The sequence below is a fragment of the Aeromonas finlandensis genome, from assembly GCF_000764645.1.
GTDB classification, from domain to species: domain Bacteria; phylum Pseudomonadota; class Gammaproteobacteria; order Enterobacterales; family Aeromonadaceae; genus Aeromonas; species Aeromonas finlandensis.
In genome coordinates, this window is the sequence record NZ_JRGK01000032.1 from 1 (window position 1) to 56,457 (window position 56,457).

Annotated in this window: 52 protein-coding genes and 1 riboswitch (1 of these 53 only partly in view); of the genes, 26 read left to right on the forward strand and 26 right to left on the reverse strand. The window is 59.8% G+C overall.

Annotated elements, in window-relative coordinates; genetic code table 11:
• Both thiP and thiB read right to left on the reverse strand, forming a co-directional pair.
• Positions 1-1,480: thiamine/thiamine pyrophosphate ABC transporter permease (gene thiP, locus LD28_RS0104160; RefSeq protein WP_033135763.1), on the reverse strand; the 1,480-nt coding region annotated here is incomplete at its 3' end.
• Positions 1,477-2,457 (reverse strand): thiamine ABC transporter substrate binding subunit, encoded by a 981-nt coding sequence (thiB, locus tag LD28_RS0104165; protein WP_033135764.1) that lies wholly within the window; start codon positions 2,455-2,457, stop codon positions 1,477-1,479. The genes thiP and thiB, both read right to left, overlap by 4 nt.
• A gap of 46 nt (positions 2,458-2,503) precedes the next feature.
• Positions 2,504-2,594: riboswitch (TPP riboswitch) on the reverse strand.
• Positions 2,595-2,684: 90 nt separating this feature from the next.
• Between thiB and LD28_RS0104170 the strand changes: the two genes are divergently transcribed.
• Positions 2,685-2,975 (forward strand): PilZ domain-containing protein, encoded by a 291-nt coding sequence (locus LD28_RS0104170; RefSeq protein WP_033135765.1) that lies wholly within the window; start codon positions 2,685-2,687, stop codon positions 2,973-2,975.
• A 33-nt stretch (positions 2,976-3,008) separates the two neighbouring features.
• Here LD28_RS0104170 and LD28_RS0104175 read toward each other — a convergent pair whose 3' ends face one another.
• The 5 genes from LD28_RS0104175 to leuA all read right to left on the reverse strand — a co-directional run bounded on the left by LD28_RS0104175 (position 3,009) and on the right by leuA (position 8,966).
• Complete coding sequence (locus tag LD28_RS0104175) at positions 3,009-3,938, reverse strand: hypothetical protein (RefSeq protein ID WP_033135766.1); 930 nt, start codon at positions 3,936-3,938, stop codon at positions 3,009-3,011.
• Positions 3,939-4,055: 117 nt separating this feature from the next.
• On the reverse strand, positions 4,056-4,655 hold the full coding sequence (leuD, locus tag LD28_RS0104180; protein WP_033135767.1) for a 3-isopropylmalate dehydratase small subunit: 600 nt from the start codon (positions 4,653-4,655) through the stop codon (positions 4,056-4,058).
• A gap of 99 nt (positions 4,656-4,754) precedes the next feature.
• Entirely contained in the window at positions 4,755-6,152 is a 1,398-nt protein-coding gene (gene leuC, locus LD28_RS0104185) for a 3-isopropylmalate dehydratase large subunit (protein ID WP_033135768.1), read from the reverse strand.
• 33 nt (positions 6,153-6,185) lie between these two features.
• The gene (leuB, locus tag LD28_RS0104190) at positions 6,186-7,271 is read right to left on the reverse strand and encodes a 3-isopropylmalate dehydrogenase (RefSeq protein ID WP_033135769.1); all 1,086 of its coding nucleotides are present in this window, start codon (positions 7,269-7,271) and stop codon (positions 6,186-6,188) included.
• Positions 7,272-7,403: 132 nt separating this feature from the next.
• Positions 7,404-8,966 (reverse strand): 2-isopropylmalate synthase, encoded by a 1,563-nt coding sequence (gene leuA / locus LD28_RS0104195; RefSeq protein WP_033135770.1) that lies wholly within the window; start codon positions 8,964-8,966, stop codon positions 7,404-7,406.
• A gap of 408 nt (positions 8,967-9,374) precedes the next feature.
• Here leuA and LD28_RS0104200 point away from each other — a divergent pair, with 408 nt between their 5' ends.
• The 8 genes from LD28_RS0104200 (at position 9,375) to LD28_RS0104230 (ending at position 16,352) form a co-directional block, all read left to right on the forward strand.
• Positions 9,375-9,995, forward strand: a complete 621-nt coding sequence (locus LD28_RS0104200) for a TetR/AcrR family transcriptional regulator (protein WP_033135771.1) — start codon at positions 9,375-9,377, stop codon at positions 9,993-9,995.
• Positions 9,996-10,122: 127 nt separating this feature from the next.
• Entirely contained in the window at positions 10,123-10,626 is a 504-nt protein-coding gene (locus LD28_RS0104205) for a phosphatase PAP2 family protein (protein WP_005339149.1), read from the forward strand.
• On the forward strand, positions 10,623-11,732 hold the full coding sequence (locus LD28_RS0104210; RefSeq protein ID WP_033135772.1) for an MJ1255/VC2487 family glycosyltransferase: 1,110 nt from the start codon (positions 10,623-10,625) through the stop codon (positions 11,730-11,732). Before LD28_RS0104205 ends, LD28_RS0104210 begins: the two co-directional genes overlap by 4 nt.
• 37 nt (positions 11,733-11,769) lie before the next feature.
• The gene (locus tag LD28_RS23530) at positions 11,770-11,922 is read left to right on the forward strand and encodes a hypothetical protein (RefSeq protein ID WP_139409644.1); all 153 of its coding nucleotides are present in this window, start codon (positions 11,770-11,772) and stop codon (positions 11,920-11,922) included.
• A 391-nt stretch (positions 11,923-12,313) separates the two neighbouring features.
• Complete coding sequence (locus LD28_RS0104215) at positions 12,314-14,032, forward strand: acetolactate synthase 3 large subunit (protein WP_033135773.1); 1,719 nt, start codon at positions 12,314-12,316, stop codon at positions 14,030-14,032.
• Positions 14,032-14,526: an acetolactate synthase small subunit gene (gene ilvN, locus LD28_RS0104220; protein ID WP_005311605.1), complete on the forward strand. Its 495-nt coding sequence runs from the start codon at positions 14,032-14,034 to the stop codon at positions 14,524-14,526. Before LD28_RS0104215 ends, ilvN begins: the two co-directional genes overlap by 1 nt.
• Positions 14,527-14,630: 104 nt before the next feature.
• Positions 14,631-15,257, forward strand: a complete 627-nt coding sequence (locus tag LD28_RS0104225; protein ID WP_033135774.1) for a LysE family translocator — start codon at positions 14,631-14,633, stop codon at positions 15,255-15,257.
• A gap of 135 nt (positions 15,258-15,392) precedes the next feature.
• Positions 15,393-16,352, forward strand: coding sequence for a LysR substrate-binding domain-containing protein (locus LD28_RS0104230; RefSeq protein WP_033135843.1), 960 nt, complete (start codon positions 15,393-15,395; stop codon positions 16,350-16,352).
• A 90-nt stretch (positions 16,353-16,442) separates the two neighbouring features.
• On the opposite strand, the gene LD28_RS0104235 is transcribed toward LD28_RS0104230, so the two are convergent.
• The 6 genes from LD28_RS0104235 to dusB all read right to left on the reverse strand — a co-directional run bounded on the left by LD28_RS0104235 (position 16,443) and on the right by dusB (position 21,445).
• Complete coding sequence (locus tag LD28_RS0104235) at positions 16,443-17,624, reverse strand: M20 metallopeptidase family protein (protein WP_033135775.1); 1,182 nt, start codon at positions 17,622-17,624, stop codon at positions 16,443-16,445.
• Positions 17,624-18,073, reverse strand: coding sequence for a hypothetical protein (locus tag LD28_RS0104240; RefSeq protein ID WP_005358213.1), 450 nt, complete (start codon positions 18,071-18,073; stop codon positions 17,624-17,626). Before LD28_RS0104240 ends, LD28_RS0104235 begins: the two co-directional genes overlap by 1 nt.
• Positions 18,070-18,888 carry a DUF3100 domain-containing protein gene (locus tag LD28_RS0104245; RefSeq protein ID WP_033135776.1) on the reverse strand — a complete coding sequence of 273 codons (819 nt, stop codon included), beginning with the start codon at positions 18,886-18,888 and terminating at the stop codon, positions 18,070-18,072. The genes LD28_RS0104240 and LD28_RS0104245 overlap by 4 nt, the downstream gene beginning before the upstream one ends.
• A 290-nt stretch (positions 18,889-19,178) precedes the next feature.
• On the reverse strand, positions 19,179-20,060 hold the full coding sequence (locus tag LD28_RS0104250) for a DMT family transporter (protein ID WP_033135777.1): 882 nt from the start codon (positions 20,058-20,060) through the stop codon (positions 19,179-19,181).
• A gap of 96 nt (positions 20,061-20,156) precedes the next feature.
• Positions 20,157-20,453: a DNA-binding transcriptional regulator Fis gene (fis, locus tag LD28_RS0104255; RefSeq protein ID WP_005309538.1), complete on the reverse strand. Its 297-nt coding sequence runs from the start codon at positions 20,451-20,453 to the stop codon at positions 20,157-20,159.
• A gap of 26 nt (positions 20,454-20,479) precedes the next feature.
• On the reverse strand, positions 20,480-21,445 hold the full coding sequence (gene dusB / locus LD28_RS0104260) for a tRNA dihydrouridine synthase DusB (protein WP_033135778.1): 966 nt from the start codon (positions 21,443-21,445) through the stop codon (positions 20,480-20,482).
• Positions 21,446-21,737: 292 nt separating this feature from the next.
• On the opposite strand from dusB, the gene LD28_RS0104265 reads away from it, so the two are divergent.
• The 4 genes from LD28_RS0104265 (at position 21,738) to LD28_RS0104280 (ending at position 26,578) form a co-directional block, all read left to right on the forward strand.
• Entirely contained in the window at positions 21,738-23,144 is a 1,407-nt protein-coding gene (locus LD28_RS0104265) for a TolC family protein (RefSeq protein WP_033135779.1), read from the forward strand.
• A 73-nt stretch (positions 23,145-23,217) separates the two neighbouring features.
• Positions 23,218-24,222: an HlyD family secretion protein gene (locus LD28_RS0104270; protein WP_081959415.1), complete on the forward strand. Its 1,005-nt coding sequence runs from the start codon at positions 23,218-23,220 to the stop codon at positions 24,220-24,222.
• Positions 24,222-25,382, forward strand: a complete 1,161-nt coding sequence (locus tag LD28_RS0104275; protein WP_033135780.1) for an ABC transporter permease — start codon at positions 24,222-24,224, stop codon at positions 25,380-25,382. The genes LD28_RS0104270 and LD28_RS0104275 overlap by 1 nt, the downstream gene beginning before the upstream one ends.
• A complete protein-coding gene (locus tag LD28_RS0104280) occupies positions 25,382-26,578 on the forward strand; it encodes an ABC transporter permease (RefSeq protein WP_033135781.1) in 1,197 nt (398 codons plus the stop codon). Before LD28_RS0104275 ends, LD28_RS0104280 begins: the two co-directional genes overlap by 1 nt.
• Positions 26,579-26,688: 110 nt before the next feature.
• Here LD28_RS0104280 and LD28_RS0104285 read toward each other — a convergent pair whose 3' ends face one another.
• From LD28_RS0104285 to LD28_RS0104295, 3 genes are all read right to left on the reverse strand, one after another.
• Positions 26,689-27,324, reverse strand: coding sequence for an SDR family oxidoreductase (locus LD28_RS0104285; protein ID WP_033135782.1), 636 nt, complete (start codon positions 27,322-27,324; stop codon positions 26,689-26,691).
• A 134-nt stretch (positions 27,325-27,458) separates the two neighbouring features.
• Positions 27,459-28,313: a DnaA ATPase domain-containing protein gene (locus tag LD28_RS0104290; RefSeq protein WP_033135783.1), complete on the reverse strand. Its 855-nt coding sequence runs from the start codon at positions 28,311-28,313 to the stop codon at positions 27,459-27,461.
• A gap of 71 nt (positions 28,314-28,384) precedes the next feature.
• Positions 28,385-29,083, reverse strand: coding sequence for a DnaT-like ssDNA-binding domain-containing protein (locus LD28_RS0104295; protein ID WP_033135845.1), 699 nt, complete (start codon positions 29,081-29,083; stop codon positions 28,385-28,387).
• Positions 29,084-29,402: 319 nt separating this feature from the next.
• Between LD28_RS0104295 and LD28_RS0104300 the strand changes: the two genes are divergently transcribed.
• Positions 29,403-30,374 (forward strand): response regulator, encoded by a 972-nt coding sequence (locus tag LD28_RS0104300; RefSeq protein WP_033135784.1) that lies wholly within the window; start codon positions 29,403-29,405, stop codon positions 30,372-30,374.
• Positions 30,375-30,448: 74 nt separating this feature from the next.
• Here the strand turns inward: LD28_RS0104300 and LD28_RS0104305 are convergent, their stop codons facing one another.
• The 5 genes from LD28_RS0104305 to LD28_RS0104325 form a co-directional block, all read right to left on the reverse strand.
• Complete coding sequence (locus tag LD28_RS0104305; protein ID WP_033135785.1) at positions 30,449-31,846, reverse strand: peptide MFS transporter; 1,398 nt, start codon at positions 31,844-31,846, stop codon at positions 30,449-30,451.
• Positions 31,847-32,059: 213 nt separating this feature from the next.
• Entirely contained in the window at positions 32,060-32,971 is a 912-nt protein-coding gene (gene galU / locus LD28_RS0104310) for a UTP--glucose-1-phosphate uridylyltransferase GalU (protein ID WP_033135786.1), read from the reverse strand.
• A gap of 96 nt (positions 32,972-33,067) precedes the next feature.
• Entirely contained in the window at positions 33,068-33,388 is a 321-nt protein-coding gene (locus LD28_RS0104315; RefSeq protein ID WP_033135787.1) for a ComEA family DNA-binding protein, read from the reverse strand.
• Between the two features lie 376 nt (positions 33,389-33,764).
• A complete protein-coding gene (gene pta / locus LD28_RS0104320) occupies positions 33,765-35,945 on the reverse strand; it encodes a phosphate acetyltransferase (protein ID WP_033135788.1) in 2,181 nt (726 codons plus the stop codon).
• 55 nt (positions 35,946-36,000) lie between these two features.
• The gene (locus LD28_RS0104325) at positions 36,001-37,203 is read right to left on the reverse strand and encodes an acetate kinase (RefSeq protein ID WP_033135789.1); all 1,203 of its coding nucleotides are present in this window, start codon (positions 37,201-37,203) and stop codon (positions 36,001-36,003) included.
• A 304-nt stretch (positions 37,204-37,507) separates the two neighbouring features.
• On the opposite strand from LD28_RS0104325, the gene yfbV reads away from it, so the two are divergent.
• A complete protein-coding gene (gene yfbV / locus LD28_RS0104330) occupies positions 37,508-37,948 on the forward strand; it encodes a terminus macrodomain insulation protein YfbV (RefSeq protein WP_005339116.1) in 441 nt (146 codons plus the stop codon).
• A 59-nt stretch (positions 37,949-38,007) separates the two neighbouring features.
• Here the strand turns inward: yfbV and LD28_RS0104335 are convergent, their stop codons facing one another.
• From LD28_RS0104335 to LD28_RS0104345, 3 genes are all read right to left on the reverse strand, one after another.
• The gene (locus tag LD28_RS0104335) at positions 38,008-38,508 is read right to left on the reverse strand and encodes a YfbU family protein (protein ID WP_005341125.1); all 501 of its coding nucleotides are present in this window, start codon (positions 38,506-38,508) and stop codon (positions 38,008-38,010) included.
• 163 nt (positions 38,509-38,671) lie between these two features.
• On the reverse strand, positions 38,672-39,136 hold the full coding sequence (gene bcp / locus LD28_RS0104340) for a thioredoxin-dependent thiol peroxidase (protein WP_005358255.1): 465 nt from the start codon (positions 39,134-39,136) through the stop codon (positions 38,672-38,674).
• 24 nt (positions 39,137-39,160) lie between these two features.
• Positions 39,161-39,694 (reverse strand): glycine cleavage system transcriptional repressor, encoded by a 534-nt coding sequence (locus LD28_RS0104345; protein ID WP_033135790.1) that lies wholly within the window; start codon positions 39,692-39,694, stop codon positions 39,161-39,163.
• Positions 39,695-39,898: 204 nt separating this feature from the next.
• Here LD28_RS0104345 and dapA point away from each other — a divergent pair, with 204 nt between their 5' ends.
• The 3 genes from dapA (at position 39,899) to LD28_RS0104360 (ending at position 43,178) form a co-directional block, all read left to right on the forward strand.
• Positions 39,899-40,786, forward strand: a complete 888-nt coding sequence (gene dapA / locus LD28_RS0104350) for a 4-hydroxy-tetrahydrodipicolinate synthase (protein ID WP_033135791.1) — start codon at positions 39,899-39,901, stop codon at positions 40,784-40,786.
• Complete coding sequence (gene bamC, locus LD28_RS0104355; RefSeq protein ID WP_033135792.1) at positions 40,779-41,906, forward strand: outer membrane protein assembly factor BamC; 1,128 nt, start codon at positions 40,779-40,781, stop codon at positions 41,904-41,906. Before dapA ends, bamC begins: the two co-directional genes overlap by 8 nt.
• A 168-nt stretch (positions 41,907-42,074) precedes the next feature.
• A complete protein-coding gene (locus LD28_RS0104360; RefSeq protein ID WP_033135793.1) occupies positions 42,075-43,178 on the forward strand; it encodes a phosphoribosylaminoimidazolesuccinocarboxamide synthase in 1,104 nt (367 codons plus the stop codon).
• Between the two features lie 127 nt (positions 43,179-43,305).
• Here the strand turns inward: LD28_RS0104360 and LD28_RS0104365 are convergent, their stop codons facing one another.
• Positions 43,306-43,908, reverse strand: a complete 603-nt coding sequence (locus LD28_RS0104365) for a short chain dehydrogenase (RefSeq protein ID WP_033135794.1) — start codon at positions 43,906-43,908, stop codon at positions 43,306-43,308.
• A 97-nt stretch (positions 43,909-44,005) separates the two neighbouring features.
• Here LD28_RS0104365 and LD28_RS0104370 point away from each other — a divergent pair, with 97 nt between their 5' ends.
• From LD28_RS0104370 to LD28_RS0104385, 4 genes are all read left to right on the forward strand, one after another.
• Positions 44,006-44,905, forward strand: coding sequence for a LysR family transcriptional regulator (locus LD28_RS0104370; RefSeq protein WP_033135795.1), 900 nt, complete (start codon positions 44,006-44,008; stop codon positions 44,903-44,905).
• A 71-nt stretch (positions 44,906-44,976) separates the two neighbouring features.
• On the forward strand, positions 44,977-45,615 hold the full coding sequence (locus LD28_RS0104375; RefSeq protein WP_033135796.1) for a DUF2057 domain-containing protein: 639 nt from the start codon (positions 44,977-44,979) through the stop codon (positions 45,613-45,615).
• Positions 45,616-45,688: 73 nt separating this feature from the next.
• Entirely contained in the window at positions 45,689-46,135 is a 447-nt protein-coding gene (locus LD28_RS0104380; protein WP_033135797.1) for an HIT domain-containing protein, read from the forward strand.
• A gap of 89 nt (positions 46,136-46,224) precedes the next feature.
• The gene (locus LD28_RS0104385) at positions 46,225-46,923 is read left to right on the forward strand and encodes a DUF3334 family protein (RefSeq protein ID WP_033135798.1); all 699 of its coding nucleotides are present in this window, start codon (positions 46,225-46,227) and stop codon (positions 46,921-46,923) included.
• A gap of 65 nt (positions 46,924-46,988) precedes the next feature.
• Here LD28_RS0104385 and LD28_RS0104390 read toward each other — a convergent pair whose 3' ends face one another.
• Positions 46,989-47,987 (reverse strand): DUF2860 family protein, encoded by a 999-nt coding sequence (locus LD28_RS0104390; protein WP_033135799.1) that lies wholly within the window; start codon positions 47,985-47,987, stop codon positions 46,989-46,991.
• A 168-nt stretch (positions 47,988-48,155) separates the two neighbouring features.
• On the opposite strand from LD28_RS0104390, the gene arcB reads away from it, so the two are divergent.
• The 4 genes from arcB to LD28_RS0104410 all read left to right on the forward strand — a co-directional run.
• Positions 48,156-50,468, forward strand: a complete 2,313-nt coding sequence (arcB, locus tag LD28_RS0104395) for an aerobic respiration two-component sensor histidine kinase ArcB (RefSeq protein ID WP_033135800.1) — start codon at positions 48,156-48,158, stop codon at positions 50,466-50,468.
• A 51-nt stretch (positions 50,469-50,519) separates the two neighbouring features.
• Positions 50,520-51,884, forward strand: coding sequence for a dGTPase (gene dgt / locus LD28_RS0104400; protein WP_033135801.1), 1,365 nt, complete (start codon positions 50,520-50,522; stop codon positions 51,882-51,884).
• A 316-nt stretch (positions 51,885-52,200) separates the two neighbouring features.
• Positions 52,201-52,404, forward strand: coding sequence for a hypothetical protein (locus LD28_RS0104405; RefSeq protein WP_005349248.1), 204 nt, complete (start codon positions 52,201-52,203; stop codon positions 52,402-52,404).
• Between the two features lie 191 nt (positions 52,405-52,595).
• Positions 52,596-56,457, forward strand: partial view of an ATP-binding protein gene (locus tag LD28_RS0104410; RefSeq protein ID WP_241462261.1) — the 5' portion only. The gene runs 377 nt beyond the window's last position; 3,862 of the gene's 4,239 nt are visible here — the first part of the coding sequence; it begins with the start codon at positions 52,596-52,598; its stop codon lies off the right edge, out of view.

A 56,457-nucleotide genomic window follows, 5' to 3' on the forward strand; every position in this document is an offset into this window, starting at 1 on the left:
GGGTGGTGAGCTCCTGACTGCCAAACATGGCGATGGCGCCGAGATCCCCCAGCGAGAGGATCATCGACAGCGCCATCGCCAGTGCCAGCGGGCGGCGCAGCAGGGGCCACTCCACCAGTCGCAGGCGATGCAGGCCGCGTACCCCCAGACTGTCCGCCAGCCGATCATATTGGCGCACCACCAGCTGCATGGGGGCTGAGAGGGTGCGCAGCACATAGGGCAGCGCCATCAGGGCGTTGACCAGCACCACCAGCCAGGGACCGAGGGCGAACACGTCGGCAAACGGCATAAACAGGATGAAGAGACCGGTGGAGAGCACCACCGCCGGGATCATCAGGATCATCGAGCCGCTGGCCTCCCACAGGGCCGCCGCCCGCCGCTGGCGGGTACGCACCTTGAGGTGACGGCTGGTCAGCAGCAGGCCGCTGCCGAGCAGGGTCGCCAGGGTGCCGGCCGCCAGTGCAATCAGCAGCGATTGGCCGCTCGCCTGCCACAGCTTGCTGGAGGTGAGCGCCGTCAGCAGGCCGGGGTGGAGGCCGGCCACCACAATCGCCAGCAGTGGCGGCAGAAAGATGGCGAGCCCGATGCAGAGCGAAAGCAGATCCACCACGGCTGTGCCCGGCTGATGGCGATCCGGCCGCAGGCAGGGGCGACGGGGGGTCACCCTGCTGGCCGGGGTGCTCTGCAGCTTGTGTTGCAGTGCGAGCAGGGCGGCGGTCAGGATCAACTGCACCAGCGCCAGTCCGCCCGCGGTGGCGAGATCGAAGTCAAAGCGCAGCGCTTGATAGACGGCCACCTCCAGCGTGGTGGATTTGGGGCCGCCCCCCAGCGCCAGCACGGTGGTGAAGCTGGTGAAGCAGAGCATGAAGATGAGGCTAGCAAGCCCGGGCAATATGCCGCGAATAAGCGGCCACTCCAGCAATCGGAAGATGTGGGATGAGCGCATGCCAAGCTGGCTGGCGAGGCGCCAGCTCGATTCGGGGATGCTCTCTATGCTCTGCAGCATCAGGCGGGCCGCCAGCGGCATGTTGAAGAAGATGTGGGCCAGCAGGATGCCGAACAGACCGTAGAGGTAGTTGCCGGGATCCAGCCCCAAGGTGCGCAGCAGCTGCGGCAGCCACCCCTGTTTGCCGTGTACCGCCACGATGCCGAAGATGGCGATGATGACCGGCAGCACCAGCGAGAGGCCAAACAGCTTGATCAGCAGGGTTCGGCCAACGAAGCGGCGCCGTGCCAGCGCGCGGGCCACCGGAATGGCCAGCCCGAGACTGAACAGGGTGGAGAGCAGCGCCTGCCCCAGACTGAAACCCAGCACATGACGCAGATAAGGGTCTGCGATCAGGGTGCGGGGTGCCAGCGAACCGGCCTGCCACAGCAGGGCCGCGAGCGGTCCGAGGGATAACAGCAGGATCAGCAGGGTGGCTGCACTGCCCGGCAACCACCAGAGGGGACGAGCCTGTGGTTTCAGATCACGGCTCACTGGGTGACGGCTTGCAGCCACTCGCGGATCCACCCTTTGCGATTGGCGGCCACCTCATCGGCGCTAAAGGACAGTGGCTTGCTGACGGTTATCATCTGCTCGAAGCCCTTGGGCAGTTGGGTGTCGATCACCGGATACATCCAGTTGCCGGTAGGGATCTCGTTCTGGAAGGCGGGGCTCACCATAAATTGCAGGAACTGATCGGCCAGCTTGCTCTGAGTGGCGCTGTTCAGCTTGGCGGCCACTTCCACCTGACGGTAGTGACCCTCTGAGAAGGCGGCAGCCTGATACTGGGGCTTGTTCTCGCCAATCAGGTGGTAAGCGGGGGAGGTGGTGTAGGAGAGCACCATATCCGCCTCGCCATCGAGGAACATGCCATAGGCCTCTGACCACCCTTTGGTGACGGTGACCGTCTTCTTGGCCAGCTCAGCCCAGGCGGCGGGCGCCTTGTCGCCATAAACCGATTTCATCCACAGCATCAGCCCCTGTCCCGGGGTGGAGGTGCGGGGATCCTGATAGATCACCTTGAGGTCAGGTCGCTCCACCAGCTCTTTCAGACTCTTGGGTGGCTGCTTGAGCTTCTCCTTGTCATAAACAAAGGCGAAGTAGCCGTAGTCGTAGGGGACGAAGGTCTTATCCTGCCAGCCACCCGGCACCTTGAGGCCGTCGAGGTTAGTGGGATGGGGTGCGAACAGGCCGCTTTGCTTGGCTTCGCTGATGAGGGCATCGTCGAGCCCCAGCACCAGATCGGCCTTGCTGTGCTTGCCCTCCAGCCGCAACCGGTTGAGGATGGCGACCCCATCTTCGAGGGGAACCAGATTGAGGGTGCAGCCGCACTCTTTCTCGAAGGCCTGTTTGATCTTGGGCCCCGGGCCCCACTCGGCAGTGAAGGAGCTGTAGGTGTAGACGGTGAGGGTGTCGGCGGCGAACACATTGGCCGACAGCAGGCCGGTGGTGACCAGCAGCAGGGTTTTCATTGATGGCACTCCATGTGAGGTGCCAGCGGGTGAGAGCGCAAAAAATGAGCGCCATGCCTCAAATTCCTCCGCCAGCATTATCTGGATCAGGTTCACGGGTATAATCTCAGCGGTAAACCGCACCCCGTTTGAGAAACGAACCGCATTGTATTAACGTTCTTTTGGGGAGACCAGCACAAATTGTGCAATACCCATGAGATGACGCCCACCCAACAGAGGATGTTCGCGTGCTTACCAATACCAAGGAAAGGCGCGCCTTTGCGCGCATGGTCATCAATGCTCCGGTCACCGTCTATCAGCAGCAGCTGGTGCTGGAGGGGATCTGCCGGGATCTCAGTGCCAACGGCATGGGGATTGCGGTATCTGAACACCAGCTCGACATCAATCAGCCAATCCGGATCAGTCTTGCCACCAACAACAACCTGTTGCCCCCTTTTGAAGCCCATGCCCGGATTATCCGGGTGCTGGAGGAGGAGAGCGGACTGCTGCTGGCGGTGGAGTTTCAGGCTCCGGGTTAATCCTTTCTCTGACCATCGGTAGATGGGGAAGGGCTACCCTTTGCCCTGAACCGGCTGCACACTCAACTGTTTGCTATCGACCAGCATTTTGCTGGTCGATGCTATTTGGCCAGCAGGTAAAGCGGCGGGTCCTGTAGGTTCGAGCAGCAGATAGGATTGCCCTTGCCAACTGATGGTGGCATCCCCCGGTTTGGCGGGCAGATCAACGGCCAGCAGGGCATGGCCGGGGACGAACACCATGGCCTGTTTCAGCTCGGGAAAGAGTTGGGCCAGCATGGCGGCCATCAGGGTTACCTTGCTGTCGCAGTCACCCCGGTTCTGCTCCAGCACCTGACGGGGGGGAAGAAAGCCCTTGCCCTGTCTTCCGTTCAGGCTATCGAGTTGTTGGTAGGGAATGCTCTGGATAAAGGTGAGCATGTAATCCACCGTCTTCTGACGTGCTTCCGTTTCCGTGCTGCCCTGCTGTTTGAGTTGCTCCGCCAGCGGAGCCAGTCCGCTGCGGCTCTCCAGGGCGATGCGCACATGGTCCTGCTTCACCGCCAGCTGTCCATCCGGCGGCGTGAAGTACTGGAAGTAGTGTTTGGTCAGCCACGCCTGCTCCTCTTTGTCCCGTTGCGACTCCAGCCAGGCCATGGCCTCCTTGACTTTATCCTGATTGTGGCTTTTCAGGTGTAGCTCAAGGGAGGGGCGAGTCAGAGTGAACTGTACCTCGGGATAGTTCTCGCGCACCTCCCGCAGCAACACTTGCAGCACCTCCTCCTGCATTCTGGCCGGGCGATAGGCGATAAGGGGCGGCAGCTTGCCCTGTTCCAGCCGGTAGGTGAGCTGTCGGGGTTTGCCTTCACTATCCTGCCAGCCGACGTTGATCTGGCCGAGGCTGTTGTTGAAGCTGGTTTGGCTGGCGCCCGCAGGGAGGGCAAGCAGCAGGGTACAGAGCAGAGGGATTGCCGTCGGTCTCTTCATCATCCTTTCCTGTGGCACGGGTCAGTTCCGGTGACCTAAAGTGGGAAGCGTAGCGGACAGTAAAACAGGGAGCCGAAGCTCCCTGTTGATTCTACTCGTTTTTTTGTAACTGGCGCGTTAAATCCAGCTCGGCTGCTTCGCTTCAAAGGCGCTGATGGCTGCCTCATGCTGCAGGGTCAGGCCGATGGCATCCAGCCCGTTGAGCAGGCAGTAACGGCGGAACTCGTCGATCTCGAAACCGAAGCTGAGCTCACCAGCGCGCACCTGATTGGCTTCCAGATCCACTTCAATGTCGATGCCCGGCTTGGCGGCCACCAGCTGGAACAGGGCGTCGACCTCCTCCTCCTTCAGGCGCACCGGCACCATGCCGTTGTTGATGGCGTTGCCGTAGAAGATGTCGGCAAAGCTCGGGGCAATGATGGTCTTGAAGCCGTAGTCCGCCAGCGCCCAGGGGGCGTGCTCGCGACTCGAGCCACAGCCGAAGTTCTCGCGAGCCAGCAGGATGCTGGCACCGGCGAATTGTGGCTGATTGAGCACAAACTCGGGGTTGGGTTGCTGGCCGGCATCGTCCAGAAAGCGCCAGTCGTGGAACAGGTGCTTGCCAAAACCGATGCGGTTTACCTTCTGCAAAAACTGCTTCGGAATGATGGCGTCGGTGTCGACGTTGGCTCTGTCGAGGGGGACGACGATCCCTTTATGCTGTTTGAATCCTGTCATCGCTAGTTCCTCTTACAGTGCGCGAATGTCGGCGAAGATGATGTCGGTGACGGCGAAGAGCCGCTTGTGCTGTTTGAATGCTCTCATCCTAGGCTCCTCTTACAGCGCGCGAATGTCGGCGAAGCGGCCGGTGACGGCGGCGGCCGCAGCCATGGCCGGGCTCACCAGATGGGTGCGGCCAGCGCGCCCCTGACGCCCTTCGAAGTTGCGGTTGCTGGTGGAGGCGCAGCGCTCCCCCGGTTGCAGCCGGTCGTTGTTCATGGCCAGACACATGGAGCAGCCCGGCAGGCGCCACTCAAAGCCCGCCTCGATGAAGATCTTGTCGAGGCCCTCGGCTTCGGCCTGTGCCTTCACCTGCTCGGAGCCAGGGACCACCAGCGCTTGCACGCCAGCGGCCACCTTGCGACCGCGGGCGATGGCGGCGGCAGCGCGCAGATCCTCGATGCGGCTGTTGGTGCAGGAACCGATAAACACCTTGTCGATGGCGACGTCGGAGAGCTTCTGGCCCGGCTGCAGATCCATGTAGGCAAGCGCCTTGCGAGCGGACTGCTGCTCCATCAGATCGCTGAATGATTCCGGCGCAGGAATGGGTTCATTGACGGCAATCACCTGACCCGGATTGGTCCCCCAGGTGACCTGCGGGGCGATATCGGCGGCGTCCAGTACTACCTCGGCATCGAAGTGGGCACCGTCATCGCTCTTGAGGCTCTGCCAGTAGGCGATGGCTTGCTCCAGTGCTTCGCCCTTGGGGGCAAACTCCTTACCACGGATGTAGTCGATGGTGGTCTGGTCGGGGGCAATCATCCCCGCCTTGGCGCCCAGCTCGATGGCCATGTTGCACACCGTCATCCGCCCTTCCATGGAGAGGCTCGCAATGGCCTCGCCAGCGAACTCCACCACGTAGCCGGTACCACCGGCATGGCCGACCCGGCCGATGATGGCCAGCACCACGTCCTTGGCGCTGATGCCCTCGGCCAGCTTGCCGTTGACCGAAATGCGCATGGTCTTTGCGCGGCCCTGTTTCAGGGTCTGGGTGGCCATCACATGTTCCACTTCGGAGGTGCCGATACCGAACGCCAGTGAACCGAAGGCGCCGTGGGTGGCGGTGTGGGAGTCGCCGCAGACGATGGTGGTGCCGGGCAGGGTGATGCCGAGTTCGGGGCCCATCACATGGACGATCCCCTGATATTTGTGGTTGAGATCGTAGAGGCGAACCCCGAACTCTTTGCAGTTGTCGGCCAGCGTCTCCATCTGGATGCGGGCCATCTCGCCGGAGGCGGCGATGTCCTTGGTGGTGGTGGAGACGTTGTGATCCATGGTGGCCCAGGTCAGATCCGGGCGGCGCAGCGGGCGGTTCATGGCGCGCAGGCCGTCGAATGCCTGCGGGCTGGTCACTTCATGCACCAGATGGCGGTCGATGTAGATAAGGGGCGTTTCCCCTTCCACTTCCCGTACCACGTGGGCGTCGAATACTTTCTGATAGAGGGTCTTGGCCATTGCTTCTCTTTTCCTTGTTATCTGTTCTTTAGCTCAGATCCGGGCGGCGATCTGGCTGCCCATCTCGGACGTGCTCTGCACCGGATGGCGGGCGCTGGCCTGATGCAGGTCGGCGGTGAAGTAACCTTCGGCCAAGGTCTGGGCCACGGCCTGCTCGATGGCTTGGGCGGCAGCTTCCTGGCCCAGGCTGTAGCGCAGCATCAGGGCGGCGGAGAGGATCTGGGCGATGGGGTTGGCGATCCCTTTGCCGGCGATATCGGGAGCCGAGCCACCGGCCGGTTCGAACAGGCCGAAACCCGATTCGTTGAGGCTGGCAGAGGGGAGCAGCCCCATGGAGCCGGTGATCATGGCGCATTCGTCGGAGAGAATGTCACCAAACAGGTTGGAGCAGAGCAGCACGTCGAACTGCGACGGATCCTTGATGAGCTGCATGGTGGCGTTGTCGATATACATATGGTTCAGTTCGACGTCGGGATAATCCTTGGCAACTTGCGTCACTACCTCGCGCCACAGGATGGAGGAGGCGAGCACGTTGGCCTTGTCGATGGAGGTGACCTTGCCACGGCGCACCCGGGCCGACTCAAAGGCAATCTTGGCGATGCGCTCAATCTCGAAGCGATGGTACACCTCGGTGTCGAACGCCTTCTCGTTCGCCCCTTCACCCTCGCGCCCCTTGGGCTGGCCGAAGTAGATGCCGCCGGTCAGCTCGCGCACACAGGCGATGTCAAAACCGCGATCCGAGATGTCGGCGCGCAGCGGAGAGAACTGCTCCAGACCGGTATAGATACGGGCCGGACGCAGGTTGCAGAACAGCTTGAAGTGGGCGCGCAGGGGCAGCAGGGCGCCACGTTCCGGCTGATCGTTGGGTGGCAGATGTTCCCATTTCGGGCCGCCGACCGAGCCGAACAGCACGGCGTCGGCCGCTTCGCAGCCTTTGATGGTGCTTTGCGGCAACGGGGTGCCGTGGTTGTCGATGGCGATGCCGCCCACGTCATGGCGATCATACTCGAAGGCGAGGCCGAACCTGGCCTGCACCTTATCCAGCACCTTGACGGCCTCGGCCATCACTTCCGGGCCAATGCCGTCACCCGGCAATACTGCGATCCGATAACTGCTCATACACTCTCCATCCTGATATTGTCTTTGAGATCCCTCTGTCCGGTTTCCCCGACGCTGCGCGCGGTTGCCGGTTCAGACGTTCCCCGTCCTGATGTTGTCATTCCATGCCGTCTGTGTGGCTGCGAGTCCTGCTCAGACGGTTTCTGATTTGATGCTGTTATTGCGTTCCATCTGCTCGGCCACCTGATCGGCGCGCCAGATGCTGTTGATCACATGGAGCAGGGCATGGGCTGAGGATTCGATGATGTCGGTGGCCAGCCCCATGCCGTGGAATTTACGCCCTTTGTATTCGGCGACAATATCGACTTGACCGAGGGCATCTTCCCCTTCGCCTTTGCTCTTGAGGGCATATTTGTCGATGCGGATGTCATAGCCGGTGATGCGGTTGATGCACTGGTAGACCGCATCCACCGGACCGTTGCCGGTGGCCGCTTCGCAGATAAGATCCTGTCCCACCTTCAATTTGACCGAGGCGGTGGCCAGCACCGAGCTGCCGCTCTGTACTCCGAGGTACTCCAGCTTGAAGTGTTCCGGCTCTTCGTGGATCTGGCTGAAGAAGGCCAGCGCTTCGAGGTCGTAGTCGAACACCTGCCCCTTCTTGTCGGCCAGGGTCAGGAACTTGCCGTAGAGGTGGTCGAGGTCGTAGCTGCTTTCGGCATAACCCATTGACTCCATCCGGTGCTTGATGACGTGACGGCCGGAGCGGGAGGTCATGTTGAGGTTGTTCTGGGTCAGGCCAATGCTCTCGGGAGTGATGATTTCGTAGGTGTTTTTCGCCTTGAGCACCCCATCCTGATGGATGCCGGAGCTGTGGGAGAAGGCGTTGGCCCCGACGATCGCCTTGTTGGGCTGCACCGGCATGTTGCAGAGCTGGCTGACCAGCATGCTGGTGCGATGAATTTCGTTGTGGCGGATATTGGTTTGCACCCCGAGCAGATCGGCGCGGGTTTTGAGGATCATCGCCACCTCTTCCAGCGAGCAGTTGCCCGCCCGTTCGCCTATGCCGTTGATGGTGCACTCGATCTGGCGGGCCCCCATCTGCACCGCACCGATGGAGTTGGCCACCGAGAGCCCCAGATCGTCGTGGCAGTGCACCGAGATGATGGCCTTGTCGATGTTGGGCACCCGGTTGAACAGGGTGTGGATGATGCCGGAGAACTCGGTCGGTACCGTGTAGCCCACGGTATCCGGAATATTGATGGTACGAGCGCCCGCCTTGATGGCGGCCTCCACCATGCGGCAGAGATTATCAATCGGCGTGCGGCCCGCATCCTCGCAGGAGAACTCTACATCGTCGGTGTAGCGCAGGGCGTGCTTGATGGCGCCGACCCCCATCTCCAGCACATCCTCGAAGCTCTTTTTCAGCTTGCTCTCCACATGGATGGAGGAGGTGGAGATAAAGGTGTGGATGCGAAAGGCGTCGGCGACCCGCAAGGCTTCGCCGGCGGCGTCGATATCCTTGGGCAGGGCGCGGGCGAGGGCGCAGACCCGGCTGTTTTTGATGTGGCGGGCGATGGTCTGCACCGATTGAAAATCGCCGGGAGAGGAGACCGGGAAGCCCACCTCCATGACGTCGACACCGAGCCGCTCCAGTGCCTGGGCGATCTGCAGTTTCTCCTTGACTGTCAAACTGGCCGCCAGGGCCTGCTCACCATCGCGCAAGGTGGTGTCGAATATGATGACCCGATCTGACATGTGACTTCCCTCTTCCTAAGTTCGGTAACGTGCATCCTGCGGCGGCATAAAAAAACCCGTGCAGGGTGCACGGGTTTTTGTAAATTCCGGCTATGCCTTAGCCCGGCTACAAGGATCCCGCGCGAGTTAACGCGATTAGGGAGATTAGTAGTAGCGGGGTGGCGATATGCATGACGTTGTTATTCCTTCCAGTCGATAACGCTTTTACCAATATCGAGATTTTTATGCTGTGTCAACACGGATAGCCAGGAGCAATCTGCTGACGTATTTAATCGGATTGTAAAGGATTGCAAATTTCCTTGTCCCATATTCGGCCCATGACCGATTATCTGGTCATTCCTGCTGTGCTCTATTCTCTGCACAACCAGATCGACTTATCAGCATTGGCTGAATTTTCTGAGGTGTTAAATGGAAAAACGTAGACCAGGTCGTCCGGTCGGACGTTCTGACATTCGTGACAAGTTGCTTGCTGCCGCCCGTGAGCGTTTTCTCAATACTCCCTATAGCAAGGTGACTACACGCGAAATCGCGGAGCTCGCTGGCTCCAACTTGGCGATGATCCACTACTACTTCGGCAGTAAAGAGGGTCTTTACAAGGCGGTGCTGGGCGATGTCGCCGAGCCCCTCGATCATGCTTGGCAAGATGAACACAGCAACCACAGCCTCAACGAGCTGCTCAACACCTACTATCAGGTGATGGCACCGAACAGCGAGCTGACCTCTGCCATCTCCAGCGCATTGTCGACCGAGAAGAGCCCGGGCCGGGATTTTGTGCTGAACCGTCTGCTGGAACGTCAGCTGCCGCAGTTTGATGCCCTGCTGGAGACCATGAAAACCAACGGCGAGCTGGGTGACAACCTGGATCCCGAAATGCTGAAGATCTCCTTCCTCAGCATGATGTGGCAGCCGTTCGTGATGAAAGACCTCTACGAGCAGGTGTTTGGCCTGAAAGTGGATGAGCACTTCATGGCCCGTCTGGCGGATCACAACTGTCGTCTGATGGAAACCGGCCTGCGCGGCAGCCACTGATTTTTGCCGCAACGTCGAGATTAAAAAGGGCCATTCGGCCCTTTTTTCATAAATCTGTTATCCCCCGTTCAACGCCCTGTCATCCCGTCTCCCTACTCTGCAAGCAGAACTCAGGGAAGGAGGGGATATGAACAAGATCCAGCAATGGGACCTTCAGGTGTGCCGGGTCTGTCTGCTTCACGGCTACAACCGGCAGCAGGCGAGGGTGAGTCGTCTCATTTCCCGCACAGGTGATGGCCCGCTTTACGCCGTGCTGGCCGCCTTGCTCTGGTGGCAGGGGGAGGCAGAACGGGAACTGGTGCGGCTGGCGCTGCTTGCCTTCGCCATCGAGCTGCCCCTGTACCTGCTGTTGAAAAACAGCCTGAAACGGCAACGGCCGGTCGGCTTGCCGGTCTTTATCACCCCTTCCGATCGTTACAGTCTTCCCTCCGGCCACACCGCCGCCGCCTTTCTGATGGCTACCATACTGGCGACCGGCTTTCCGCTCTGGGCGCCCCTGCTGTTTGGCTGGGCGGCGCTGGTGGGGGCATCCCGGCTGCTGCTCGGAGTGCACTATCTGAGCGATCTGGTAGCTGGTGCCCTGCTGGGTGGCGGTTGCGCCGTACTGGCGCTCGGCTGGAGCCACTCATGAGGATACTGTTTGGGGTGCAAGGCACCGGCAACGGCCATATCAGTCGCAGTCGCACCCTGGCGCGGGCGCTGCGAGCAGCCGGGGTCGAGGTGGATTATCTCTTTAGCGGCCGCCCTGCCGACAGCTATTTTGACATGGAGGAGTTTGGCGCCTACCGCACCTTTGCCGGGCTCACCTTCGTCAGTCACGAGGGGCGGGTCTCGCCGTGGCGCACCCTGCAGGCCGCCTCGCCGCTCACCTTCTGGCGGGATCTGCGGGCCCTCGACTGCAGCGAATACGATCTGGTGGTGAGTGATTTTGAGCCGCTGACCGCCCACGCAGCCCGCCGCCATGGCAAGCCGAGTCTCACCGTCAGCCATCAGGCCAGTTTCAACTGGTCCATCCCCCGCTGGGGCGAAGATGGTTTGAGTCGCCAGCTGATGCGCCACTTTGCGCCGGTCAATCAGCCGCTCGGGCTGCACTGGTTTCACTTTGGTCACCCCTTGTTGCCGCCTGTGATCGACCCCATCGCCGCCGCACCGGATAACGGCGAGATCCTGGTCTATCTGCCATTCGAGCAGACAGAGGCGATCGCCGCCCTGTTGTCGCGCTTTGGTCAGCAGCGCTTCGTCTGCTTTCACCCCGCCATTCGCACCCCCAGCCAGTGGCGCAACCTGCGCTTCGAACCGCCATCGCGGCACGGATTTATCGCCGTGCTGGCCGGTTGTCGCGGCGTCATCTCCAACGCGGGTTTCGAGCTGGCTTCCGAGGCGCTCACCCTTGGCAAGAAGCTGCTGGTCAAACCCCTCGGCGGCCAGTTCGAGCAGCTGACCAACGGCAAGACCCTGGAGATGATGGGACTGGCAACCCTGATGGATGTGCTCGATGCCAATCTGGTGCGCAGCTGGCTCGACAGCGCTTCGCCGGGGGCGGTCTGTTACCCCGATGTGGCCGGGGAGCTGGCCCGCTGGTTGGCGGCAGGCGCTGACGAGAGCGTGGCCTCTCTGTCGCGCCGGCTCTGGGCCCGCACCCTGTTTCCAGAGGAGGTGAGTGATCGCCTGAGCGAGCTGGATGGCGGGGACTGTTTATCCAGTTGCTGGTTATCGCAAGTGAGTGTTGTTGACTAGACTGAAAGGCGATCCCACCAAGGAGAGGACGGAGCAAATGCGCTTTACCAATGAGAATGGCGAAACCATGACGCTGGCAGACAATCTGACCCTGCACGAGCTGCTGGACATGGGCGTCAGCATCTCGGTCAGTGAAGAGACCGATCCGGATCAACAGATCTGGCTGGCGGAGCCGGATCAGGAGAACTGAGTCGATCATCCGGCATCAAGCCCACCGCTGACCGGTGGGCTTTTTTGTGGCTGTTTTTCCCCTCTGCGGAATGATCCGCTGGCCATTCCCCGACTTCCTTCCCTTTTGTCTCATGGTCGCTGCGGCAACCCATTGAATGTTAATAGCTGGTTGAAATGTATGACTGTTCTGGTCAGATAAAGCCGTGGACAAGCGTTATGAAGCGGGTTAAGTTGGTTTTTCACCCGATTTTCGGGTGAATGACGGAAAAATCCTTTTTTTCTATTGTCGACGGGGCTGAATTGGGCCGATCTGCATTCAGATAACAACAAGAAACGGATCGGGCTGTGCCGGGAAGCACGGCATCGTCGGCGGGATTCGCTAAACGGAGCAAAGCCTGGAGGGCTTTATCATGGAGATGTTATCAGGCGCCCAGATGGTGGTTAGAGCGCTGGAAGATCAGGGAGTTGAGCACGTCTTCGGCTACCCTGGTGGCTCAGTGCTCGACATCTATGACGCTCTCTTCGAAAACGGCAAGATGGAGCATGTCCTGGTGCGGCACGAGCAAGCCGCGGTTCACATGGCTGACGGTTACGCCCGTTCCACCGGCAAGGTGGGGACTGTGCTGGTTACCTCGGGCCCGGGAGCGACCAACTGCATTACCGGTATTGCCACCGCCTATATGGATTCCATTCCGCTGGTGATCCTCTCCGGCCAGGTGCCGACCAGCATGATCGGTGAGGATGCGTTCCAGGAGACCGACATGATCGGTATCTCCCGCCCGGTGGTGAAGCACAGCTTCCTGTGCAAGAAGGCGAGCGATATTCCCGAGGCCATCAAGAAGGCCTACTACATTGCCGCCAGCGGCCGCCCGGGGCCGGTGGTGGTAGATCTGCCCAAAGATGTGCAGAACCCGAAAGAAAAATTCCCCTACCAGTATCCCGAGTCGGTCTCCCTGCGCTCCTACAACCCGACCAAATCCGGCCACAAGGGCCAGATCAAGCGGGCTGCCAAGCTGCTGGTGGATGCCCAGCGCCCGGTGATGTACGTGGGCGGCGGCGCCATCAACGCCAATGCGGATCATCTGGTGACCAAGCTGGCGGAGCTGCTGAACCTGCCGGTGACCACCACCCTGATGGGGTTGGGTGCCTTCTCCGGCGTCCATCCGCAATTTATCGGCATGCTGGGGATGCACGGCACCTTCGAAGCCAACAAGACCATGCACAACGCGGATCTCATCTTCGCCGTGGGGGCCCGCTTCGATGACCGCGTCACCAACAACGTGGCCAAGTTCTGCCCCAATGCCACCATAGTGCATATTGATATCGATCCCACCTCCATCTCCAAGACGGTGCAGGCCCATGTGCCCATCGTCGGTTCGGTGGAAACCGTGCTGGAGCAGATGCTGGAGGTGATCCGCGAGTGTGGCTTCGATAACGACAAGGAGGCGCTGGCGGAGTGGTGGAGCCAGATCAACCAGTGGCGCTCCCGTCACTGCCTGGCCTACGAAAAATCGGCCACCCAGATAAAGCCGCAACAGGTTATCGAGACCCTCTACAAAGTGACTCAGGGTCAGGCGTTCGTCGCCTCCGACGTGGGCCAGCATCAGATGTTTGCCGCCCTTTACTACCCGTTTGCCAAACCGCGCCAGTGGATCAACTCAGGGGGCCTCGGCACCATGGGCTTCGGTATTCCGGCCGCCATGGGGGCCCAGTTTGCCAACCCGGATGCGGTGGTCTGCTGCGTCACCGGTGACGGCTCGGTACAGATGAACATTCAGGAGCTCTCGACCTGCATGCAGTACGGGGTGCCCATCAAGATCATCTCCATCAACAACCGCGCGCTGGGCATGGTCAAGCAGTGGCAGAAGATGTTCTACGGCGGTCGTCACAGCCACTCCTACATGGAGTCCCTGCCGGACTTCGTCAAACTGGCGGAAGCCTACGGTCACGTCGGTATCGCGGTGAGCGATCCGGCCGAGCTGGAGAGCGCCATGGAGAAGGCTTTCGCCATGAAGGATCGGCTGGTGTTCATGGATATCTCGGTCGACCCGGATGAGCACGTCTATCCGATGCAGATCAAGTTTGGTGCCATGGATGAGATGTGGCTGAGCAAGACGGAGAGAACCTGATGAGGCATATCATTTCGGTACTGCTGGAGAACGAATCTGGCGCCCTGAGCCGCGTGGTGGGCCTCTTCTCCCAGCGCGGCTACAACATCGAGACCCTGACGGTGGCGCCAACCGAGGATCCCACCCTGTCGCGCATGACAATCGTCACCATGGGGGACGAGCGGGTGCTGGAGCAGATCCAGAAGCAACTGCACAAGCTGGTAGATGTGCTCAAGGTGTGCGACTTGAGCGAAGGGGAGCATATCGAGCGGGAGATCGCGCTGGTCAAGGCGCGCGCCGCCGGTGGTGCCCGTGACGAGCTGAAACGGCTGGCGGATATCTTCCGTGGCCAGATCGTCGACGTTACCCCCGAGCAGTACACGGTGCAGCTGGTGGGCACCAGCGAGAAGCTGGATGCCTTCATCAAGACCGCCGCCCAGACCAACGAGATCATCGAAGTGGTGCGCTCCGGCGTCTGCGGCATCTCCCGGGCGGACAAGGCGTTGCGGCCCTGATGGCTGGCGGGACAGCTGATGATGCGTCAGCTGCCGCAGAGTGAAAGAAAAGAGGGCTCTGCGGAGCCCTTTTTGTTTGGTTTTTCTTTACGATGGGAGGGGTGATGTTCGGTATTCATGATCTTGCGCTGTTTATGGTCTCGGGGCTGCTGCTCAATATCATGCCGGGGCCAGACTCCCTGCTGGTCATGCTGCGCAGCGGTTCGCAAGGGTGGCGTGCCGGTTCGGTCGCGACCCTTGGCATCGGCACCGGTGTCATGGTGCATGTACTGGCGGCGGCCCTCGGTCTGTCGGCCCTGCTCAGTGCCTCGGCCGAGCTGTTTGCCCTTATCAAGCTGGCTGGCGCCATCTACCTCATCTATCTGGGGTTCTCCCTGCTGCGCCAACAGGCAACGGGTGCAATGGAGAGGGGGGGCACGTTACCCGCCCTCTCCTATGGCCAGATTTACCGGCAGGGAGTGCTGACCAATGTGCTCAATCCTAAGGTGGCGCTCTTTTTCCTCGCCTTCGTGCCCCAGTTCATCGCACCGGATGCCCCCGACAAGGCGCTCGCCTTTATCCTGCTCGGCTGCATTTTCAATCTGGGCGGCATCATCTGGTGTCACCTGCTGGTCTTTACCACCGTCTACGCCAGCCACAGGGTGCGGTTGTCGCTGCGTCTTGGTCGTTGGCTCAACCGGGGCATCGGCACCCTGTTTGTTGGACTCGGGATCAAGCTCGCCAGCGACTAGCGCGCTGCTTTCTGACCTGGGGCAGGTTATCGTGCGTGGCGCTGTGGTATGGTCGGCGGTCAGGTGCGGGGCCAGCCCCGCGCTCTCTTTTCCAAGCCAGTCCCACTGGCCGCAGCAGCGAGATCCCTTGCCCAGATGAACATCGCCCGGCTCAAGAACTTTACCGAGATCGTGAAGAACAACTTCAACATCTCGGCGACGGCGGAGAAGCTCTACACCTCCCAGCCAACCCTCAGCAAGCAGATGAAGATGCTGGAAGATGAGCTGGGGCTCGCCCTCTTTACCCGCAAGGGGAAGAATCTGGTCGGCTTGACCAGCGCAGGCGAGAAGGTGATGGAGCTGGCCAAGGGGGTGGTGGCGCAGGTGGAGCAGATCAACCAGCTGTCGCTGGGTGAGCAGCTGGCCACCAGCGGGGTGCTGCGCATCGCCACCACCCATACCCAGGCCCGCTACAAGCTGCCCGCGGTGATCACCGAGTTCAGCCGTCGTTATCCCGATGTGGCGATCCAGCTCCATCAGGGGGCGCCTGCCCAGCTGGCCCAGATGGTGCAAAGTGGCGATGTGGATATGGCGATCGCCACCGAATCCATGTATCTGTTCGACGAGCTGGCCGCCGTCCCCTGCCATCGCTGGGGCCGCAGCGTGGTGGTGCCCCACGGTCATCCGCTGCTCGATTGCCAGCCACTGTCGATGGCCGATCTGGCTCGCTACCCTCTCATCACCTATGTGTTTGGTTTTACCGGCCGCTCCAAAATGGATAAGGCCTTCAGCCGCCACGGCCTCTCGCCGAAAACCGTGCTGACCGCCACCGACACCGACGTGATCAAGCACTACGTCCGGCTCGGCATGGGTGTAGGAGTGATCGCCAGCGTGGCCTTTGACGAGGGGGACAGGGAAGCGCTGGTGAGCCTCAACATCGACCACCTGATCGCCTCGAGCGCCACTCATATCTGTCTGCGCAAACATGCCCATCTGCGCGATTATATGTACGACTTTATCCACCTCTACGCTCCCCATATCAGCCGGGAGACGGTGCAGTTGCACCTTATCAACCAGCCGCCCACCGCCAATATGGCGGAGCTGCCGTGGCTCTAGCGGCGGGTTGTTTGCCGTACACAGAGCAAAAATACAGAGACAAAAAAAGAGAGGCCGTGGCCTCTCTTCTGGTTTTATCGGTATGCGGGATTAAGCGCGGCGGGTCGCCAGATTGATAAAGATCTGGGCCCCTACGAGCAGGCAGTCGTCATCGAGGTAGTAGGGGTTTGCATGCAGGTAGTTGCAGATCCCCTTGGCCTGACAGCCGCTGCCGAGGAAGAACATGGCCCCCTTGCGGCCACGGCAGGCGTTGACCATGTAGCTGAAATCCTCGCTGCCGGTCATCGGCTGACCCTGAGCGTTGATCCCCTCAGAGGGCAATACATCCGCCGCAGCTTGCAGCAGGCGGGCACAGGCATCGGCGTGGTTCTCGACCGCCGGATACCCGGCATAGACCATCTTGGTCTTGAAGCCGCGCAGTTCGCTCTGGGCCACGATCTCCTTGAAGCTGTTCTTCAGGATCTGATCGGTCTCGGCATCCATGGCGCGGATGGTGCCACGCGCCTGCACATAGTCGGCGATGGCGTTGGGGATGGTGCCGCCGTTGATCATGCCGCAGCCGAACACCGCCGGGCTGAACGGGCTGGTGCGCTTGGCGACGATGTAGTCCATATCCTCGATGATCCGCACCGCTTCACGGATGGCATCCAGCCCCTTGTGGGGGGTGGAGCCGTGGGCGGAGATACCGTGCACATCCAGCGTCCAGGCGGAGCCCCAGGAGGACATCACACCGTTGTTGAACTTGATGGTGCCGGTCTCCATGGCGCCGTCGTTATGGAGGGCATAGATCTCGTCCACCCCCTTCATGCAGCCCAGTTCCACCATCTTCTCGGCGCCCGGTACCCGCATATCCTCTTCCGCCATCTGGAAGATAAAGCGGACGTTGTACTGCAGTCGGGAGCGCTGTTCGGAGAGGAATTTGGCGGCGGTCAGGGCGATCGCCATATGGGAGTCGTGACCGCAGTTGTGGGCCATTCCCTCATGGCTCGACTTGAACGCAACGTCGCTCATGTCGTGCATCTCGAGGCCATCCATGTCGGCACGGAAGGCGATGGTCGGTAGCACGGGGTCAACAATCAGATCGCCGTGAAAACCGGTGAAGCCCGGGTAGTCGGTGAGGCGATAGCCGAAGCCCTTCATCAGATCGCGGCAGTAGGCCGAGGTCTTGAACTCGACGCCGGAGGCCTCCGGAATGGTGTGCAGGTGGTGGCGCACCTCGTGGCTGAAGTCGCGCAGGGCCAGCAGGGCCGCTTCAATGTGGATGTTGTTCATCAGATGATCCCTTGCATGGAGAAGCCGATCTGGGCAACCAGCGAGGCGCCGAAGAAGCAGCAGGTGGAGACGATCATGAAGATCAGAATGACTTTCCAGGACATCTTCTTCAGCTCTTCCAGCTGACCGCCCACCGAGAGACCGGCAAAGGCCAGCAGCGGTACGCAGCAGGAGAGGAAGGATATCTTGGCGACGGCATCAATGAAGAGGCCGCGCACCGGGGTCTCCGGCAGGCAGATGAGAATGCCGATGATGGTGGCATAGGCAAACGCCGGCAGAGAGGAGGGCAGGTAGCGCTTGGCAATCAGCGAGGCAAACACCACCAGCGACATGGCGATGAAGCTGTCACCCATCAGCCAGAGCGGGGTGCCGGTGGTCAGGGTCTGGGTAAACATGGCCAGCAGGATCGCCAGAAAGACGAACCGCATATCCATTACGATGCTTTTCATGCTTTCTCTCCTTTGGCAGTCATGGCATAGATTTTTTCAGCGAGCGGCAGACCCAGATAGGTGAGGGAGAGGGCGCCGAGGGCAGACGAGAGCAGGTTCGATGCAGCCGCAATACTCAGCACCTGCTGGGCCAGCGCTTCGTCGAGACCGTTGATCAGAGCACCGGAAGCGGCACTCAGCATGGAGCCTGAGCCCACGCCGGAACCGGCAGCCAGCGCCAGAGGGTGCAGGCCGGTGAGCGGGGCGATACTGCCCAGCACGCTGAACCAGAGGGTGCCGATGACGGAGCCGCACAGGTAGATTGCCAGTACGCCGATGTACTCCTGGGAGCCGGTGCCGAACTTGCCCTGAATTACCGCGACGGACGGCTCACGACTGATGGAGGAGCAGGCCCCGATGGCGCGGCGGCCAAAGCCGAACTTCACCGCCAGCGGGATGGCGATCAGGATCGGCAGCAGGTTGCCAATCTCCTGCAGGAACAGCGGTACGCCGACGCTCAGGATCATCTTCAGGTTGGGGATGATCATCCCCGCGTACTGGGTACCCAGGATCAGCAGGCTGAAGCCCACCATCTTGCCGCAGAAGCCCTCTTCTTTTTCGGTGAAGAGCTGCTTCCAGCCGGGGATGCGATCCTTGACCGGCTTGGCGGAGACAATCATGCCGATGATGACGGCAAAGAGCATCGGCAGGATCGGTATGATGGCGATGCCTATCTTGATCTCCTGTTTACCTATCAGGTACTGGGCCACAAAGATCAGCATGGCGGTTGCCAATATGCTGACCGTGACCGTCTTGAGGGGGCTGGTTTGCTGCATGGTCTGTTCTCTTGTTATTCGTGAGTGTTCCACTTAAGTGCCATCGCCCGCCCGCGAGGCTGGCGAATGATGGGGGCATGATAGGGAGGGTCGCGGGGGAGGAATGTGACCTCCATCAAGCTGGCCATATGGCATTTTTTCATGGGGTATGCCCTTTAACCCTGTGGATACCAAGGGTTAAATATCGTTAACAGAACGTCAGCATTCGCCGTCGTTGAGGGGCAAGGCAGGCAGAAAAAGAGGAATGGGGGAGAGAGGGATAGCACCGCCCCTCGGGGCGGTACTTCTCATCAGGCGGGTGCTTTGAGCCGCGCACTGCGCAGCAGCAGAGGGAGCTGGTAGAGCACCAGGGCGCCGAGTACCAGTCCGGCACCGGCCAGTTTGGTGCCACCTAGGGGTTCGCTGTAGCAGAGGGTGCTCAGGATCAGGGTCCAGATCGGCTCCAGCAGCATCATCAGGGCGGCGTGGGCGGTGGTCATCTTGCTCAAGGCGTGGGTAAGCAGCCAGTAGCGCAAGGTGGTGGCGATGAGAACGCTTGCCGCAAACCAGCCCCAGATACCGTTGCTGACCCCGGCCTCGGGCCACTGCTCGGTCAGCAGGGAGAGCAGGGTGCCGAGCAGGCCGGTCATCGCCAGCTGGATGCAGGTGAGCCAGGCGGGCGCAATGGATTGGGCGAAGTGGCGGTGGACGGCGAGCTGGATGCCGAGGGTGGTGGCCGCCGCCAAAAACCAGAACAGCGAGAGCGACACGCCCCAGTGGGTGCTGCTGGAGAGCAGCAGCAGGCCCGCGATGGCGATGGGCAGAGTGAGCCAGTAGTGGCGGCCGGGTTTGGCCCGAAAGGCGGCCCAGGCGGCCAGCGGTGCCATCAGGGTGGCGACGCTCATGATAAAGGCGCCGCTGCCCAGCGCATCGCTCTGGCTGATGGCGGTGACCCACAGCAGCAGGCTGGCACCGAGCAGAGTGCCGCAACCGGCGGCGCGCACTAGCTGGGCACGGGTCGGCGGCGGTTCACGCAGCCAGGCGAGAGGGAGCAACAGCAGGGCGGCCAGCAGGAAGCGGCTGCCGATAAAGGCGGCGGGGGGCAGTTCGCGGATCGCCTCTTTCGAGAAGAGCCAGCCGGCGGCGGCCAGCAGGGTGACCAGTACCATCAGCAGCAGGGGAGTGCGGTTCATCGGGGTCGTCATGGTGAAATGGAGGGGAGAGCATAAAGGAAAGGCGCCAGGTATTGCTACCGGGCGCCTTTCATATCAATGGCTGACAGCCAACAATCAGTTCATGCCGTAACGCTTGAGCTTCTTGCGCAGGGTGCCACGGTTGATCCCCATCATCACGGCAGCGCGAGTCTGGTTACCACGGGTGTACTGCATGATCACGTCCAGCATCGGCGCTTCGACTTCGGAGAGAACCATATCGTACAGATCAATCACTTCCTGACCGTTCAACTGGGCCAGGTAGTTACGCAGGGCCTGTTGCACAGAGTCACGCAGGGGGCGCTGGGTCGGCTCGGCAGCGTGATTGTGAGTAGTTGTTACCAATGCATCAGAAGTCAGGGTTTGTTCGAACATATTCGGTCGGCTCTTTAGTTATCTTGTTAACCTAATCCATCGAAATACGCTTCGAGTGCCTCTAGTTGTGCGTCTGCACAATCCAGGGCATTGAAGTGCTTACGGAATTCTCGGCCCGTCTCTTCTTCATCCAGATACCAGCCCACGTGTTTACGGGCGATGCGCGCTCCCAGATATGCACCATAAAACCGGTGCAGGTTGGTTACATGCTCGTTCATCAGGGTGCGAACCTCTTCCCTCTCGGGAGGCGGCAGCTTGGTGCCCGTCTCAAGAAAATGACGGATTTCCCGGAAAATCCAGGGTCGTCCTTGCGCAGCTCGGCCGATCATCACGGCGTCGACACCGGTATAGTCGAGGACATACCGGGCTTTCTCCGGGCTGTTGATGTCACCATTGGCGACAACAGGAATCGATACGGCCTGCTTAATCGCCCTGATCGTGTCGTACTCCGCTTCGCCCCGGTAGAGGCAGGCACGGGTACGACCATGCACGGCGAGGGCCGCGATACCGCAATCTTCGGCGATTCGGGCGATCTCCACGCCATTGCGGTTATCCGGATCCCATCCTGTGCGGATCTTCAAGGTGACAGGCACCTCCACTGCATCCACCACGGCCCGGCAAATTGCTTTGACCTGATCGGGGGCACGCAGCAGGGCGGAACCTGCCAACTTCTTATTCACTTTTTTTGCCGGACACCCCATGTTGATGTCGACGATCTGTGCGCCCTGCTCCACGTTGTAGCGGGCAGCAAACGCCATCATCTCGGGGTCGGCCCCGGCAATCTGGACCGATCGCAATCCGCCTTCTGCAGAGTGATCCATCCTCATCCTGGTTTTCTGGGTATCCCAGACATCCGGGTTGGCCAGCAGCATCTCGGAAACGGCCATGCCGGCCCCCAATCGCAAACAAAGTTCACGGAATGGTCGGTCAGTTACACCGGCCATGGGAGCCACAATCAAGGGAGTTTCAAGCGTGTGGGGACCTATCTGCATTCCACGGTTACCATCGGCTTAGGGCGGCGTATATTACGCATTTTTTAGGCAGGAGAAAAGGTTAGTATTTGAGCGTCAGCCATTTTTTTCTGAAAAAAACGTCGCGCCAAGGCTTGCAAATTCTGGAGTTGTTGAAAAACGGCCAGATTGATCATGAGGGATGGCTGTACTACCTATGTCGGTTGTCTGCATAATTGTCAGTCCACTTGCTGGCCCGCTTTGCGTTATGATAGCGAGCTTAAGTCGAGCAAATGCTCCAAACATTTATGCAACAAAAGCGGATTGGGGATCTATGACGTCAAGGTTCATTAAATCACTCTGGCCGTGTCTGATGGGGGCCGTGCTGGGGTCGGCGCAGGCGCAGACTATCAGTTTCGGCGAAGCCTGGACCCGGGTCATCCAGCAGGATGAGGGGCTGGCTGCCGAACAGGCCGGGGTCGATCGGGCCAAGCAACTGCGTGAAGCGGCCAAGGACATGTATCTGCCCAAGGTGGATCTGGGGGCCAGCTATACCCACCTCGATCAGCCGGTGGAGCTGGACATGATGGATCTCAACCCTATCGCCAGCCATCCGGAGCTGGGTCAGGTGCTGGCGCCACTCATGCAGAAGTTCCACCTCACACCCAATGATTTCGTTACCCCGCTGACCAAGCAGAATGTGGTGACCAGCTCGGTCAAGATGCTCTGGCCGCTCTTTACCGGTGGCCGCATCGATGCGGCGCAGGATATCCGCCAGGCGCAGGTGAGCGAGGCGCAACAGCTGCTGGTGCTCAAGCAGCAATCCACCTTTGAGAGCCTCTCCCAGACCTATTTCGGCGTGGTGCTGGCCGCTCAGGTGGTGCAGACCAAACAGGAGATAGAGGACGGGCTGGCCCACCATCTGGATCACGCCAAGAAGCTTGAAGCTCAGGGCCAGATCGCCAAGGTGGAGCGTCTTTCTGCCCAGTCGGCCTATGATCGGGCCCGCATCGATACCCAGAAGTCGCGCCGTGGCCTCGAGATCGCCGAGTTGGCCCTCGGCCATATGCTCAAGCTGCCCCGCGCCGAGCCGGGCAGCGGCCTGTTCGTCAACAAGGATCTGCCGCGTCTCGAGGGGCTGGTAAGCCAGACCCTGGAGGTGCACCCCGGCCTCAAGCTGCTCAGCGCCAAGAAGGAGCAGGCCAAGGGGATGATCCGGATGGAGAAGGGCAAATATGCCCCCGAGGTGTTCCTGTTCGGCAACTACAACCTCTATGAAGATGATTCGCTCGCCTCCAAGACCACGCCTGACTGGTTGGTGGGGGTGGGCGTCAGCATGCCACTGGTGAGCCGTGATGGTCGCTCCGAGACGGTGCAGGCCGCCAAGAGTGCCGAGCTGCAAGTCAATCTGCTGCAAGCCAAGACCCGTCAGGATCTGGAGCTGCTGGTAGAGAAGACCTGGCGCGAAGCGGCGCAGGGGCTGGAGGAGTATCAATCCCTCTCCTCCACCCAGGCGTTGGCAGAGGAGAACGTGCTGCTGCGTGACAAAGCCTTCGGTCAGGGGCTCTCCACTTCCCTCGATGTGGTGGATGCCCGGAACCAGCTGGCGGGGGTCAAGACCCAGCGCGCGGCGGCGGCCTATCAATATGTGGTGTCGCTGGCCCGTCTGCTGGCGCTCTCCGGCCAGATGAACAGTTTCAATCAATATCAGCATGGTCAGGTGATCGAGGTGAACTCATGATCCCGGCCCTGTCTGTTCCATTTTTCATGTCTGTTTCGACCGCCAAGGGTCGCCCGTTTGTCGAGGTGAAGTGATGAGCCATCCCCCCATCAAAAAGAAGATGAGCCAGGGTAAACCGCTGTTGTTGCCGCTGGCGCTGGTGATCCTGGTGGTCTGGCTCGGCTGGCGCTTCTGGCTCTCCTATCAACCCGAGCCGGTGCATCTGCAAGGGCAGATAGAAGCGCAGCAGTACTCGGTCTCTTCCAAAGTGCCGGGCCGCATCGACGAGGTACTGGTCAAAAAGGGCGATCAGCTGGCCAGGGATCAGCTGGTCTTTACCCTGGCGAGCCCCGAGATTGAAGCCAAGTTGAGCCAGGCCAAGGCGGGTGAAGCCGCTGCAGGGGCCATGGCGCAAGAGGCAGAGAAAGGGGCCCGTGCCCAGCAGATCGCCGCCGCCAAGGATCAGTGGCAAAAAGCCAAGGCTGCCGCCCAGTTGCGTGGCAAGACCTATGAGCGGGTTGCCAGCTTGTACCGCGATGGCGTGATGCCGCTGCAAAAGCGCGACGAGGCCTGGACGGCCTGGCAAGCCGCCAAGTACAGCGAAGGGATGGCGTGGCAGCAGTATCAGATGGCGCTGGAAGGGGCGCGGGAAGAGACCAAGGTCGCCGCTCGCGAGAAGGCCAAGATGGCGGCCGGTTCCGTTGCCGAGGTGGAGGCCTATCTGGCCGATACCCGCATCACCAGCCCCCACAATGGTGAAGTGAGTCAGGTGCTGCTGCGTAGCGGCGAGCTGGCACCGCAAGGCTTCCCGGTGGTGACCCTGCTCGACATGAGCGATGCCTGGGCCCAGTTCCATATCCGCGAAGATCTGCTGCCCCGCTTCCCCGTCGGTACCGAGTTCGATGCCCGCATCCCGGGCCTTGGCGATCAGATTGTGCGCTTCAAGGTGACCCATGTGGCCGTGATGGGGGATTTCGCCACCTGGCGTGCCACCGATACCCGTCAGGGCTTCGATATGAAGAGCTTCCAGGTGGAGGCCCGTCCGCTGCAACCGGTTGAAGGGCTGCGGGTCGGCATGAGTGTGCTGGTTGAACTCTGATGGGACGTGAATTTCGGCTGCTGTGGCAGGATCCGTTCAGCCGTGCCCTGATGAGTTGGGTGCCGCTGCTGCTGATGGGGATCCTCTGCTGGATCTTCTCGGCAGGGTTGGCCCGCGACCTCAAGGTGGGGCTGGTGGATCTCGACCACAGCGTGCTGTCGCGCCAGCTCGCCTTCTCGCTGGATGGCTCGGCCGGGCTCAAGGTGGCTCGGCAGTTTGACTCCGTCGATGCGGGCGCACATGCCCTGCGCGGTGGCGACATCTATGCGCTGGTGGTGATCCCCAACCATCTGGAGCGGGATGCCCGTCAGGGTACCCAGCCGCAGGTGACGGTGTTCAACAACGGCCAGTTCATCCTGATCGCCAAGTTGGTGAACTCGGCGCTGGCGCAGGTGGTGGGTACCCTCAACGGTCAGGTAGGCGTGCTGGAGGCGATGGCCGATGGCAAGGCGCTGCCCGGTGCGATCGGGCAGTCGGTGCCCATCAGCAGTCAGGTTACGGCGCTCTACAACCTCAACTCCAGCTACGCCCAGTTTCTGCTGAGCGCCATTCTGCCTGCGGTATGGCAGATCCTGGTGGTGCTGTTCGGCCTCAATTCGCTGGCCCGCACCGATCGGCTGGGATTGGACTGGACCACCCGCGGTGTCTGGTTCGGTCTGTGGCGCACCCTGTTGCCCCATGTGCTGATTGGCTGGGGCTGGGGGATTGTCTGGACGCTGCTGCTGTTCAAGGGCTTCTCCTACCCCATGCACGGCAGCTGGCTGGTGCTGGTGATTGGGCTGGGGCTCGCTTCGGCGGCCTGCGTTGCCATGGGGGCCTTTTTCTACGGCATCATCCGGGATCCGGCCCGCGCCCTGTCGCTGGCGGGGGCTTACACGGCGCCCGGTTTCGCCTTTATGGGGGTTACCTTTCCGGTGAGTGCCATGGGGGATTTCGCCCGCTTCTGGCGCAGCCTGTTGCCGGTCTCCCACTATGTGGAGCTGCAGATTGGCCAGAGCAACTACGGTCTGCCCCTCGTATCGGCGCTGCCGCAACTGGGGGCGCTGCTGCTGTTCCTGCTCCCCCTGCTGCTGGTGGTGCGTCGTTACAAGCAGCAGGCCGAGCTTGCCCGTCAATCAGCAGCTGCCGTAGTGGCGGTCGTCGAGAAGGAGCCTGAGTGATGCTGGGATTTGTCGATCTGTTGCGCCTTGAGCTGCGCACTCTGCTGGCGGATCGCGCCATCATGCTCACCCTGTTTGGCGGGGTGATCTTCTACTCGTTTCTCTATCCCCAGCCCTATCTGCATCAGTTGCCGCGGGAAGAGGCGGTGGTGGTGGTCAACGAGGATGGCAGTCAGCTGTCCCGTCAGCTGGAGTTCATGGCCGATGCCACGCCGCAGGTGAAGCTGGTGGTGCGGGCCAATTCGCTGGCTGAGGCACGCCAGTTGATGATGGCCGGGGAGGCGAGCGGGATACTGCACATCCCCAACCACTTCTATCGGGATCTGATGCAGGGCAAGAGCGTTACTCTGAGCTATGCCGGTGATGCCTCCTACTTTCTGGTCTACGGCACCATTGCCGAAGGGCTGGCGCAGGCGGGGGGCACTCTCGCGGCGCAGGTGAAGGTGGCGCGCTTGCTGAGCCACGGCGAGGCGCTGCCGCAAGCGGCCATTGGCTGGAACGCGGTGGCTCTTAACGTGGTGCCGGTGTTCAACCCCACCATGGGCTACGTCAACTACGTGGTGCCTGCGGTGTTTGTGCTGATCCTTCATCAGGTGCTGCTGATGGGGGCGGGGATCCTGGGGGCAACCCAGAACCAGCGCAGTTGCCGCGGCGAGCACGGTTACTGGCAAAACGCGCCGGTACTGCCGCTGCTGCTGGCCAGAACCCTGGTGCTGGCGGGGCTGTTCCTGCTGCCGGTGAGCTACTTCCTTGGCTTCTGCTTCGATCACTACAACATCGCCCGTCATGCCGATCCGTTGGAGCTGTGGCTGTTCGCCCTGCCGTTCCTGCTGGCGACCTGCTGGTTCGGGATTGTGCTGGGAGCCATCTTTACCCGGCGGGATCTGCCCACTCAGGTGGTGCTGATCTCCTCCCTGCCGCTGGTCTTTCTGGCTGGCTTTATCTGGCCGATCGAGCTGATCCCGGCCCCCCTCAACTGGCTGGCTCAGTGGGTGCCCACTATCCCCGCCATCGAGGGTTTTCTGCGCCTCAACCAGATGGGGGCCGACTTCGCGCAGGTTTCCCGTTACTGGTGGCAGCTGTGGGGTCTGGCGCTGCTCTACGGCGTGCTGGCCTGCCTGCTGTTGCGCTGGCGGCAGCAGTCGCTGCCGGTTGCTCGCTCGTCAGTCGTGCAGAGTGAAACGACCGCCGGTTAAGCGGGATGGTGCAAGCGCGCGTGAGATGGCGTGTGCGGTAAAGCGAAAACGGTCAGCCCAAGGGCTGACCGTTTTGTTATGTGGTGGGGTTAAGCGGTTTTACTGCTGCTTTAGCCGCGCTGGAGCGTGGGATCGCCGATGGCGTAGATCTGCCCCACCGCGGTCTCATCTGCCAGCAGGCGCAGCCCTTGGGCGGCCACATCGGCGCGGCGTACCAGTCCATGTACCTCCTTGCCCTGACTCAGCTCGGCGCGGCCGGTGGCGTCGCCATCCTGCAGGCCCGCCGGGCGCAGAATGGTCCACGCGAGGGGGCTGGTCTGCAGCCAGCTCTCCGCCAGACTCTTGAGGCGCACTTCGTGGCCGAAGGCGGCGCGGGCCCGCTCCGGCAAATATTGCCAGCTGTCGCCACAGCCGAGAGAGGTGACCAGCAGCAGCCGTTTCAGATCTGCCTGCTCCATGGCATCGATCACATGACGGTTGCCCTGGTAGTCCACCGGCGCTGCCTGACGGAAGCTGCCGAGGGTAGAGATGACCTGTGCATCTTGTCCTGCTGCAATGCAGGCCTGCTGCACCGCAGCCGGATCCAGCGCATCCCCTTCGATCACCTCAACTCCCAGTGCGCCCAGTTCCGTGGCCATCTCGGGGCTGCGCACCAGCGCTACCACCCGGTGACCCTCGCTCAAGGCATGGTGAGTAAAGGCGCGGCCCAGCCCGCGGCTGGCTCCGAAAATCAGTGTGGTTGTCATAGCTGAGCTCCCTTGGCAAAAGGGGCTAGCCTAGTGGCTTGTTCGCTCGCTGTAAATGAGAGTTGTTTCTATTGGTGAACTGACAGGAAGGAGAGGGTACGAGCCGCCAGCGACTCGCACCCGCGGAGAGGGGATCAGCCGTTGTAGTTGCCGATGCTGGGGCGACGGCTGGGACCGCTCAGATGGATATCCACCGGATTGAACGCCTTGATCGCCTCATAGCTGAAATCACCGATCGCCTGATGCAGGCTCTGGGGCGTGTGGTTGGTGATGATGATGACGCTCTTTGACAGGTTGCGACGGCGGCGCAGCAGGTGGCCGAGGAAGCTGGACTGGCTCTCCGCCATCTTGGCGCGGTTGGCCGATACCTCGTCTATGATCAGCAGATCCACCTCTTCCAGCGCGCGGCGGTACTGGTTGCGCTCATCCTGATCGGGGATCACGTTGAAGAAGAGGCGATCGACGATGGAGGCCCACTGCTGGAAGATCACCGATTTCTGGTGAAGTTCGATCAGCTCGTGTGCCACCGCGCCCGCCAGCGTTGACTTGCCGGTGCCGTAGTCGCCGTAGATGAGCATGCAGCCGCCACCGCTCTTCTCCCAGTGCTCGAAGCCGCTGATAAAGTAACGGGCGGTTTCGATGGGATACTGCAGCGCCGGGTCTGTGGCATCCATCTTGGCGAACACCCAGTCGGGGTTGAGGTCGGCCTGGGCGATCAGCTTCTGGATCCGCTCCTGACGGGCTGCCTTCTGCAGCTCGCGCACCTCGGCGTTGGCCTTGGCGTCGTACTCCTTGCGCAGGGTCTCGTAGTCATAGTGGCCGCCGCCGGTCTCGGCCTGCAGGCGACGAATACGCTCCAGCAGACCGCCTACGTGCTTGCTCAATTCGGGATCGTGAACCCGATGATCCTGCTTGGCTTTGGCGATTCTTTTGCGCTTGGCTTCGATCTCTTCCAGCTCCTGGCGCAGGGGATCTTGCGGGTCAGTCATGGAATGCTCCTTCTGCTCGATCAGGGATGGGTAGACAAGGGGTTGATTTTGCCTGCAGGCGGGGGCCGCTATCAATCATTATCCGGCTCCTGCTGCGGTGCGGGTTCTTGCGTTTGCTGTTGGGCCAGTCGCTTGGCCTCTTCGATCATCTGCTGGGCCCGTTTGCTGGGGCCTGACTCTGCCGGGGCAGGAGTCACCTGCTGGTAGCCCTGCACCTCCATCGGTTTGCGACGGGTATAGCGGCGGGTCTTGAGGGCGCGAATGAACTTGAGCATCCATTGATGCTGGGAGTCGAACACTTCGGGGCGCCCCAGCCAGTAGGCGATAAACTCCCCCAGATCCTCTTCGCTGTAGCTGGCATCGATCACCCCGCACAGGCGGGCGAGGGTAGGTAGCTCCTCGTCCGGTCGCCATTGCAGATGCATCTGGAAGGGGCGCTCCGGCAGGGGGCTGCGCAGTTTCTGGGTCAGCAGTGGCAACTGGAACGGGCACTGATGGTAGTGCTCACTCTCGGGCTGAGCCTCGACCTGTAGCAGGCCTGCCTCCATCAGTTCATCGAACAGCTCGGTGAGCTGGCGGGCATTGACCTGAAACGAAAAGCCGCAGGGATCGCCCGGGTCGACCACCGCCAGCGCCCGACCCAGCTCGGGATAGTTGAGCCGGGCCAGCTGATTTTCCAGCACCAGTCTGCGCAGCTGCAGGGTATAGAGACTGCGGGCCGGATGGGACAATCTGGGGTGGGCGAGGGCGCTGTATTCGGCTGGGGTCATGGTCTTCTTCACGGGCTGGAGTGGGGGCATTATCCCTTATGGCGTTGGCTTGCACAATTCGCATGGGCAGTGACACCATGGCTAATCCTGACCTATGGCGAAGAGGTGATGCTACAGGGGGCACTGACAATGGATTGAGCCACGCAGTTGCTGTGGCCTCAGCATTAATTAAACCCGGGATATCGCACCATCAGGGCTGTTTCTGAAATCGAAAGTCGGGAGTGCAGTCGATTTTTGACGCAGGGACAGCTACATTCCAGCCGATTTGGTCTAGTCTTATTACTTAAATAACCAATTGACTAATAAGGTTTTTATCAAGATGTCAAAAGCCGGGCTACGGATCCTGGTGGTGGAAGACGAGGCTGTTTTTCGCCACTCGCTAGTCAGTTACCTCGCACGGGACGGGGCAACGGTGTTTCAGGCGGAGGATGGCATTGAAGGGCTTTCGGCGGCGGCGCTTTACCATCCCGACGTGGTGCTGTGCGATCTCAATATGCCCAATATGGATGGGCACGAGGTGATTGCCTGTCTCTCTGCCCGTTATCCCCATATCCCGGTGATCGTCATTTCTGCCCAGAGCACCATGGAGGCCGTGGCCAGCGCGTTGCGTGCCGGTGCGCGCGATTATCTGCTCAAGCCCCTCGAGGATTATGCGCTGGTCGAGCGCAGCATCGAACAGTGCCTCAACGGCAGTGCCAACCGGGCTCAGCAACTGGAGCTGATGGAGCATATCGATTTCTTCAGCGCTCACGACAAGGCGGCCAGCCGCCTGCTGGCGGGGCTCAAGCCACCGGGCTTGCAGGAGTGGGGCCCCTGGCAGGTGACATTCAAGGGGTTGGGGCAGCTGTTTATCCCCGATACCTTCAAGGTGGAGGACAAACTGTTGGTGCTGGTGATGGAACTGCCCATCATGGGAAAAGATGCCGCATTTTGTGGGGCACTGGTGCGCTCCTTGATGAACGTCCCCTATCGCCAGTTTCAGCAGAACGAGAGCCGTTTACTGAGCCAGCCGCACCGGTTGCTCGACTACCTCAACCATCAGTTGATGGCGTCCGGGCTTCGCCACTCTTTTGCCATGGCGGCGCTGCTGTTTGATCAGCACGATGGGCTGGTGTTTGCCAACGCCGGGCTCACCTCTCCCCACTGGCTGATGCGCTCCGGTGGCTTGCCCCTTGGCTTGATGCGCAGCAGCCACTATGCCCTGCACAAGCGCAGCTGGCATGAACCGTTCGCTTTACAATTTCGCAGCGACAGCGGCGGCTCGCTGGATGTGCAGGTTCGCCATCACTGATGCTGCCTGACAACAGGCCAAAACAAACAGGGCGCCCGATGGGCGCCCTGTCTGTTTTTTACAATCCTGACCGTTTAGACGGCGGCAGACTGCAGTTTCTTCTCTTGAGCTTGCGGCTCTTTGGCCGGGCCTTCGGCACCGTGCATCCAGTAGACCAGGCGGTTGGCCATGGTCAGCAGGATCAGGGCGCTCAGTACCGCAGCCAGGGCGATGCCACCGAAGATGGCGATCGGGCCAGCTTCACCAACGAAGGAGCCGATAAAGCCCGCTGCGTAGTTGGCCAGGGCAACGAAGCCAAACCAGGCACCCATCATCAGGGAGGCCAGGCGCAGCGGAGCCAGCTTGGTCACCATGGAGAGGCCGATCGGGGAGAGGCAGAGCTCGCCCAGGGTGTGGAACAGGTAAGCACCTACCAGCCAGAACATGGAGGTCTTGACGGTCTGGTCACCACCTTGCTGCAGCACGGCACCGACCATGAACAGGAAGCCGACAGCCAGGAACAGCAGACCCATGGCGAACTTGACCGGAGAGTTCGGCTCTTTCTTGCCGAGCTTGATCCAGATGGCAGCCACGATCGGGGCCAGAGTGATAATGAAGAAGGGGTTCAGGGACTGGAACCAGGCGGTCGGCACTTCGAAGTTGCCGATCATGCGGTCGGTATACTCCTGGGTGTAGAGGTTCATCAGACCACCGGCTTGCTCGAAGCCAGCCCAGAAGATGATGGTGAACAGACCCAGTACCAGGATGACCTTGATGCGATCCACTTCCTGCTTGGTCAGCGGTGCTTTCTGCTCGGTAGTACGCAGAGCAGCTGCACGCTGGGCGGCTGTGACGCGACCGATGTTACCCAGGAAACGCTGGGCCATGGTGGCCTGGATCACCAGGGAGAGCAGCATACCGATACCGGCGCCGACGAAGGCAGCTTGCCAGCCGTAGGCAGTGGCGGCAGCACCACAGATCACGCCTGCCAGCAAGGAACCCAGGTTGATGCCCATGTAGAAGATGGTGAAGGCACCATCACGACGGTGATCACCCTCTTCATAGAGGTCACCCACCATGGTGGAGATGTTCGGTTTGAACAGGCCGTTACCCACGATCAGCAGTGCGAGACCTGCGTAGAACATGGTGTTGACCATATCCGGGAACATCGCATGGGGCAGTGCCAGGGTGAACTGACCTGCGGCCATCAGCACGGCACCGATCAGGATGGCGCGACGTTGACCCAGGAAGGTGTCAGCCAGCCAGCCGCCGATCAGCGGAGTGATATAAACCAGACCGGTATAGATACCGTAGAGTTTGAGGGCATCTGCCTGACTCCAGCCCAGACCGCCGTTGGCAGTCAGGTCAGTCAGATAGAGCACCAGCACGGCACGCATGCCGTAATAGGAGAATCTCTCCCACAGTTCGGTACTAAAGAGCAAAAAAAGCCCTTTAGGGTGACCTAAAAAGGTCCCTTTTGACGGGTTATTCATTGGAACTTCCACCTGTGTCTTATATTTTTTTGAGTTTTTTATGCAAGGGCGAGAAACACGCCTCAATCCTTATAGAGCATGTGTGAATAAATTACAACATTATGATTTGCTGAGAGTTTATTTGGTATTGATTGATTTTTTGTTGCGTAAATGAAAAAAGAGCATCATTTGATGCTCTTTGAATACGTCTATAAAAAACAGATTTATCAGTGATTACAACTGCTTGACGAACTGCTTCAGCCAGCCGATGAATTCACCGTTCAGTTCGTGATGGCGTACGGCATATTCCACGTTGGCTTTCATATAGCCGAGCTTGCTGCCGCAATCGTGGCTTTTGCCCTTCATGAAGTAGGCGTTGACCTGCTCCTGCTCCATCAGCATGGCGATGGCGTCGGTAAGCTGTATCTCGTCACCGGCACCGGCCGGGGTCTTCTCCAGCAGCGGCCAGATATTGGAGGAGAGGACGTAACGACCCACCACCGCCAGATTGGAGGGGGCTTCGTCACGGGGCGGCTTCTCGACAATGGCTTGCATCGGCAGGGACATCCCCTCGCTCAGAGCTTCCCCCTTGATGTCGGCGATGCCGTACTTGTCCACTTCGCTCTCGGGAACCGCTTCCACCATGATCTGGCTGATCTGGTTCTCTTCGTACATGTGCACCATCTCGGCCAGGTTGTCCTGCTTGAGGTTGCTGGCGACGTCGTCGATCAGTACATCCGGCAGCAGCACGGCGAAGGGATTGTCACCGATTAGCGGACGAGCGCACAGTACTGCATGACCCAGCCCTTTGGCCTCGCCCTGACGGACGTGCATGATGGTGACGTCTTTCGGGCAGATCTGTTGCACCTCTTCCAGCAGCTGACGCTTGACCCGCTTCTCGAGGGTTGCTTCCAGCTCGAAGCTCTTGTCGAAGTGGTTTTCGATGGAGTTCTTACTGGAGTGAGTGACCAGAATGATCTCCTTGATCCCGGCTGCGATGGCTTCGCGCACCACATACTGGATCAACGGTTTGTCGACCACCGGCAGCATCTCTTTCGGGATGGCCTTGGTGGCAGGGAGCATACGGGTACCCAGACCGGCTACCGGGAGTACGGCCTTGCGAACAACGAGAGGAGTCTTTTTCATGGAAAACTATCCAGCGGGATTAAAGTGCGGCCATGATACTCCAAGAAAAATGGGGCAGCCACAGGCAGCCCCATTTGCACATGCAGTGCTCGGACGTTATTTGACGATGATCATGTCACGGTTGGCATCCAGGGTTGCTGGACCAATGCCGCTGACATCAGCCAGTTGATCGACCGAGGTGAACTTTCCCTGCTTTTCACGATAATCGACGATGGCTTGTGCCTTCTTGTCGCCGATTCCTTTCAGGTTGGTAAGCTCGGCAAGGGTCGCCGTATTGATATTAATTTTGCCGCTCTCCTTGGCAGCAGTCGCTGTGGTGGTCTGTTTGGGCGCTGTTTTATCCGTCGCCAACGAGGGTTGGCTGAACAGGGGCAAGCAGGCCAGCAGCATGACTGCAGAGAGTTTCTTCATCAGCATTTCCATTCCTCCATGATGTGGATGTTGCCGAGTGGCCTATTGACGAATAGCGTATCGAACGGGTCTTTTTTACTGCAATTTTTAGCAGGTCAGATCGCCATGCCGATGGTGGGATATTTGCTATAAGCGTTCCGTGATGAATCCCATCTATATCCAACCTTATGATCTTTAATGTGTTTTACATGCATCATTGATGTGGCTAGCACGGTTCATTATGACTCTCTGCTCAAGTCGTTGCTGGCGCGCCGCATGGCATTATTCTGCGCAACACTGAGTTGATGGCATGTTTAACTGGTCTTCAAAAGAGAACCAATAAAAAAGGCTGCTCACCTTGGGTGAGCAGCCTTTGTGATCGGTTTTTTCAGGCTAGAGCTGATTAGGCTTGTTCGTCAGCCTGAGCAGCCTGGATACCGGTCAGGGCGATGGTGTAGACGATGTCGTCAACCAGGGCGCCACGGGAGAGGTCGTTGACCGGCTTGCGCATGCCTTGCAGCATCGGGCCGATGGAGACCAGGTCAGCGGAACGCTGTACCGCTTTGTAAGTGGTGTTACCGGTGTTCAGGTCAGGGAAGACGAACACGGTGGCTTTACCGGCAACCGGTGAGTTCGGTGCCTTGGACTTGGCCACGTTCTCCATGATGGCCGCATCGTACTGCAGCGGGCCGTCGATGATGAGGTCGGGGCGCTTGGCCTTGGCCAGCTCGGTCGCTTCACGCACTTTCTCTACATCGGCACCGGCGCCAGAGGTACCGGTAGAGTAGGAGATCATGGCAACGCGCGGCTCGATGCCGAAAGCGGCAGCAGAGTCGGCGGACTGGATAGCGATCTCGGCCAGCTGCTCGGCAGTCGGATCCGGGTTGATCGCGCAGTCACCGTAGACCAGAACCTGGTCAGGCAGCAGCATGAAGAAGATGGAGGAGATCAGGGAAGAGCCCGGAGCGGTCTTGATGATCTGCATCGGCGGACGGATGGTGTTGGCAGTGGTGTGCACCGCACCGGATACCAGGCCGTCAACTTCATTGCGCTCCAGCATCATGGTACCCAGTACCACGTTGTCTTCCAGCTGCTCGCGAGCAACCACTTCGGTCATGCCCTTGTTCTTGCGCAGCTCGACCAGACGCGGCACATAGCGCTCGCGAACAACGGCCGGATCGATGATCTCGACGCGATCGGTCAGAACCACACCCTGCTGCTCAGCAACACGACGGATCTCTTCCGGGTTACCCAGCAGCACCGGACGGGCAATGCCACGCTCGGCACAGATGGCGGCAGCCTTGATGGTGCGCGGCTCGTCGCCTTCCGGCAGCACGACACGCTTGTTGGCCTGACGGGCCAGCTCGGTCAGCTGATAACGGAATGCTGGCGGGCTCAGACGACGGGAACGGGTCGAGCTGACAGTCAGCGACTCGATCCAGTGCTTGTCGATGTGGCCAGCCACATAGTCCTGCACCAGCTCGATACGCTCGCGGTCATCTTCCGGAATATCGACGTTGAAGTTCTGCAGGCTGACGGCGGTCTGCCAGGTGTTGGTACCGGTCATCATGATCGGCAGGCCGGTGGCCATGGCCTGTTGGCACAGAGCCATCACTTGCGGTTCCGGATGGTAGTTACCGGTCAGCAGCAGGGCACCCAGCTTGACGCCGTTCATGGCGGAGAGGCAGGCAGAGACGATGACGTCAGAGCGGTCGCCAGAGGTGACCAGCAGGCTACCCGGACGGAAGTGCTCAACCATGTTGTGGATGGAGCGGGCACAGAAGGTCACGGTCTGCAGACGACGGCTGTCCAGCTCACCCTTGTGCAGGATCTTGGCAGCCAGATGCTTGGCGAGATCCTTGGCGCGCGGGGCGATCAGCTGAGTGTTCCAGGGGATGCAACCCAGGATGCGCAGCGGGCTCTTGCCGAATACTTGCAGCACTTCCAGGTTGTGGGCAGCGTCAGAAGCGTGGTGATGGGCTTCGAACATCTCGGTCAGGTCAGGGCGGGTTACGCCGTGCTCGTCAACCGGCGCGCCAACCTTGTTGATCACGCAACCAACGATACGGGGGTTGTTGACACCACCGAAGTTGGAGCAGGCCAGCTCGATGCGCTCTTTCAGCTTCTGGCTGGAGTCATGGCCCGGATGGGTCACGAATACCATGTCGGCGTCCAGCGCCTTGGCAACGTCGTAGTTCAGCTTGTTGGCAAAGGGCTGCTTGTCGGTCGGCACCATACCTTCGACAACCAGCACTTCGGCACCACTGGATTTCACGTGCTCTTCGAAGCGGGCCACGATCTCTTCCAGCAGGATATCGGTGTTGCTGGTGCTGATCATGTTCTCGGCGTAGGAGAGGGTGAACGGCTCGGGCGGATTGATGTTGGCAGCAGCGCGGATAACGGCGGTTGAACGCTCGGCACCGATTTCACCCGGACGCGGCTGGGCGACCGGTTTGAAGAAGCTGACATTGACACCGTGACGTTCCATGGCGCGAACAACGCCAAGACTCACGGAAGTTACGCCGACACCAGTGCCGACTGGGATAAGCATAATAGTGCGTGCCACTTTATACCCCTTGTTCATTTTTTGGGATCAGGAAAAGGCCGCCCTGGTGGGCGGCCTCGAGTTACTGCGTCAATTAAGCGCCGACCAGTTCCAGCGCGTCGTGGGCGATAACCCACTCTTCATTGGTCGGGATAACCAGGGCTTTGGTAGAGCCGGCCTTGGTGATCTCGCCACCCTTGCCGAAGCGGGCAGCCAGGTTGGCGTCGTGATCAACGTCAAAGCCCAGCAGACCCAGCTTGTTCAGGGTGATTTCACGGATAGGTGCGGAGTTTTCACCGATACCACCGGTGAAGACGACGGCGTCCAGACGACCATCCATGGCGGCGGCGTAGGCACCGATGTACTTGGCCAGGCGGTAGCAGTAAACGTCCATGGCACGCTTGGCTTCTTCTTTGCTGTCGTAGTTGTCTTCAACGAAACGGCAGTCGGAGGTGACTTCGGTCAGACCCTGCAGGCCGGACTCTTTGGTCAGCATGGTGTTGATATCGGCAACGCTCATGCCCAGCTTGTCGTGCAGGAAGAAGATGATGGCCGGGTCCAGATCGCCGGAGCGGGTACCCATGACCAGGCCTTCCAGCGGGGTCAGACCCATGGAGGTATCAACAGACTTGCCGTTCTTGATGGCGCAGACGGAACCGCCGTTGCCCAGGTGGCAGTTGATGATGTTCAGCTCTTCAACCGGCTTGTTCAGCTGCTTGGCAGCTTCCAGGCTGATGTAGTAGTGGCTGGTGCCGTGAGCGCCGTAGCGACGGATGCCGTTCTCTTTGTAGAGCTTGTACGGCAGGGCGTACAGGAAAGCTTCTTCCGGCATGGACTGGTGGAACGCGGTATCGAATACAGCCACGTTCTTGTCAGCCAGAGCCGGGAATATGCGGCGCGCTTCACGGATACCGATCAGGTGAGCCGGGTTGTGCAGCGGGGCGTACGGAACAGCGGCTTCGATGCCGGCAATCACGTCTTCGCAGATGACTACGGAAGAGGTGAAGCGCTCGCCACCGTGAACAACACGGTGACCGATGGCGATCAGGTTTTTGGACAGTTCCGGATTGAGCGGCAGGATCTTGTTGACGATGAAGTCCAGCGCTTCCTGGTGAGCGGCACCCGCGCCCAGATCGGCACTGCCTTTCTCGCCATTCAGTTTCCACTTGATGCGGGCGTCGTCGAGGTTGAAGCACTCGGCCAGGCCGGACAGCAGGTCATCACCGGTGGTTGCGTCAATGACAGCAAACTTCAGGGAAGAGCTGCCACAGTTAAGAACAAGAACCAGCTTACTCATGAATAAATCCTATCGCAGATTGGGTTGTGTAGGCGGATGCGTTGGACGCGGTGCGTCCAAAAACTTTCAACTTATCCTTATGAGGGTTGGCAATCTGTTGCTTGCCCCTTGTATAGTGATACAAGACCCGAAATCCAGACGTCCCTGACAGGTCAATAGCAAGAAGCTTTTGACGCAAAAATGGGCGTACAAAGGATAACCCGATTGTTGAAAAATAACAAAGTCATCCTCAACCTTTGTTACTTTGCATCAAATTTTGTCGAGGTTTTGCCGTTGGTACGTTCAAAAAGCGCTCGGAGGTAGTATGAGCATGAACATTTTTGGAACTAAGTTACAGCAAGGCCGCCATTATATGACGCTTTGGCCGCGCCGTCCCGAGCTCAATTCGATGTTTCCTGAAAATCGGGTGATCAAGGCAACCGAGTTTGCTCTCAAGGTGATCCCCGCGCTGGCGGTGCTGAGCGTAATGCTGCAGTTCCAGTTTGGCGAGCTGCACTACTGGCCCTCCGTCATCACTTCCGTGCTGTTTCTGCTCAGTTTACCGCTGCAGGGTTACTACTGGCTCGGTCAGCGGGCCGACACCCGTTTGCCCCCTTCGCTGGCGAGCTGGTATCGGGAGATCAACGGCAAGATGAACGAGCAGGGTGGTCGTCGTCAGCTGGTGTCACAACCCCGCTATGAAGAGCTGGCCGATACCCTCAAGGCTGCTTTCCAGCAGCTCGATAAATCCTTTCTCTACGAATAACCCGATTCAGATGCAAAAAGGCGCCAGTGGCGCCTTTTTTGTTGCGGTCGGTGTGCGGATCAGGCCGCCAGTACCTTGCGGATCTCCTGGATGGAGAGCTTGTACTGACGGGGGCACTGACGCCACACCTGCAGCATCCGCTGGTACTTGTCGCGCATGGCGATGTCGCTGGAGAGCTCGTCGCACGGGCATTTGAGCTCGGGGAAGCGCTTGTCCACCTCCAGCAGGAAGCAGACGTAGTCGGCCAGTTCACGCTCCTGACTGCGGCTGTAGCCGTTGAACTCCAGCCGGCTGGCGTTGATCTCGCCCTGATCGGCCGCATCGAGATTGCCCCATGAGATGGCCAGTGCGTGGTGCAGCTCCAGGGTATCGATCACCTCCTGGCAAGTCGCCAAATCCAGATGGCCGAAGCTCTTCTCCAGCTCGAGGATCTGCAGGCAGTAGCCGCGCTCGATGATGGTGCTGGCGCGCTGGTAGACGTCCGCTTTCTCCGGATTGAGTTTCGCCAGAATTTCGTACTGGTTGCTCAGGATCAAACGCTCAGTGTTGCTCATGTTCATGGGATATCTCGCTGGAAGATGATTCTGGGGTCACGTTAACCCATATATAAAATGAATTTTTTGATCTGGGCGGGGGAGTTGGTGAGAAAAATCCGCTGGCAAGGGGCGGCTTGCCAGACAAAAAAGGCCTGCGTGGCAGGCCTTTCAATGACGCAGGGGAGGGTTATCCCTTGAGGAAATCCAGTACCACCTGATGGTGATCGCTGGTTTTGAACTTGTCGAAGTGGTGGGCAATCTTGCCCTCTTCATCGATGAGGAAGCTCTGACGGTGAATGCCGTCATACTCCTTGCCCATGAATTTTTTCGGGCCCCAGACGCCAAAGGCATCGGCGACGGCGTGGTCTTCATCGGCCAGCAGGGTGAAGTTGAGCTGGTCCCGCTCTTCGAACTTTTTCAGTCGTTTGGCCGGGTCCGGGCTGATGCCAAGTACCACCACATTGAGGGCGGCCAGCTCGGCGTTCACATCGCGCAGGCTGCAGGCCTGGGTGGTACAGCCCGGGGTCATCGCCTTGGGATAGAAATAGACCAGCACCTTCTTGCCGCGCAGGCCAGCGAGGCTGACCTGATTGCCATTCTGATCGGGCAGGGAGAAATCGGGGGCGGGGCTGCCAGCTTGTAGTGGTTGCATGGGGTCTCCTCGGGTAAAACGCCTTCAGGCGTGTTTGCGATTGACGATAAACTCGAACGATTCGGCACCCAGTTGACGACAGAAATCGGCGAAGGCGGTTTGCGAACCCTCCACTTCACCCTCTCTGGCCAGATTGAGTTGAAAACTGATCTTCAGCAGGTTGAACGGCTGCTGCTCCAGGGTCATGGATTGCATCGCCTGGATGTTCCAGCCATGTTCGCTGAAGAACTGGGTGCACTGGCTTACGATGCCGGGCTCGTCGCGGATCAACAGGTCGGCACTGGCGCGGACGTCATACTGCAGGGACTGGTGGCGTTCGGTGCGTTTCATCATGGTGATGAGATCCCACTCCTGGCTACGCAGGGGCAGGCTAATTTCGAGTTGCATCATGCTGTTCCAGTCGCCCGAGAGCAGCATGATAAAGGTAAATTCATTGCCGAAGATGCCAAGGCGGCTGTCCACAATGTTGCAACCACAGCCACTGACGTGACGGGTCACTTCATTGACGATGCCAGGCCTGTCCGTGCCGATGGCCGTTACGACCAGGTAGTGAGTCATAAATCTTCTCTCGTCCTTATTTTGTTGTGAAAGCCGCAGTGCTCTGCCAAGCCGCTGGCTCTGTTGACCAATCCCTGGTGCGCTGCCCGAGCTTTCATTTATCACTTTTTGTGTCGGATGGTATCACGACCTGCCCCCTCTCTCCCTTGTTTTTCAAAGGGGTCAGCTTTACCATTACGCCCCTGAAAATCGGGAGAAAAGTCCATGTTACGCGGTAGTATTGTTGCGCTCGTTACCCCCATGCTGGCTTCAGGTGAAGTCGATTGGGCCAGTCTGGCCAGCTTGGTCGACTATCATGTCAGCGCCGGGACCAGCGCTATTGTTGCGGTGGGAACCACAGGGGAATCGGTGACCCTGAGCGAGCAGGAACATATCGCCGTCGTTGAAAAGACCGTTGAGTATGCCGCCGGACGCATTCCCGTCATCGCCGGTTGTGGCTCCAACAATACCGCCCATGCCATTGAATTGACCAAGCGACTGGCCAAAACCGGCGTGGTGGCGGGCCTCTCGGTGACACCCTACTACAACAAACCCACCCAAGAGGGCCTCTATCGCCACTATTGTGCGATCGCCGAGGCTAGTGGTCTGCCCCAAATTCTTTATAATGTCCCCGGTCGCACCTGCTGCGATCTCAAACCGGAGACTGTCGCTCGTCTGGCCAAGGTTCCCGGCATTATCGGTTTGAAAGAGGCAACCGGCGATTTGAACCGCACCCCGCTGCTGCGCGAGCTGTGCGGGCCGGAGTTTGCTCTCTACAGTGGCGACGATGCCACTGGTTGTGATTTTATGCTGCAAGGTGGCGATGGCGTGATTTCTGTCACCACCAATATTGCAGCGGCCCAGATGGCCGACATGTGTCGTGCTGCGCTGGCCGGTGATGCCGGGCAGGCGCATGACATCAACAATCTTTTGATGCCGTTGCACAAGACTCTGTTCTGCGAACCGAGCCCCACCCCGGTGAAATGGGCCTGTGCCCAACTGGGGTTGATTGCAACAGCCACCTTGCGCCTGCCGCTGGTTGACCTCACCCCCGAGGGCGAACAGCTGATGGCGCGAGCACTGACCACAGCGGAGTTGATGGCGAGTGTTTAAATCTAATGGAAAGGGAAATAGAGCCCGTCTGGTGCTGAGCGTTGCGACTGTTGCCGTATTGGCCGGTTGCAGCACCCCCCAGGATCGCAAGATGGCCAACCGGGACTTCGAATATGAAGATGCCCGCCTCGAGGGCCGTGCGTTCTTGATCCCCGCAGGATTGAGCGCCCCCGAGTTCAACAGCCAGTACGATATCCCGCCGCTTCCCGAGCGCAGCCGTGAAGGTGCCCTCGGCGCCAACATCGATGTGCGTCCGCCCGCCCAACTGCTGACCGTGGTACCAGGCAGCCAGGTGGTGACAAATGCCAGTGAACCGACCGTCGCCTTCTATGCCTTGAGCACCAGTCAGAGCGTGGAGCGCGATACCTGGTCGTTCCTGATGAACTTCCTGGCCAAATACAAGGTCACTACCGAGAAGCTGGATCAGCAGGATGGCGTATTGCAGACCGGCTGGTTTGACAACACGGTTGCCCTCGATGGCTGGGGTGAAGATGACGACGATTTCAAAATCCGTCAGCGTTACCAGTTTACCGTGCGTAACGACGAGGCTCGTCATGCCGTCAACATGTCGGTACGGGTGCTGGATCACGAAGAGACCATCGACGGCGAGACCAGCAACAAGCTGACCCCTGCCGATGCCCAGCGTTATGCCGCCCGGGTGCTGAACCAGTTCTCTCTCTATTACGACAGCCAGCTGAAAGCCCGCGAGCAGCACAAGTCCAACGATGGCATGGGCCTGCAGCTGGGTCTGGACAACAACGAGCTGAGCGCCTGGATTGCCGAAGGCTCCTTTGATCAGGTGTGGCGTCGTCTCAATCAGGTGCTGCCAGCCTACGGCTTCATCATCAAGGATACCCAGCAGTCACTGGGCTGGATCGATGTCGAGTACGAAGAGCCGGGCGCCGAGTTCTGGAAGGCGAAAGGGAGCGAGCCGTTCAAACTGGAGGAGGAGAAATTCCGCTTCCAGCTTGGCGAAATGGCGGGAGGCAAGACCTCCATCACCCTGTTCGACAAGGACAAGAAGCCGGTATCGTCCGGGGTTATCTCCCAGATGTATATCAGCCTGTCCGAGGCATTCGCCAAGGGGCTGGCCGATCAGGCAGCAGCAAAAGCAGAATAAATACAGGGGCCTTGTGCCCCTGTTTTGTTATCTGAATCCCCCTGAAAACGCGGGGGATTGTGACCGGTTTTCGATGATGCGAGCCCCCTTGCCAGCCCGTTGCAAACAGAGCGCGCAGGTGAGGGACTCGCGATGTTTACCCCCCACAAACAGGAAGTGTTATTAGCCATGAGTCTTGCAGATCAAGTATTGGCGGTGAATGACGATTTGCCGATCCGTACCGATAAACCTGTCCATTCCGGCAAAGTGCGCAGCGTCTACTGGTTGACCCCCGAAGACAGTGCCCGGCTCATAAAAGAGAAAGGCTATGATGTGCCGGCCGATGCGCCCCTTGCCCTCATGGTGATCAGCGATCGCATCTCGGCCTTCGATTGCATCTGGCAAGGTGTGGATGGCCTGAACGGCGTACCGGGCAAAGGGGCGGCGCTCAACGCCATCTCCAGCCACTGGTTCAAGCTGTTCAAGGAGAAGGGACTGGCTGACAGCCACATTCTGGATATTCCGCACCCCTTCGTCTGGATCGTGCAAAAAGCCCGTCCGGTGATGATCGAGGCGATTGCCCGCCAATACATCACCGGCTCCATGTGGCGTGCCTACAAGGATGGCGAGCGCGAGTTCTGCGGCATCACCCTGCCGGAAGGGCTCAAAAAAGATCAGAAGCTGCCACAGATCCTCATCACCCCCTCCACCAAGGGCGTGCTGAAAGGGCTGGATGGCGTGCCGGAAGCCGATGACGTCAACGTCTCCCGTGCCGATATCGAGCGCCACTATAAAGGCTTTAACTTCAGCAAGCCGGCCGATATCGACCGCTACGAAGTGCTGCTCAAAGAGGGCTTCAACGTTATCAGCGACGCGCTGGCCGGGCTGGATCAGATCTTCGTCGATACCAAGTTCGAGTTTGGTTACGTCCACGATGCCGCGGGTAACGAGAAGCTCATCTACATGGACGAAGTGGGTACCCCCGACAGCTCCCGTATCTGGGATGGCGCCGCCCTGCGCGACGGTCAGATTGTCGAGAAGTCCAAAGAGGGTTTCCGTCAGTGGCTGCTTAACCACTTCCCGGATCCGGACATCCTGCTCAACAAGAACCGCATGTCGGAACGTTTCGCCCTGGCCCGCGACAACAAGCTGCCGACCGAAGTGATGATGGATATCTCCAACACCTACGTCGGGATCGCCGAAAAGATCATCGGCCACAAGCTGGTGCGCTCTGCCAATCCCAAGCAGGAGATCATCGAGGTGCTGCGCGATCAGTACGGTCTGATCGACTAAGGGTTACCCTCTTTTTTGTCATCGAAAAACAAACGTTTGCCGGTGGCGAAGGAGATAGGCAAAGAAACAGACGGGCCCCACTGCGGGGCCCGTTTTTATTGCTGGTCTGGCGACGAGAGGATGGCGATCAGCCGTTGACCTTGAACACCTGACCGGTCTGGATACCCAGCACCGACTTCTTGTAAGCCAGCGCCACCTTGGCGGCGGGCACCGGCACGAAGCCCGGGAAGAAGTCGGCGTATTTGTCCATCGACTCCTCCAGCACGGTGGGGCTCACCACGTTGATGCGAAGGCCCCTGGGCAGTTCGCAGGCGGCGGCTTTCACAAAGTGATCGATGGCGCCGTTGACGGTGCTGGCGCTCACCCCCCAGTTGATGGGCTCCTCGCTCAGGATGCCGCTGATCAGGGTGATGGAGCCCTTGTCAGTCAGATAGGGGATGGCGGCGCGGGTCAGGTTGATCTGGCCCATCAGCTTGCTCTCCAGCCCCACCTGCCACTGCTCGTCGGTCATCTCGGTCAGGCCGTTGAAGGCCACGCTGCCGCTGGCCACCACCAGCGCATCGAACTGGCCCACTTGGGCAAACAGCGCCTTGATGGAGGCGGGATCGCGCATGTCGACCGTAGCATCACCACGGCTGTGGCCGACCCGGATCACCTGATGATCTTTGGCAAGCAGTTCACTGACTGCGGAGCCGACGGTGCCGGAGGCACCCACAATCACAATTTTCATCTGCATCACTCCTGGTTGGGATGTGTTGATTCTAGCGCAACAGAAAGTGCGAAAAAGCGCGTAAAATAAACCCATTGTTTCCATATTGGAGCTAATGATGGATATCGCCCATCTGGCCAGCTTTTATGAAGTGGTGCTGCGAGGCAGTTTCTCTGCCGCCGCCGATACACTGGGGGTCAGCAAGGGGATGCTGAGCCGCCACGTCAGCGCGCTGGAGTCCTCCCTCAATGCGCAACTGCTGCAGCGCACCACCCGTCGCCTCAGCCTGACCGAGGCGGGCAAGACCCTCTATCAGCAGGCGGGGGAGATCTTCGCGCTGGCACGGCAGGCGGAGCAGGATATTCAGGCGCTGACCGAAGAGGATGGCGGCCGCCTCTGTTTCACCTGCCCGGTCAGCACCGGCGATCGCATGGTGAGCGAGCTGCTGGCCAGCTTTGCCGCGCTCTGCCCGGGGGTTGAGGTGGAACTCAATTTCACCAATCAGATGGTCGACATGAGTCAGGGGGAGAACGACATCGCCTTGCGCGCCATGAACGAGGTGCCGGACAATCTGGTGGCCCTGCCGCTGGGTCGGCTCAAGGATGTGGTGGTGGCCAGCCCCGCGCTGGTGGCGCGAGAGGGGCGTCCGGCTACCCCCTACGAGCTGAGCGGGCGCAACTGCCTGTTGCAGGGGAACAATCCGGCCTGGGAGCAGTGGCACTTCATCCGTGAGGGGGAAGAGGCCCACATTCTGGTGCAGGGCAAGGTGCGGGCCAACCACTACAGCACAGTGCTGCAATTGGCTCGCGCCGGGATGGGCTATGCCAAGTGCCCGCTGATGCTGGTGGAGTCTGCTCTGGCGGCGGGGGCGCTGGTGACCATGCTCGACGAGTGGCAGAGCGGCCTGCATCAGCTCCATGTGCTGCACGCTCAGCAGCGGCGAGTGCCGCGCAAGATCCGGCTGTTCAAGCAGGTGCTGGCCCAGTGGTTTGCCGAGCGGCCCCGCTACCTGCTCTGAGCAGCGTTATTTTTCTGTCATCTTCGGCTGCTACCCTGCGCCCATCATCGGCATCAGGAAGATCAGCGGGAATGAAGAGCAATAGAGGGTTGACCGGGTTTGTGCTGCTCTGTGCAGCGTTGTGGGCGGGCAGTGCGCAGGCCGTGGTGGAAGTGAAGGTGCCGGATAATTTTCGCATCCTCGCGGTGAGCAACGGCATTTTGCAGGATGAGCAGCATGCCACCCTGGCAGATGGCGAGCAGCAACTGCTGGTGCGCTTCGAAGGGATTATCCCCAGTCGCAGCAGCAGCGAGAATGACCGGCAGGTACGCTCCGAGCCGCAGGTGGTGCGCTATCAGGGCAGCAATCAGCATGTGCAGCTGACGGCCAGCGTGCCGGGAGACGAGCGGGGGATGCAGGCGTATGCCAAGGCCCCGGTGGTAGGGTTGCAGGAGAGTGGTCGGGCGCTTGCCATCCAGCAGGATGCGCTGGTGACCAGCGGCATCCTGCTGGGGGTGGACTGGAACGGCAAACTGGCGGAATACAACCGCAGCGGTGGCAAGGCGGCGCTGACGGCCGTCGCCGTTGCTGCCCAGCCAGCGGCCACGGTCGCCAGTGGGGCTCAACCACTGGCAGCCAGCGAGCTGGAAGGGCAGTTGCAGCAGCTGTTCCTCAAGGCCGATCCGGCCCTTCGCAAGCGCTTTATCAGTTGGGCCGTGCCGCAGCTTTAAGTTTTTCGTCCGTTGCAGTAACGTGGGCACTCCTTTTTCAGGCGCTCTGTTCATCGTACTCAACGAGGTTTTCATGTTTGAATTGCATTCACGCCTGCAGGCAGATACCCGGCTACTCGGGGATCTGCCCCTCTGCCGCGTCTTGCTAGCCAAAGATAGCCAGTACCCCTGGCTCATTCTGGTGCCGCGAGTGGCTAACCTGCGGGAAATTCACCATCTGGCGCCGGAGCAGCAGCAACAGCTGATGCAGGAGTCCTGCGCCGTCGCCACCCTGATGGAGCAGGCCCTCAGCCCGGACAAGATCAACATCGGGGCGCTGGGCAATCTGGTGCCGCAACTCCATCTTCACCATGTCGCCCGCTTTGCGACGGATCGCGCCTGGCCCGGCCCCATCTGGGGAGCTCATCCGGCCGTGCCTTATGACGCTCACGTTCTGGCCCAGCAGGCCGATACATGGCGTGCCCGGCTCGCCAAGCTCAGTGGTTTCACCCCGGAGGCTGCTGATAACGGGGTCAACTGAGAGTCTCGTCGCTATTTCAGTCTCCGGGCCGTGTCATCTGTTAGAGTTATGGTATAGATAAGCCCATTTTCTATGTTCAGGAAGGTCCCATGATAGTGACAAGATCCGATGACGATGCCGTATTGACCACAGAGGATGTGCTGCTCAGTCTGTGCAACTCGGTGACGGACGTCTTGAGTGCCGCGACCATGAGTCAGGTGCGCTTTTCCGGCATGGTGCAGCGGATCAGCAAGACCTGCCTCAAGCCCGATATCGGCTGTTTCGTGCTGTTTGATGGCGGTTTTTCCGGTCTGGTGGTGATCAACTTCTCCGCTGCTGCCGCCATGGAGCTGTACGAGAGCTACATGCTCAGCATGGGACTCTCCAAGGAGGATCTCGCTATCTCCCACACCTCTGACGAGGTGAGCAACGTGATGGGCGAGCTGATGAACCAGATCGTCGGCAGCTTCACCGTCAAGGTGGGCCGCGATTTGCAAACCCACATCACCCAGAACCAGCCGAAGATGCTGGCCCTCAACAAGCAGGTGATGCTGAGCGTCGATACCAATCTCGACAGGCCGGAGTCCCGCCGGGTCACCTTCTTTACCGCCCGCAACAACATCTTCTATCTCGAGCTGGCGATGGACAAAACCGAGTTCATTCGCATCCACAGTGAGGGAATGGACGAGGAGGAGCTGGATCCTGATGCCTTGATCGCCCAAGCCAAGCAGAATGCCGCCAAGCCGGTTCAGGCTGCGGCCCCGGTCGCCAACGATCACGACGATCTGCTCGATTCCCTCGGGATTTGAGACGCAAGCCAGAGAGCAGCAAGGCCACCCTCGGGTGGCCTTGTGCTTTTCCTGTTGACTCCGGACTAGAAGTTGTAGAGCAGGCCGGTGCTGAAGCGGGTGGCTTGTGAGTCGTAGAAACTGATATCCGAGCTGGATTTGGCATACGCCGCACTGGCGGTGGCCGAGAGGGCGCTGACGCCAAACAGGTTGTGCCAGAAGAAGATGGCGTTCGCTGCAAACTCGTCGGCATCGGCGTACTGGCCAAAGAGGGGGTTGGCCTCGTCATAGCTGCTCTGGCCGAGGTAGAGGTTGCTGACAAACGACCACTGGGCGCCTCGCTTGGCATAAGTCAGCTGCATGCCGCTCTGCTTGTAGCGCTGGGCGCTGCCATCGAGATCCGCATCGCGATAGATCAGTGCAGGCTCCAGCTGTTGGCCGGGAGCAAAACGCCACTGATAGGAGAGTTCGAGGGCGTGGATCTTGCCATTGCGATCGAGGGTCGAGGCGTAGCTGGTGTGGTGGATGGCATCGTACTGTTGGCCGCTGCGCTCTTCATCCACATCGATATTGCGGGTGGTCAGGCTGCCGTTGAAGTTGCTGCCCCAGATATTGTCCCAGCTTGCCCGCACGCCGGTCGAGTTGATATCGGTCGAGCTGCGGGCAGCCCCCACGGCAAACGGATCGCTCCACTGCTCGGTTGGCATGGCGCTGAACACCAGCGAGCCACCGACAATCCCCTTGTCCCCCAGCTCCTGCCGCAGCCCCAGCTGCTGGGTGAAGTCGAAGCGAATGGCATCCTGGATCAGGTTGCCGAGGAAAATTTGGGTGCGGGTATCGGCAAAGGTGTAGCGAATATCGGCATTGATGAGCGGGGTGACGGCGGCGCTGCTCTCTGGACTGCCCAGACTGGAGAGGGTGCTGTGGTCATCGTCACCGCTGTAGAAGTTGGATTCGTAGTTGACGACATTGATGCCGCCCAGCAGAAAACCGGACCAGCCTGACTCTTTGGGGATGCTCCCCAAATCGGCATGAGCACTGTTGGCAACCAGCAGGCCAAGGCCAAGCAGAGGGATATAACGCATCGGGTGTGGGCTCCTGAACAATCTGTATCGGGTAGTGGGCTGTGGGTGCAACGCAACTGATATTCGCCAATCAGTTCACAGAATCGTGACGCAATTGTATGAGATTAAGAAGAGTTCACTCAGTTGTGCTGGTATTCTGTACCGCGAATATCGGGGGAAAACAATAAGATGAAACAGATTAAATCCTGGGCGCAATATTATGTCGACCTGATGACCAAGCTGGGACTGGTGCGATTCAGTATGTTCCTGGCGGCGGGCATCATAGTGCTGGCGGTCGCCATCCAGATGGGGGTGACCCTGTTCCTGCGCGGCAATATCGATGTGATCGACTTCGTTCGCTCGGTCTTCTTCGGCCTGCTGGTGACCCCCTGGGCCGTCTATTTTCTCTCCATCGTGGTGGATCAGCTGGAAGACTCTCGCCAGCGGCTGAGCCGGATGGTGCGCAAGCTGCAAGATATGCGCGAGCGGGATCTGGAGCTCAATACCCAACTGCAGGAGAACATCAGCCGCCTCAACGCCCAGATTGCCGAGACCAACCGGTCAGAGAGCCTGCGTCTGCAGGCCATCGAGGATCTGGAGAACGAGGTGTTCCAGCGCGAAAAGGCCCAGCTCCATCTGGGGGAACGTACCGCCCTGCTGCGCTCCTTTATCGACTGCTCCCCGGATCTGGTCTACTACCGCAATGAAGATGAGCAGTTCTCCGGCTGCAACCGCGCCATGGAAGAGCTGACCGGCAAGGTGGAGCGCGAGCTGATCGGTCTGACCCCGTTCGATGTCTACAAGCAGGAGATTGCCAACAAGATTGTGGAGACTGACAGGCAAGTCTTCAGCAGCAACGAGCCGCTCACCTACGAGCAGTGGCTGGAGTATCCCGATGGTCGCAAGGCCTACTTCGAGCTGCGCAAGGTCCCCTTCTTCGACCGCTTCGGCAAGCGGCTCGGTCTGCTCGGCTTTGGCCGCGACATCACCGAGCGCAAGCAGTATCAGGACAAGCTGGAGAAGGCGAGCCGCGACAAGACCACCTTCATCTCCACCATCAGCCACGAGCTGCGCACTCCGCTCAACGGCATCGTGGGCTTGAGCCGGATGCTGATGGATACCCCCCTCGATCCCAAGCAGCATCAGCAGCTCAAGACCATCCATCTGAGTGCGGTGACCCTTGGCAATATCTTCAACGACATTATCGACCTGGACAAACTCGACCGGCGCCGTCTCGAAATTGCGCCGACCCGCATCGACCTGCCCGCCTTCCTCGACGAGCTGGAGACCCTGTCGCGCATTCAGGCGGAGCAGAAGGGGCTCTACCTCAATTTCGATCGGGATGGTGACATGCCGCAATTCGTGATGGCCGACGGCACCCGCTTGCGTCAGGTGCTGTGGAACCTGGTGGGCAACGCGGTCAAGTTTACCGATGAGGGGGGCGTCACCGTGCGCTGCCTCTCCCATCCCGCCGACGAGCCGGGCAAGCTGGCGCTGCACTTCGAGGTGGAGGATACCGGCGTCGGCATTCCGCGCGCCCAGCAGGAGAAGATCTTCGCCATGTACTATCAGGTGCAGGGCCAGAAGCACGCCACCGGCACCGGCATTGGCCTCGCGGTCTCCCGTCAGCTGGTGCAGGCGATGGGAGGTCAGCTCTATGTGGACAGCGATCCGGGCGAAGGCTCCTGCTTCACCGCCGAATTGGAGGTGGCTTGCGCCGAGCCTGTGCTGCCCGAGCAGGAGGAGGAGATGCCCTCCCTCGATATCCTGCTGGTGGAGGATGTGGAGCTCAACGTGACGGTGGCCTGCGCCCTGCTCAACAAGCTGGGTCATCAGGTGCAGGTGGCACGGGACGGCACCCAGGCGCTGGCGATGGCCAACCCGGATGATTTTGACCTCATTTTGCTCGATATCCAGCTGCCGGACATGACCGGCTTCGATGTGGCGAAAACCCTGCTGGAGCGTTACGGCGACAGCTTGCCGCCCATGGTGGCACTCACCGCCAACTCCACCGGCGATCGTCAATATTACCGGGATCACGGCATGCAGGATGTGATCAACAAGCCGCTCGGCTCCAAAGCGGTGCGGGAGGTGATTGGTCACCTGTTTGCCGATCTGGCCGAGGATGAGGCGGATGAGCAGGCGGATGCGGGCAATCAGGATGCGCTGCTGGACCTGCCTTTCCTCACCGATTACGCCGATACCGTGGGCAAGCCGGTGCTGCTCTCCAGCGTCGATCTGTTCGAGAAGATGATGCCTGACTACATGGCGGTGCTCGACTCCAACATGATCGCCCGGGATCAGGCGGGGGTGGTGGAGGAGGCGCACAAGATAAAAGGGGCGGCGGGCTCCATCGGTCTGCGCCGTCTGCAGCAGACAGCCCAGCTGATCCAGAGCCCGGATCACCCCGCCTGGTGGGAAAACGTGGAAGACTGGATTGAGACGCTGCGCCGCGAATATCCCGGTGATATCGCCCGTCTACGGCGCTGGTTGTTGTCTTGAGGCTGGAGGTTGTCTTGAGTCTGATGGAAGTCGCTGGCAAGGAGCTGCAAGATGTATAGCTGTTTGATTACCCCCGCGCGCATCCACCCTTGGGGGGATGAGGATCTGCTGGAGGCGACCGAGCAGGATCGCGCCCGTATCGTGCAGGCGGCGCCGGTGCGTCGCCTGCAGCAGAAGACCCAGGTCTTTCCGCTTGATGTGAAGGCCTCGGTGCGCAGTCGCCTCACCCACTCGCTGGAGGTGCAGGAGACCGGCCGCCAGATCAGCCGCCGTATTCTGGCTGCCTTGCCGACCGGAATCGTGTGCGAAGGGGCCTTTATCAATCTGGTGGAGATGTCTTGCCTGCTTCATGACGTGGGCAACCCGCCATTTGGCCATTTCGGCGAGCAGGTGATGAGCCAGTGGCTCGGCGAAATGCTCGATCCTCTCTATCAGCAGGCGCTGGCACAGCCCCCCTCGGCCCAGTGGCCGGAGCTGCGTCAGGATCTGCAGCTGTTTGATGGCAACGCCCAGAGCCTGCGGCTGGTGCACAGTCTGCACGAACTCAACCTGACCCTCGGGCAACTGGGGGCGCTGTGCAAATACCCGCAGCAACCCCAACCGGGGGTCAGCTATGGCCAGCATCACGGCTGGAGCAGCAAGCGTGGCATCTTCTTCAGCGAACAGCCCCTCTACCGCGCCCTCGGCCAGAGTCTGGGGCTGGCCCCCGGCTGTCGTCATCCGCTCGCCTACATCATGGAGGCGGCGGATGATATCTCCTACTGCATCGCCGATCTGGAGGATGCGGTAGACCGGCGCATTCTCACCCTGAACGAGCTGCTGGCGGCCCTCTGCAGTGCCGACGGCAGCGACTATATGGCGACCCTGCTCGGCGATGCGCAGCGTTCCAGCTGGGGTTTCTTCCCCCATTTTCGCCAACAGCTGACCCGGGATTTGGTGGCGCTGGCGGCGCAGAGCTATGTCAGCGAACATCAGGCCATTTTGCAGGGCTCCTACCCGCAAGCGCTGCTGCACGGTCAGGCGCCAGCGGCGCGGGTGCTCGATATCCTCAAGGGGGTGGCCCGCGAGCTGGTCTTTATGCGGCCCGAAGTAGAGGCCCTCGAGCTGGAAGGGTATGCGGCACTGCGCGGAGTGCTCTCCACTTACTCCTGCCTGCTGGCGATGCCGGCAGAGCAGTTTGTCCGTCTGTTGGCTGGCGAAGGGGGGGTGTCGCTCTTTTTTGCCCGGCGGCTCTATCACCGTCTCTCGGCCCGCCATATCAAGGCCTACCGACTGGCGATCGCCACCCCGGATCCACGCTTTGCCTGCCACAACGAGCAGGAGTGGTATTACCGGGTGCGGCTGCTGCTCGATTACGTCAGCGGCATGACCGATACCTATGTGCTGGAGGAGTACCGGCTGCTTTCGGGGATCTGATGCTCCGGGGCTGCCTTTCAGGCAGCATAAAATGCCGTAAAAACGTTTAAAAAGGAGTCGCAAGAGGCTTGTTTTAAATTCGGATATTTTTTAGACTTCTGCAATCTGTTCAACTTTCATCCGGTAAGGAGACGAATATGCAACATCTGATGCTCAATATTGCATTTTCTCGCGGCACTGCGTGCGGCGTGAAATCTCGTGCTCTTTTACCGCGTGGCGTAAACAGGTAACCCCTGTCTTTTTATCACCCGCGGTTCGTCCCGCAGGGTGATATCCACTTTCTCCGGGAGAACCGCATGTTCAACTGGAGAATGTCATGTCTATCGAACTGGTTTTACTGCGCAGTGTTGAATCCCTGGTCCAGAGAAGGATTGCCCGGGTCGAGCGTCGTCTCGTGCAGGTCAATTTGTCGCCCGCCCTGCTCAGGGATATCGGGCTGGAAGGATATCAGGGTCAAATCGCCCTCGTTCGCGAGCGGGAGTATCAAACCGGCTTCCGCCTCGGGAATCGAATAACCTGATGAAAGGGGCCTGTATGGCCCCTTTCTTTGCATTGATGGCAGACCCCGGTCTGCCATTTTTATTTGATTAAGCTGTGGTTAAGTTATGGCGCGAATATCCATTCGCGAATTTTGCGAAAATCTCTATTATCTGCGGCCGACTTTTTCTTTGGGACCAGCAAATGAGCCGCAGTTGCCGTTTATTACCGTTTATGCTTTTACTGCTATTGGGTGTGCTGGGTCTGGGGGAATCTGAAGCAAGGATTAATACAGAGTCGTTCGAAGGGGCCGAACGAGAGTGGCTCTCGGCCAATCGCGATCTGGTTATCGGCATGCCGATGATGGGGTCTCCCCCTTATAGCTACAAGGATTCAGTGCAAGGCTTCAACGGCCCGGTGCCGGAACTTGCCTTGCAGATTGCCAGAACCCTGGGGGTGACGCTGCACTACAAGGAGTTCACCTCTTATGAGCAGGCGCTGGCGGCGCTGCGTGATGGTGAAATCCATGTGGTGATTAACTTCCCCCCCGGAGAAGAGTGGCAGAGCCAGATTGTCACTACTGCCTTCCCGTTCGCCATTCCGCGCGGAGTGCTGCTCAATAGCAGCCGTGTCAATCTCTCTCTGGATGACGCTCATAAAATGAGATGGGTTTGCGTGATCGGGGCAGACTCTTGTGACCAGTTAAAGGCATTGGGGTTGTCGCAAGTCATTGTGGTGGATCGCCGCAGTGAAGCTGCCTTTATGCTCAAGCAGCAGCTGGCAGATGCCTATCTGGCTGATATGCCCTCCCTGTTGTCGGAGCTGGCTCAGCATCCCAATGCCGGATTCACGACTATCACGCCTGAGTGGGCTCCCGTCGCCTCTTTGTCGATCAGTGTGAATAGGGATAATTCAGCGCTCATCAGCTTGATCAACAAGGTATTCCAGGTGCTTCCCGTGACGGATCTGCGATTGATCCTCGAGACGGCACATGGGGCCAACTCTTCCCCGTTAGGGGAGATCACCACCGTCAAGTTCACTCCTGAAGAGCTGGCGTGGTTGCGCCAGCATCCGGTGTTGCGATACGGCATCTCTCCCCACTGGTTTTCAATGAGCGAGTTTGATTACCGGGGGCGGCTGGTGGGCTTCGTGCCCGATATGGTTGCCTTGCTGCATCGTTACTCCGGGCTGGAGTTCTCGCTGGTGCGCACCGAATCGTGGCGAGAGACCCAGAATTTGCTGAAAACACGGCAGATTGATTTTATTCCGGTGATTGCCCCTACCAATGATCGGGCCGCGTTTGCGCTTTACACCCCCAATTACATGTTTGTCGATCGGGTGATTGTTGGCTCCAAGCGCAGTGCCATGCTGCCGGATATGGCGTTGTTGCGGGGCAGGCGAGTGGGCATTGTCGATGGCTCGGTTGATCGGGAACTGTTGGTATCCCTTGATGCCGTGCCGGTCGAGGTGAGCGATGATGGTCGCTTGCTGGGTCTGTTGGATAGCGGGAAGGCGGACTATGTGCTGCTGACCATGACGACCCTGCCCGCGGCAATGGGGCGGGGATTTGAAGAGCGCTATCAGGTGGTCTATTCCGGCAAAAATTTACGCCTGCCGGGTGCCATGGCGGTATCACCCGATGATCCCATGCTGCAGCAGATCCTGACGCGGGTGCTCTACGCCATTCCCCACAGTGAAATTAAAAAACTGGAAGATCGCTGGTTATCGATGAGTCTGCAAACCGGATTGAACACCCGCACCGTGGTGCTCTGGTTTGTGGTGGGTTGTTCGGTCGCCGTGCTGTTTTTTATCCTCTTCTGGCTCTGGAACCGCACCTTGCAGCGGCAGATTGTGCAGCGTCGGGTGGTGCAAAAACGGCTCAACGAGCAGCTGGCCTTTGTCCAGACGCTGCTCGACTCCTTGCCGAGCATGGTGGCGCTGCGGGATCGCCAGCAGAACCTGACCCTCTGCAACAAGGCATACCGGGAGGCCTTTATCGGGGCGGAATCCGGCGGGGATGGCTGGAGTTACATGCAGCCGGGCGAGCGGGAGCAGATGCTGTGTGAAGAGCTCTCGGTCTGGGCAACCGGCACCATGTATGAAGGGGCGGGGTTTACCCGGCGGATCGATGACTCCCAGTTCCATGTGGTTTACGTCAAGTTGCCCTACCGGGGCCCTGATGGGGAGATCCAGGGGGTATTGACCGTGCTGACCGATGTCAGTGCCCTGAAAGCGGCTGAAAACAAGGTGCGCGAAGTGGAAGCCATGCTGCGGGACATGACCGACAGCATGCCGGGGGTGGTGTATCAGTATCAATGGCACCGTTCCGGCCACGGGCGGTTTCTCTATGTCTCGCAAGGGGCGGGGGAGACGCTGGGTGTCCCTTCTCAGGCACTGTTGTCGACCCAATCCGAACGGGAGCTGTTTGGTGTCAGCGAAGAGGCTTTGCAGGAGTTTACTTGTCGGGTCGCCGCCAATGCGCCGACCCTGACCCCGATCGATTGGGAGGTCAAGGTTCCCCATAATGAGGGCGATCGCTATATGCAGGTCCGCGGCAGTTTTGTGGCGCAAGGGCCGGATACCTTGCTGCTCAACGGCATGGTACAGGATATCACCGCCCTCAAGCTGCAAGAGCACGAGCTGCGTGAGGCGCGCGCCAATGCCGAACAGGCCATGCGGGCTCGCAGCCGTTTTCTGGCGACCATGAGCCATGAGCTGCGCACCCCGATTTCGGGGATGCACGGCATGCTGGAGCTGCTGCGGATGAGCGACGTGGACGACGATCAGCGTTATCTGCTGCGCAACGTCGTGACCTCGACCAACAACCTGCTCTATCTGGTCAACGATATTCTCGATTTCTCCAAAATAGAGGCCGGACAACTCCATCTGGATTACCAGTCGAGCCCACTGCAGTCGGTGATTGGCGATGCGATCCGCGGTCACGCCACCCAGGCGCACGGCAAGGGGTTGAAAGTGGAGATCCGCTGGGCGAGCAATGTGCCTGATCGTGCGGATATCGATGCCGTCAGGGTGGCGCAGGTGGTCTCCAACCTGTTGAACAATGCGGTCAAATTTACCGAGCGCGGAGTGGTCACCATCGAGGTCGGTTATGTCGATCAGCAGCTGGTCGTCACGGTTGCAGACTCCGGGATCGGCATTGCCGAAGAGAAGCAGGCCTTGTTGTTTACCCCCTTTGAGCAGTTGGAATCTGATATCAATCGCCGCTATGGCGGCACCGGGCTGGGGCTGGCCATTTGCGCTCAACTGGTACGCAAGATGGGCGGCACCTTGACCGTCAAGAGTCGTGCCGGGGAAGGGGCTCGGTTCTGCTTCACCATTCCTCTTGCCAACCCCCAATCGGATACGCCAGCACTGGCCGGGAGCGAGTGGTGGTATTTCGGCGATGATCCCTTGCTGCAAGCCACGATGGCACGTCTTGGTGCCAGGTTGCAGCCCATTGATGCCATTCGGCTGAGCCATGGGGTGAGCGGTTTGTTATTGGCTGATGAGGTGTGGCTGGCGCGCGCCCTGGGGCCAGACTGGCTGGCCATGGTGCAAAAGCCCGGTCTGAAGGGGGTCGTGCTCTCCCCAAACGAGGTGTTGAGAACACGCCTTGGCCCTGAGCGTTGGTGGCGGTTGGGGCAATCCCCGCTCTATCCGGATTTGTTGCTGGAAAGCAGTCGTGAGCTGCTGTGCGGGGTGATGAGCCCGGTTATGGTAACGAGCTCGGATACATTGAGCGGCCGGGTGCTGGTGGCGGATGATCACCCGGTCAATCGGGCTCTGCTGGTGCGTCAGCTGGGGATCCTCGGGGTCGATTGCGTGGTGGTCGAAGATGGCGAGCAGGCGTTGCAGCTCTGGCAGGAACAGCCGTTTTCGCTGCTGCTCACCGATTGCCACATGCCGGTCATGGATGGCTATACCCTGACCAAAGCCTTGCGGGCCAACGGGGATAACACCCCCATTATCGGCGTGACGGCCGATACCTCGGAGGAGGCGTCGGCCCGTATGGCCGCCGTCGGCATGAACGGCATGCTGATCAAACCCTATCTGCTGGATGCGCTGCGTCAGACGCTGGTGCAGTGGCTGCCAGCCC

What these genes read in the sequence shown, in the direction of transcription:
- dgt (WP_033135801.1), top strand. Translation starts at nt 50,520, where the DNA reads ATGTATAGCTGTTTGATTACCCCCGCGCGCATCCACCCTTGGGGGGAT.
- leuB (WP_033135769.1), bottom strand. Translation starts at nt 7,271, where the DNA reads ATGAGCAGTTATCGGATCGCAGTATTGCCGGGTGACGGCATTGGCCCG.
- pta (WP_033135788.1), bottom strand. Translation starts at nt 35,945, where the DNA reads ATGAACAAGGGGTATAAAGTGGCACGCACTATTATGCTTATCCCAGTC.
- bcp (WP_005358255.1), bottom strand. Translation starts at nt 39,136, where the DNA reads ATGCAACCACTACAAGCTGGCAGCCCCGCCCCCGATTTCTCCCTGCCC.
- leuA (WP_033135770.1), bottom strand. Translation starts at nt 8,966, where the DNA reads ATGTCAGATCGGGTCATCATATTCGACACCACCTTGCGCGATGGTGAG.
- LD28_RS0104295 (WP_033135845.1), bottom strand. Translation starts at nt 29,083, where the DNA reads ATGACCCCAGCCGAATACAGCGCCCTCGCCCACCCCAGATTGTCCCAT.
- LD28_RS0104230 (WP_033135843.1), top strand. Translation starts at nt 15,393, where the DNA reads ATGAACATCGCCCGGCTCAAGAACTTTACCGAGATCGTGAAGAACAAC.
- ilvN (WP_005311605.1), top strand. Translation starts at nt 14,032, where the DNA reads ATGAGGCATATCATTTCGGTACTGCTGGAGAACGAATCTGGCGCCCTG.
- LD28_RS0104385 (WP_033135798.1), top strand. Translation starts at nt 46,225, where the DNA reads ATGATAGTGACAAGATCCGATGACGATGCCGTATTGACCACAGAGGAT.
- leuC (WP_033135768.1), bottom strand. Translation starts at nt 6,152, where the DNA reads ATGGCCAAGACCCTCTATCAGAAAGTATTCGACGCCCACGTGGTACGG.
- LD28_RS0104325 (WP_033135789.1), bottom strand. Translation starts at nt 37,203, where the DNA reads ATGAGTAAGCTGGTTCTTGTTCTTAACTGTGGCAGCTCTTCCCTGAAG.
- leuD (WP_033135767.1), bottom strand. Translation starts at nt 4,655, where the DNA reads ATGACAGGATTCAAACAGCATAAAGGGATCGTCGTCCCCCTCGACAGA.
- LD28_RS0104270 (WP_081959415.1), top strand. Translation starts at nt 23,218, where the DNA reads ATGAGCCATCCCCCCATCAAAAAGAAGATGAGCCAGGGTAAACCGCTG.
- LD28_RS0104380 (WP_033135797.1), top strand. Translation starts at nt 45,689, where the DNA reads ATGTTTGAATTGCATTCACGCCTGCAGGCAGATACCCGGCTACTCGGG.
- LD28_RS0104360 (WP_033135793.1), top strand. Translation starts at nt 42,075, where the DNA reads ATGAGTCTTGCAGATCAAGTATTGGCGGTGAATGACGATTTGCCGATC.
- LD28_RS0104175 (WP_033135766.1), bottom strand. Translation starts at nt 3,938, where the DNA reads ATGAAGAGACCGACGGCAATCCCTCTGCTCTGTACCCTGCTGCTTGCC.
- LD28_RS0104200 (WP_033135771.1), top strand. Translation starts at nt 9,375, where the DNA reads ATGGAAAAACGTAGACCAGGTCGTCCGGTCGGACGTTCTGACATTCGT.
- LD28_RS0104275 (WP_033135780.1), top strand. Translation starts at nt 24,222, where the DNA reads ATGGGACGTGAATTTCGGCTGCTGTGGCAGGATCCGTTCAGCCGTGCC.
- LD28_RS0104335 (WP_005341125.1), bottom strand. Translation starts at nt 38,508, where the DNA reads ATGAACATGAGCAACACTGAGCGTTTGATCCTGAGCAACCAGTACGAA.
- LD28_RS0104300 (WP_033135784.1), top strand. Translation starts at nt 29,403, where the DNA reads ATGTCAAAAGCCGGGCTACGGATCCTGGTGGTGGAAGACGAGGCTGTT.
- LD28_RS0104345 (WP_033135790.1), bottom strand. Translation starts at nt 39,694, where the DNA reads ATGACTCACTACCTGGTCGTAACGGCCATCGGCACGGACAGGCCTGGC.
- LD28_RS0104215 (WP_033135773.1), top strand. Translation starts at nt 12,314, where the DNA reads ATGGAGATGTTATCAGGCGCCCAGATGGTGGTTAGAGCGCTGGAAGAT.
- LD28_RS0104375 (WP_033135796.1), top strand. Translation starts at nt 44,977, where the DNA reads ATGAAGAGCAATAGAGGGTTGACCGGGTTTGTGCTGCTCTGTGCAGCG.
- LD28_RS0104290 (WP_033135783.1), bottom strand. Translation starts at nt 28,313, where the DNA reads ATGACTGACCCGCAAGATCCCCTGCGCCAGGAGCTGGAAGAGATCGAA.
- LD28_RS0104285 (WP_033135782.1), bottom strand. Translation starts at nt 27,324, where the DNA reads ATGACAACCACACTGATTTTCGGAGCCAGCCGCGGGCTGGGCCGCGCC.
- yfbV (WP_005339116.1), top strand. Translation starts at nt 37,508, where the DNA reads ATGAGCATGAACATTTTTGGAACTAAGTTACAGCAAGGCCGCCATTAT.
- LD28_RS0104315 (WP_033135787.1), bottom strand. Translation starts at nt 33,388, where the DNA reads ATGCTGATGAAGAAACTCTCTGCAGTCATGCTGCTGGCCTGCTTGCCC.
- LD28_RS0104365 (WP_033135794.1), bottom strand. Translation starts at nt 43,908, where the DNA reads ATGAAAATTGTGATTGTGGGTGCCTCCGGCACCGTCGGCTCCGCAGTC.
- galU (WP_033135786.1), bottom strand. Translation starts at nt 32,971, where the DNA reads ATGAAAAAGACTCCTCTCGTTGTTCGCAAGGCCGTACTCCCGGTAGCC.
- LD28_RS0104305 (WP_033135785.1), bottom strand. Translation starts at nt 31,846, where the DNA reads ATGAATAACCCGTCAAAAGGGACCTTTTTAGGTCACCCTAAAGGGCTT.
- LD28_RS0104205 (WP_005339149.1), top strand. Translation starts at nt 10,123, where the DNA reads ATGAACAAGATCCAGCAATGGGACCTTCAGGTGTGCCGGGTCTGTCTG.
- LD28_RS0104240 (WP_005358213.1), bottom strand. Translation starts at nt 18,073, where the DNA reads ATGAAAAGCATCGTAATGGATATGCGGTTCGTCTTTCTGGCGATCCTG.
- LD28_RS0104250 (WP_033135777.1), bottom strand. Translation starts at nt 20,060, where the DNA reads ATGAACCGCACTCCCCTGCTGCTGATGGTACTGGTCACCCTGCTGGCC.
- fis (WP_005309538.1), bottom strand. Translation starts at nt 20,453, where the DNA reads ATGTTCGAACAAACCCTGACTTCTGATGCATTGGTAACAACTACTCAC.
- arcB (WP_033135800.1), top strand. Translation starts at nt 48,156, where the DNA reads ATGAAACAGATTAAATCCTGGGCGCAATATTATGTCGACCTGATGACC.
- LD28_RS0104405 (WP_005349248.1), top strand. Translation starts at nt 52,201, where the DNA reads ATGTCTATCGAACTGGTTTTACTGCGCAGTGTTGAATCCCTGGTCCAG.
- LD28_RS0104265 (WP_033135779.1), top strand. Translation starts at nt 21,738, where the DNA reads ATGACGTCAAGGTTCATTAAATCACTCTGGCCGTGTCTGATGGGGGCC.
- dapA (WP_033135791.1), top strand. Translation starts at nt 39,899, where the DNA reads ATGTTACGCGGTAGTATTGTTGCGCTCGTTACCCCCATGCTGGCTTCA.
- LD28_RS0104390 (WP_033135799.1), bottom strand. Translation starts at nt 47,987, where the DNA reads ATGCGTTATATCCCTCTGCTTGGCCTTGGCCTGCTGGTTGCCAACAGT.
- LD28_RS23530 (WP_139409644.1), top strand. Translation starts at nt 11,770, where the DNA reads ATGCGCTTTACCAATGAGAATGGCGAAACCATGACGCTGGCAGACAAT.
- LD28_RS0104245 (WP_033135776.1), bottom strand. Translation starts at nt 18,888, where the DNA reads ATGCAGCAAACCAGCCCCCTCAAGACGGTCACGGTCAGCATATTGGCA.
- dusB (WP_033135778.1), bottom strand. Translation starts at nt 21,445, where the DNA reads ATGCAGATAGGTCCCCACACGCTTGAAACTCCCTTGATTGTGGCTCCC.
- LD28_RS0104225 (WP_033135774.1), top strand. Translation starts at nt 14,631, where the DNA reads ATGTTCGGTATTCATGATCTTGCGCTGTTTATGGTCTCGGGGCTGCTG.
- LD28_RS0104210 (WP_033135772.1), top strand. Translation starts at nt 10,623, where the DNA reads ATGAGGATACTGTTTGGGGTGCAAGGCACCGGCAACGGCCATATCAGT.
- LD28_RS0104280 (WP_033135781.1), top strand. Translation starts at nt 25,382, where the DNA reads ATGCTGGGATTTGTCGATCTGTTGCGCCTTGAGCTGCGCACTCTGCTG.
- LD28_RS0104235 (WP_033135775.1), bottom strand. Translation starts at nt 17,624, where the DNA reads ATGAACAACATCCACATTGAAGCGGCCCTGCTGGCCCTGCGCGACTTC.
- LD28_RS0104370 (WP_033135795.1), top strand. Translation starts at nt 44,006, where the DNA reads ATGGATATCGCCCATCTGGCCAGCTTTTATGAAGTGGTGCTGCGAGGC.
- thiB (WP_033135764.1), bottom strand. Translation starts at nt 2,457, where the DNA reads ATGAAAACCCTGCTGCTGGTCACCACCGGCCTGCTGTCGGCCAATGTG.